Raw genomic sequence first — 57,081 nt, forward strand, 5'->3', positions numbered from 1 at the left:
AGCGCCGATCCGATGGCGGAGACCAGATAGAGGATGCCGATCCAGATCAGTGTCGGTTTGCGGCCATAGCGATCGCTGGGGACCGCGCCCAACAAGGCGCCGACCACCGTGCCCCACAGGGCAGAGGATATGGCGAGGCCGTGCATCGCGCTGCCCATCGACCATGTGCGCTGAATGGCCATTTCCGCGCCTGAAATCACTGCGGTGTCGAAACCGAACAGCAGGCCGGCCAGCGCCGCCGTGAAGGCCCAGAGCGAAATCGAGCGGTTGGGCATAGGGCGTCTCCTGTCCGGTCAGCGGTCGGTCAATTTATCCAGAAGAACGCTGGTGCCGATCTCGCTTTGTTATACGATCATGAATAAAGATGATTCGCAATGGATTGCAAGATGAGGATTGAGGAGAGCGATGATGCCCCCATTTCACAGGCCTGACGCCAAGCTAGCTGCGCGGTTTTCCGGGGGCAAGGCGCTTTTCGCGCTCGGTGCTCTGGGCTTGCTGTTGGCCGGGTGCAACGGGGCCGCGTCGGATGCGCAGAACAATGCCGCCGCGGCGAGTGCGAGCGCGGTACAGACGGGCTACCTCAAGCTCACTTATGCCATGCCGCAGGCCAAGGGTGAGGAGATCGTGTACCGGGTCTTTCTGCCATCAAACTGGCGCGCAGACCGGCAATGGCCGATGGTGCTCATTCTGCATGGCTATGGCAGCACGGCTAATGGCCCCTTTGACGATGCCGGGGGTGCGCTTCAGCGGGAGGCGGAAAAGCATGGCTTCGTGGTGGTCTCGCCCAATGGCTATAATGGCATGGCCGATTATGGCGCCAATCTCCCGCTCCCCTCGGCGCTGCCTGACATGGGGAAGAAAGCGACGATGACGCCGGAGCAACAATCTGCGCTTGCTGAGGCGGATGTGCGCAACGTGCTGGCCAAGACCATGGAGGATTATAATATCGATCCGCGCCGCGTGTATCTGATGGGCAATTCCATGGGCATGACCGGCGTTCTGCATTTCGCCCAGACCGATCCGCAGCTTTGGTGCGCCATCTCTGCGAGCGGCGGTCCGCCCTGGCCGGGCTATCCGGTCGAGCAGTTGAAGCCCATTTCTAGCGTGCTGCTGGTGCATGGCGGCAAGGATGATCGCGCGAACGCATCCGACACGCAGACCCTGACGGAGCGCCTGAAAGCTGCCGGCGTCGATGCGCGCATGGAACTGATTCCCGAGGGCACGCATGGCGACGCCTGGGTGCGCTATCTGCCGCAGACGCTCGACTTCTTCGCGACCCATGATTGCGCGAGCGGGGGCCGGGCCAATGGTTGATCGCATGAGGAAGATCGCCGGGAGACGCCGCTTGATGGCAGCCCTGATGGTGGCCGGCACGCTCGTGGCAGCGCCCGCTTCAGCTCAGGCGCAGGGGGGCTCGGCGGAGGCCCCGCGCGCCGAGACGGCCTATGGTCCCGTTGTCGGTACGCGCGATGATGACGTGCTGGTGTTCAAGGGCGTGCCCTATGCCGCCGCGCCGACCGGCGAGCTGCGCTGGCGGCCGCCTGCAGCGCCGGCGGGCTGGACCCGGCCCCGGCAGGCGACGGTTTTTGCGCCAGCCTGCCCCGGTGGCCTGCCGGCACGCAAGGATACGTCCGAGGATTGCCTCTATCTCAACGTCTGGACGCCGCAGATGGGCGCGCAGGCCAAGCGCCCCGTGATGGTGTGGATCTATGGCGGCGGCTTTCGCGGTGGATCGACTGCGCTACCGATCTTCGACGGGCGCGCGCTGGCGCAGCAGGGCGTGGTGCTGGTGAGCTTCGGCTACCGGGTGGGCGCGCTCGGCTTCCTCGCCACGCCGGAGCTGAGCGCGGAATCACCGCAGGGCGCTTCGGGCAATTACGGGGTTCTCGATGCCGTTGCCGCGCTGCGCTGGGTGCAGGAGAATATCGCCGCCTTCGGGGGCGATCCGCAGAATGTGACGGTGTTCGGCCAGTCTTCCGGCTCCGAAACAGTGAACATCCTCACCGCCTCGCCGCTCGCCAGGGGGCTGTTCGCCAAGGCCATCGGCGAATCCGGCTCGTCCTTCGGCGTGCGCGCGGCCTTGCCGCTGCGGGAGGCCGAGGCCCTGGGCAAAGCGTTCATGGCAGAACGCAGCGTGACCAGCCTCGCCGCCTTGCGCAAGCTGCCCACGGACAAGCTGCTGATCCGCGACGACCAGAAATATGAGCCCAATGTCGATGGCTGGCTGCTGCCCCGCAGCGTGCGCGAGATTTATCTGGCCGGGGCGCAGAATGATGTGCCGATGATTATTGGTGGCACCACGCAGGAATTCGGGCGCCCGCCGGAGATCAGCCGGGAGGCGTTGAATGCCGGCCTGCAGGCCGAATATGGTCCGCTGGCACCGGCCATCGCCACCGCGATCGGTGCCGATGGGGAGGCCGATCCCACCGATGCCCGCTGGCGTCTGACCAATGTCGAATGGGGGAATTTCACTGCCGCGATGTGGTCTGGCCTGCAGACCAAGACCGGCCGGGCGCCTGTCTATCGCTATGTCTTCGATTATGCGCCGCCCCAACCGGCCGGGCGCCCCCGCACGGCCCATCATGGCGCGGAACTGGCCTATATTTTCGGCAATTATCAGCCCGCAGGGCGGACGCTCGATGCCGAGGAGCAGATGATCCATCGGCTGCTGAGCGGCTATTGGCTGAACTTCGCGCGCACCGGCAATCCCAACGGAGCCGGTCTGCCGCAATGGCCGCCTCATGGCGTGCCGGTCCATGTCGCGCTGCGCTTCGGCGCGGAGGGCGCGGCGCCGATCGGCGAGCGCGAACCGGTGCTGCTCGACCTCATCGACCGACATTATCACAGCGAGAGCGGGAAGCGGATCAGACCATAAAACCGCGCTGAACGCGAAGGTAGCAGAGAGGGGAAGGCTTATGCGGACAGGTTGGATCAAGCGGCTGGCACGACTCGCGGCGGGTGCCATGCTCGCTTGTGTCAGCAGCGCCTCGCTTCAGTCGCAACCGGCGAAATCCCCGATGCCGCCGGTCCATTTCACGCCGCTGCCCGAGCGGCCGGTCGTGATGCCGGTCATGGCCTGCGACGCCTTGCCCGCCGAGGATCTGCTGACCATTAAGGGCGCGCCGGCGCGGATCAGCAGCGCAACGCTGGAGACGCGCGACAATGGCGTGGCCTTCTGCCGCATCAAGGGCATGATCGCGCCGCAGATTCAGTTCGAGCTGCACCTGCCGACAGAAACCTACACCGGTCGCTACCTGCAGGGTGGCTGTGGCGGGGCCTGTGGCGTCATCTATCAGGCGGTGTCGCCGTCCTGCGATAATCAGACGGCCTTCAGCGGCGCATTTGCCGTGAGCTTCAACAATAGCGGCCATGTCGGGCCGGACGCGCGCGATACGTTGTGGGCGGCTCATGCTCCGCAATTGCGGGCGGATTTCGCTTATCGGGCGGCGCATGTGACGGCGCGTGTCGCCAAGGAGATCATCGCCCGCTTCTATGGACGCAAGCCGGCTTACTCCTACTTCATGGGCTGCTCCAATGGCGGGCGCGAAGCCATGATGGAAGCGCAGCGCTATCCTGATGATTTCGATGGCATCATCGCGGGCGCGCCCGCTTTGTGGATCACGCCGGGCGTCGTCCGCATCATTCATGAGTCTCAGGTGGCCAGGAGCGCGGATGGCCAGCCCATTCTGACGCCGCAATCCACCCAATTGCTTCATCGGGCAGTGATGGCGGCATGCGACGGCCTTGATGGCCTCAAGGATGGCCAGATCGACAATCCTCGTCGCTGCCGGTTCGATCCGCGCACCCTCGTCTGCAAGCCGGGGCAGCGGACCGATTGCGTGACGGCGCAACAGGCCGAGACGATGAACCGGCTTTACGAAGGGCCGAGGGATGCACAGGGCCGGCCCTTGTTCTTTGGCGGAGAGCCTTACGGCTCCGAATTGCTGTGGACCGGGCCGGGCAGCTTCGTGGCTGACGGCTATCAACTGGCGGCGAACCAGATCAAGTTCATGATCTACAATGGCGAGGCCCATCAGGATTTCGACTGGCGCACATGGAAGCCCGATGCGGCGGCCCTGGCCGATCTGATCGAGAAGGGCGGCTATTATAACGCCAGCAATCCCGATCTCGCGGCATTCAAGGCGCGCGGTGGCAAGCTGATCATGTGGCAGGGCGAGGCGGACAATGCCGCAGGATCATGGCTACTGCCGGACTACTATCAGCGCGTCCGGAACGCGATGGGCGGCTTTGCCGGGACCGATCCGTTCATGCGGGTCTACATGTTCCCCGGCGTCTATCACTGCGCTGGCGGCTATATCGCCTACCAGCACGACCTGCTCGGGCCAATGGTCAACTGGGTAGAGCGGGGCGCGGCGCCGGGCGCGGTGGAAGGCGCTGCCATTCTGGCGGATGGCACGATCCGCCGCCGCCCAACCTATCCGTTCCCGGTGCAGGCACGCTATACGGGCCGGGGAGACATCAACGCCGCCAGCAGCTTTGCGCCGGTGCCCATCGCCAAGGATCATGACGACCGGTTCGACTGGGTGGGCGCCGGCATGGAGGCTGGCCCGCCGCCGGCTCCTTACTGACATGCGGCGCAGAGGGCAGACCGCTGCGCCGCATTCCACCCGCTACTTGCCGAGCTTCTTGTCGAAGAAGTTGACGATAACCTTGTAGGCATCCTGCGATTCCGGGATGACCGGATTGTAGAAGAAGCCGTGGAACAGGCCGTCCCACACATGCAGATCGGCATCGGCGCCGGCCTTCACCATCTGGCCATGTGAGTAGACTGCGGAGCTCAGTTCAAAGGCCCGCGTGCCGGTGATGAACAGCGTCGGCGGGAACTTGGCGAGCAGTTCGAGCGAGTTGGCCGGTGCGGCCAGCGGGTCCTTGATGTCGACCTTCTCGAGATATTGGAGCGGGGGCAGACCCTTGCCGAGCGGCGGCGGCGGCTCCGCCGGCGGGTTTGCCTCGCCGATGGCGGCGGTGGTATAATGCGCATCACCGCCGAAGCCGGGGCCTTTCTCTAGCGTCATGCCGGCACAGAAAATGCCGATGGCGCCGGGCATGGGGAGCTTCTCCTTATCGAACCAGGCCATCGCCATGCCAACGAGCATGCCACCCGCCGAGCAGCCATAGATGCCGATATCAGCCGGCTTGTAGCTCTTGAGCAGTTCGCGATAGACGCTGGCGACATCCTCGCTGGCAGCCGGGAAGCGATATTGCGGCGCCTGGCGATAATCGATGGTGATGACCTTATAGCCACCGAGCGACGCGATCGGCATCGATTCCAACTCGGCGCAACCGGGGTAGCAGCCGCCGAAGCCGCCGCCATGCAGGTTGAGCAGGACGCGCTTCTGGTTCTGCGGCTTGACCCCTTGCGTTGGGGTGTAAGTGATGGCGGGCACGCCTGCGATGGTCGTTTCCTGCCGGACCAGTGGGAACATCGCCTTGGCCGAGGCCATATAGGGCTTCATGAAGAAGGGGACGCCATTTTCAGGCAGCGTCTTGGATTCACGGTCCTGCATGTCGTGCAGATGCTCGGCCAGATAGGCCTTGGCTTCATCGGTCAGGAAACTGGAAACCGGCACGCTCATCGCGGGCACATGCACTGTGCCGTCGGCATCGATCTTTACTGGATTGCTGTCCGGCTTGTCAGCCGTCTGCGCGGGTGCGGCGGCCGGCAAAGCCAGCGCAACGACCGATGCGCCCGTAACCGTCACCAGTCGCGACCACAGGCTGTGCGCAGGGCGTTTGGCGAATGATTCTCCCATATAAACCTCTCATTTAGTCTGGTTTTTTGTGCCGCATCGCAAATTGGCATCTGGAATTGTTAGACTCACATGAATACAATCGATTGTAAAGAGGCCGTCCAAATCGGTCTTTTTGCTGGTCGAGGGAGAGTGGATATGGTCGGTTTGGCGCAGCGTAAGGGCGGGGTGCGGGCGCTTGCTGGCTTAGCAGCAGTGGCACTGGTGGCGAGCTGTCATCCTGCCGGGGCACGACCGGAGGCGCAGAGGCCGATGGTCCAACAACTCAGCACCGGCGGCGCGGCCTTTTCCGCCTCAGTGCCGGAAATCGCAGTCGACCCCGCCAACCCGCGGCGCGTCGCGGTCATATGGCGGGATCTGGCCATGACCCGGCCAGGCGAACCCGCCGGCGAGCGGGGCATGCAGTGCCACCTCTCGCTGTCCAAGGACGGCGGACGCAGCTTCGATACCCAGCCGCTGGTCTGGGCGATGGCCGACACGCCCGTGTGCAACTCGCCTTATGTGGACATTGGTCCGCAGGGCGAACTGCTGATCGGCGCGACGCTGGCGGGCGTGCTGCCGCAGAACGCGCCGGAGGGCGAGCATGCGTCAGGGCGGGTGGTGATGCGCCTTTCGACCGACTGGGGCCACAATTGGTCTTCGATCTACAGCGGCATCGCGACGGGGGACGAGGCGCGGTTCGAGGCCAATGCCACGGTCCCGGCCGAAGCGACGCATGTGCCATGGGACGGCGGGCGCGGCGTGATCGATGCGGTGAGCGTCGAAATCATCCTCTCCGGCGGCTATCCGGCCCCGCCGGGTGAGGCGCTGCGCTCGCAGCGCTTCTACACCGTCTCGAAGGATCGCGGCAAAAGCTGGGGGCCGATCCGCGCCTTTGGTGCCCCCGGCTGGCCGCAGCGCTGGGACGGGCATTATGTCGTCGCCCACGGCACGCTTGCCTACAGCTATCTGGCGGAAGCTGTGCCGGTCGATGGCGTCAAGTGCTTGTGCGTGGTCTTCGCCACCAGCGCGGACGGCGGCGCGACGGTGCAGCGGCACCTCGTAACACAGGTCGAGTATTTCGACCGGCTGGTCCATTATCCGCCGATCGCCGCGCATCCGGTCCATGCGGGGCAATATGCGCTCGCGCTGGCGTCCGACAAGGCGGGGACGCCCTCGGTGCGCATCACGCGGGATGGCGGCGCCCACTGGCAGGCATTGGATGGCCCGGTCGCGCCTGAAGGCGTGGTGCGGTCGTCGCGGCCGGCGCTGGCCTATACGCGCGACGGCGTGCTGGGGCTGCTCTGGCGCGGCTATCATGCCGATGGCAGCTATGACCTCTACATCGCGGCGTCTGCCGATGGAGAGCGCTTCGGGCCGGTGCAGCGCGTCTCGCCCGCCTCATCCCGCGTGCCGGACGCGCTGGTGAAGGATTATTCCGCAGGCGGGGACTTCATCAGCAGTCTGGGTGCCGGGAGCGACGCGTTTCACGCCGCCTGGACAGGCTGGCCGGCAGGCGCGGCAGGGCAAGTTATGTATGCGCGCGTTCCGGTGGCGCGTCTGCTGGAAGATCAATTCGCGCTCAAAAGTAAGATCGTTAGTCAAAACTAAATTCAAAATGTTGACACGATGCGGGGGATGGCCCTAGCATGACCATCAGCGCTGAAGGCGTGAGGGTACGAAGTGCCCCCTGCCTGATCCTGCGCTGGAGGGGATGCATCGATGGGGCACCAGGCAAAGATCGTCGCGGCGATACTGATCTGCATCGCGGGCTTTTCGTTCAATCTGCTGAGCTTTGATTCCTTCATCTTCTTCGGCCTGCCGATGGTGGCCGGTGTTGCGGTGGCCTGGGCGAACACGCGCCGCCATGCCGACTGGCGGACGATTGACCAGGCGACCGATGTGATGCGCATCTACTTTGGCGGGCATCTGCTCTGGTCGTGCCTGCGCTTCTGGTTCACGGACATGCAACCCTCCGGGGCGCCCATGCATCCGATTGCGGGGCCGTTCCTTGCCTCGCTCTTCGCGACTGGCATTTTCCCGGCGGTCAAGGTGTTGGAGGGCATTGTCGGCGTAATGCTGCTGAGCAACCGTTTCGTTCCGCTGGCCCTCGTGCTGGAAGTGCCGACGAGCATGACGGTGTTCTATCTCAACACCTTCATCACTGCGCGGCTTAGTGGCCTGCTCACCGGGCCGACCGAATTGGGCGTAAACGTGCTGCTGATGCTCGCCTATTTCCAGCATTACCGCCCGATGCTGCGCGCAAAGCCGCGCGCCGCGCCGCCTTGGGAACGCGAGGATCGCCTTGACGACAAGGCTCAATATAGTTATACAAAATCAAATAACATTTAATATACCGATGAATTCGGCGGTCTGGCGAGGTGCCAGTCGCTCAGGCATCCCGGCCATGATCGGGAGCAAGGGGAGGGAGATGAGATGAAGGCACGGAATTTTTCTGTCCGCGAACGGACGGGTCTGAAACTGGCGGTCTCCGCTTCGGCTCTGGTGTTGGCGGCGCTCGGCGCAGTGCCCGCCATAGCGCAGCAGGATGCATCGCCCCAGCAGGGCAGCTCTACGGATGCCGCGGATGCCGCGATTATCGTGACCGGCACGCGCATCAAGGGCGTCGCGCCGGTCGGTTCGCCGGTCATCCCGGTCGGTCGCGAGGAGATCGAGAAGCTCGGCGTCAGCACCACCAACGATGCCCTGCGCAAGCTCCCCCAGATCGTCAACTTCGGCGGCAATAACGAGCAGCAGGGCGGATCGATCATCCAGAACACCTCGCTCAATTCCTTCGCCGCCAAGTCGATCAACCTGCGCGGTCTGGGCACGGCCTCGACGCTCAGCCTGGTGAACGGCCACCGTGTCGCCCCGCAGGGCGCCAATGGCCAGCTCTTCGATGCCGATAACATCCCCGCCATCGCGCTGGAGCGCATCGAAGTGGTCGCGGACGGCGGCTCCGCCATTTATGGGTCGGATGCGGTCGGCGGTGTCGTCAACTTCATCATGCGCCGGCCGGACAATGTGTTCGAGGTGCAGGCCCGCGCCGGTTTTGCCGACTCCGTCGAGGAGTATATCGGCTCGGTCGCCTTCGGGCGGCGCTGGTCCAGCGGCGGCTTCTTCCTCGCCTACGAGTATCAGAACCGCACCGCGCTGGAAGCCGCCGACCGGCCGAACCTGTATAACAGCGACCTCTCGCCTTATGGCGGCGCGCCCAACCCGGTGCTCACCAATCCGGGCAACGTTCAGTTCGGGTCGAGCTTCTATGGTATTCCCGCCGGGCAGAATGGCACGAACGTGACGCTGGGCAAGCTGACGGCGACGCCCAATCGCGAGAATGCATGGATCGGCGCCGATGCCATTCCGTCCGGCAAGCGCCATACGGTGGTCGGCACCTTCCGCCAGGATTTCGACGATAACGTGACGTTCGTGGCCGACGGCCTGTTCTCGCGGCGTGAACTCACCAACCGTGGCATTGCCTCGACGGCGACGCTTTCGGTGCCGAACACGAACCCGTTCAGCCCGTGCGCGCCCGCCAAGGTGGACGATAGCGCCACGCTCAATTGCCCGGCCAATGGCACGCTGACCGTGCCTTACAGCTTCCTCGAGGATCTGGGTCCGCTCACGATCACCGGCTATGAGCAGATCTGGTCGCTCTCTGGCGGGCTGGAAATGAAGCTGAGCAACGACTGGAACGCCAACGTCACCGCTTATTACAGCGAGAACAAGGGCTACAGCCTGGCGACCAACCAGCTCAATACCAACGGCCTCAATCGGGCGCTGGGCGCCACCGTGGCGGGCACCACCAAGCCGGCGAGCGTGCCGTTCTTCAACCCGTTCTGCGACGGGCAGCAGTTCGATTGTAATTCCGAGGCGACTCTGGCGCTCTTCCGCGCGCAAACGGAACTTGAAGTGTTCAATCGCAGCTATGGCGGCTCGGCCAATATCGGCGGCTCACTCTTCCGCCTGCCGGGCGGTGACGTTCGCGTCTCGGTCGGCGGTGAGATCCGCTTCGACTATCTGTTCGGCAACGGCCAGCTCTCCAACACGCGCACTGCGAATGTCGATACCTTCGCCGGCGTGCCGACCTCGAACGAGCGCGACGTGCGTTCGGTCTACGCAGAAGCCTATGTGCCGCTGTTCGGCCCCGACAATGCTCGGCCGGGCCTGGAGAAGCTCGAGTTCAACGCCGCCGTCCGCTACGATCGCTATAGCGACGTCGGCTCGACGACCAATCCGCGCTTCGGTGTGACCTACGCCCCGGCGTCGGGCATCCAGTTCCGTGGCAGCTACGGCACATCCTTCCGCGCGCCCTCGCTGGTCGACGTCAACAAATATGCCACCGCCGGCTTCCTGCCGCGCACCGGCAGCGGCTCGGCCGTCGGCCTGTCGCCCGCTGCGGGCTCGTTCCAATATGTCTATCCGATTGGCGGCAATCCGGACCTGAAGCCGGAGACAGCCACCACCTGGTCGCTGGGCATGGACCTGACGCCGGAGCTGGCCAAGGGCTTCAACTTCAGCCTGACCTACTACAATATCGTCTACAAGGATAAGGTCGACACGGCCGCCTACAACGCCCCCATCGGTGCGGTGCTGAACTCGGGCGCCTATGACGATTTCATCGTGTTCAACCCGGTCTACTTCCCGAACAAGACCAACCAGACGCTGGCCCAGTATGTCGCTTACTGGAACCAGATCACGGCCGATCCGCAATTGCCGGTGCTGGGTCTGGTCGATCCGACGACCGTCATCGCAATTGTCGACGCGCGCCGCAATAACAGCGGCGTGGTGGAGACGGACGGCTTCGACGTCTCGCTCGACTATACACTCTATGGCAATGGCATCGATTTCCGCTTCGGCGCGCGGGCCAACTATGTGCTGCACTACAAGACCTCGCCGGTTCCCGGCGTTGCGCTCAAGGATGAGGTGAACCACTTTGGCTATCCGGCGCGCTTCACCGGTAAGGTGGAAGCGGGCGTGGACATCGGCGGCTTCTCCGGCACCGTGTTCCTCAACTATGTGAATTCGCGCACGATCACGCGCGACTTCCTGCCGGCAGCCGTGCCCGATCAGTATCAGAACATCGATCCGATCACGACGGTGGACCTCAGCCTGCGCTACAATTTCGGCGAAACCGGATCGATGATCACCAATGGTCTGGCGGCATCGCTGAACGTGCTCAACGTGTTCGATGCCGATCCGCCGCTGGTGGTCAATGCGGGCGGCGCCACGCCGATCCGGTTCGACTCCAGCTACTCCAGCTCGATGGGCCGGTACATCTCGTTCCAGCTCTCGAAGAAGTTCTAACGGCTGAGGGGGGCGCCCGGACGAAGCCCAAGGGCTTCGTCCGGTCCGTCAGTTGCACCGGAGGCGATCCGCCATGGCACCCAGCAAAGTCGCTTCGCCGACCGGCGAACGCACGACCTTCGGCAGTGTCGTCTATGCCTGCCAGTTTCTCTATGGCGGCTGGTTCCTGTTCCACGGGCTGAACTACTGGCTGGAATTCTATCTGGACCGGTCGATCCAGCCGGGGCCGGGTCTCGTGCCCGCACTGGCAGAGTCCGGGGTGATGGCGCTGGTCAAGGCGCTGGAAGTCACCATTGGCCTGGCCCTGCTGCTCGATCTGTTCGCGGCGCTGGCGGTTGTGGCCGCCTGGCCGATCACATTGATGATTGCCTTTGTCACGGCATCGCATGGCCGCCCGTTCGGCATGGGTGTGGCGGCGATCATTATCGGGCTGAACGCGGCCATGTCTTTCGGCTATCTCCACCGCTACCGCCCGATGCTGGCGTGGAGCGCAGGCCCGCCCGGCGGTTCAACCGCCGCGCAGGGCTCGCGCATGGCGCCTGCGCGACACGGCCTTGCCGCGCTGGTGGGCGTAGCGGCGGCCATCGGCATCACCTACCTCACTGTCTATCTTCGGCGCTGAGCGGGTATGACGTCCATCCGCCTGCCACTGCTCGCCTGTCTACTGGCGGCGCTGCCGCTTTCTGTCGCGCCCGCGCAGCAGAGCAACCCTGCAACGCAGCCGCTCGTCATTGCGCGGCAGGGCAATTTCTTCGTCGGCGGGTATGAGGCGCAGACGCCGGACGGGCCTGTGATCGCCGGCGCCATGTACGTCGAATATCAGATCCCGGCGCAGCAGACGCACCCCTATCCCTTGGTATTCTTCCATGGCGGCGCATCCAGCGGCGCGAGCTTCTGGAGCACGCCGGACGGCCGCGAGGGCTGGGCGACGCTGTTTCTGCGCAAGGGCTATGCCGTCTATGTGGTCGATCGCCCGACGCTCGGCCGCTCGCCGCATTATGAGGCAGTCGATGGGCGCAAGCTGATGCCCCCCGCTGGCTTGCCCGCGCGGGAAGGGCAGGCGGCGCCGCCTCCGCCGACCAACAAGCCGGCGCATCTGCCCGGCACAAACGCCCCTGACGACCCGGCCACCGCCTACATGCGTCGCGCGCGCCAATCGACCATCGAGGTGCCCTTCGGCGCGCCCGGCGATGCCCTGGCGGTCAGCCTCTATGTCGACCGGCTGGACCGGGAGGCGGGCGCCGCGCTGCTGGACAGGATCGGCCCCGCCATTCTCGTCACCCATTCGCGGGCGGGGACGACAGGCTGGCAGATCGCCGATGCCCGGCCCGGCCTCGTCAAAGCCATCGTCGCCGCCGAACCGAATGGCCCGCCTTTTTACAACGCCCCGCCCATGGGCGCGCCGGGCGATCCGGTCGCGCGGCCCTTCGGCATCACTTATGCTGGCCTGCGCTTCGATCCGCCGGTCACGGAACTGCGTGACTTCGGGCCGCTCACCCAACTGCCGCCGGAGGATGGCCACAAGGTGGGCTGCTGGACGGTGGCGGGCAAAATGCCGCGGCTGGTCAATCTGGCGCAGGTGCCGGTGATCGTGCTGGTCGGCGGCGCATCCTATCATGCCGGTTACGATCACTGCACCGCGCAGTTTCTGGAGAAGGCGGGCGTCTCGGTCGATCTCGTCCCGCTCGACGCGCATGGCTTCGTGGGCAACACCCATGGCTTCCCGACCGAGACCAACAATCATCTGATCGCCGATTTCATTGCCCGCTGGCTGGCGGAGCGCGACCTGTAGAACAAGCTGGGTCGCCGGTGCTGGAGCCCATCGCGGCAGCTTGGTTCGCCGATCTGACGATGACACCCCGCTAATCAGCTTCCTGCCGCTTTCCGAAAGCGCCGCAACCCACCCTTAGCGTGGCGGTGGATTGCGCTTATTGACAAGCGCGACGGAAATAATGGTATATTTCCTGACATGTAGAGTCAATGTATGTAAATGACTGTCTCTGCAATTTTGCGGAATTCGGTGCGTCCGATAGAGCTGAAGTCGAAGTATAAATCAAAAATTTTATTTAACGATTGTTAATTTAATATAACGATCTTAACCGACCTGGATTTCAATGACGACCTCTAAATACATCATGATGAAGAACGGAGGTGATGGCCTCGCGTTTATCGATTTCATTGTGACATATGGTGGATTGGCGTTGGATGGTCAGGACATCCAGTTTCTCGGCTCCTCATTGATCGATGCTGTTTTTGTCCGCCCCGGGGCGAACTATGTTCTGAATACAGGAGGCGGAGCGGACCGCATTTATGTCGAAGGTCAGCTCTCCGATTACACGCTGAGTCGCAATAACGCGACGCTGATCCTGACGCGCACGGTGGACGGTAAAGTGGAGACGGTCCATGTGGCAGGCGCCAACGCGACGACCGCACCCGATGTGCTGGTGTTTTCAGATGGCAGCGTGAGCGTGAACGCCCTCTACACGCATGTTGCAGACGGAACGGCGGTTCCAGTGCCGACGGGCGAAACCTCACTGGCCCCTCAAGGCGCGGCGGCGCCCGGTGCGGTTCTGGACGCCATAGTGAAGATCGGATGCTTCAACCCTGCTGGTGAGACCGTCTCCGCTTCGAAGCCGGGCGTTGCGTTCCAGATCCTCGGCAGTGCCGGTGTCGATAGGGTGTACGTCGCCGAGGGAACCACGATCGACGCTGCCTCGCTCGGCGGCGGAGTGGATGTGATTTACTTCCGGGGACAATGGGCCGACTACACCAAGACCCTCACCGGCGCGCGCCTGACGCTCACCCGCACCGCAGGCGGGCACGTCGAGACGGTCGTCGTGGCATCCAGCGGCGGCACGCTCAACGATCTGCTGGTGTTCGCCGATGGGGCTGTGCGCTCGCAGGTGGCCGGCCAGGGGGTGAAGGCGGATGCCAACGTCGCTCTAGCGGATCTCGCCGGCTTTGATCCGAGCGTGTTCGTCGATTTGGTCGCGCCCGTTGCGCCCCGGCTATCGCTGGCCAACGATAACGGGACATCTCAGACGGACGGCCTGACCAATGACGGCCATATTCTCGTCACGCTTCTGGAGGCGGGAGCATCCTGGACATACAGTATCGACGGCGGACAGACCTGGCTCAAGGGCGAGGGGGAGACCTTCAGCCTTGCTGCGGGAACCTATGCGGCCGAGCAGGTTCAGGTCCGGCAGCGCGATGCGGCAGGTAACCTGTCCGAAGCCGGGCACAATGAGACTGTCCTGACCATCGATTCCACGCCGCCGGTGGCGCCCGTGATATCGGGCTTTTTTGATCCGATCGCGAGTTCGATCAACCCGTCGACGGGGGCGATCATCAACCTCGTGACGAGCCCGGTGGCTGGCGCTTCTGTACTTCAGCAGGGCGCGACCAGTCTGCACGGAACAGGCACAGCCGGCAGCAAGGTCGTCGTCACCTTCGGGGCCTCTGAGCAGCGGGTGGTGACGGTGGATGCCGCCGGGGCATGGTCCCTGAATCTCACGCACGCGGACATCGTGTCATTCGGCATCGGGGCGGAGGCATTTACGGCCACCGTCAGCGATGACGCGGGTAATCTTTCAAGCACCACCGTTCCGCTGCAGATCAATGCACAAGCCTACACGACCAACGATGTCGCGGCCTCCGGCTATGGCAGTGAGTATGTCGACGCCCTGATTATCGGCGAGGCCGGCTGGTCCGGCGGCATCATCACTTACTCTTTCTCCGCCGGCTCGGGCGCGTCTGCCTGGTCGGAAAGTGAGAAGAGCGCCGTGCGATTCGCATTGGCTCTTTACGAGAATATCGCGAATTTGGACTTTCAGGAGACGGATGACTATGGCGAAGCGGTGGGCGGCGCGAATATCGCTCTCGAAAAATCGCCCGCTTCGACCTGGACAGAGCCTGGAATTCTGGCCGACTTTACCATTCCCTTCGGCGGATATAATGCCACGCAGGTCGGCCGCTTCAACTATGAGATATCCTATTGGCAGAATCTGAGCGAAGGGGGCCTCGCGTTCGACACGCTGGTGCATGAACTTGGCCATGCCCTTGGTCTGGGTCACCCCTTCACGGATACCATCAACGGCGTGACGCAGACCCAATTTCCGGGCGTAGCGGCCAATGATGCCTATGCGCTCGGGACGCTGGACCTGAATCAAGGCATCTGGACGATCATGTCCTACAATTTCGGCTGGGATGTGAAGGCGCCGCCAACCAGTTACGCATGGGGCTTGTCGAAGACGCCGATGGTCTTCGATGTAGCTGCGATACAGGCGATCTATGGCGCCAATCTCTCATACCGAACCGGTAATGACGTCTATACGCTGCCCACCGCTAGCAAGTCGGGTACGGGCTGGGCATGCATCTGGGATGCGGGGGGCGTGGACACGATCAGCAATGCGGGCAGTTCGCTCAACTGCGTCATCAACCTCAATGCCTATCCGCTCACGGCCGGCGTCGACCCCACCTTCTATGTGTCGCGGAATCTTGCGATAACCGGAGGATATACGATCGCGGCGGGTGCGGTGATCGAAAATGCGGTCGGCGGGGGAGGCCGCGACACGATCATCGGCAACCATGTCTCTAACCTGCTGACCGGGGGCGGCGCAGCCGATCAGTTCGTCTTCAACACCGCGCTGGGGGCGAGCAATGTCGACCGAATTAGCGACTTTTCCGTCAGCGCAGGGGACGTCATCGCGCTCGACAAGAGCATTTTTGACCGGCTCAGCAACCTCAGCGATCTGAGCGGTCACTTCGGTTACTCGACCCAGTCTGCGGATCCCGACCTGTTCGTCATTTACGATACCGGTAGCGGAACGCTCAGTTACCGCGACGAAGCGAACGAGCTGATCGATTTCGCGATCCTGCTCAACAAGCCGCAGTCGATCACAGCCGCATCCTTTGTGGTCATCTGACCCGATCCGGCGCCGCCGCCGGGCGCGGCGTCGCTAGCGTCGCGCATCGAAATAGCTGTCGAGAAAGGCTTGCGCCTCTGCGCGCGGGGTGCCGATGACGGCCGGCTGCGGGGAGAGGCGCATCAGCTTGGGCTGGGCATCGTCATAGCGCGGCCATTCCGGCAGGCCGGGGCCGTTGGGATTGCCGGTGCGCGCGAAGTTCACCCAATAATGCGAGACAAGGTCCGAGAGCTTGTGATCCTCAGGCGTCCACGGCTGATCCTCGACCTGCAGGTTGCGGAAGACATAGACGATCTCCGCTGAATGGAAGGCGCCCATTTCCGGCTTGCCGGGCCAGGGCTGATCAAACCAGTAGAGCCACGCGCCCGACTTACCGGTCTTGGCTTGAAGCTTGGCCCAGCTGCGCATCTGCCATTGGACCGCATCGGTCGAAGATTGGCCCAATTGATCCTTGGATGCCCCGTAAATCCGGTCGTAAGCCACGCCATTCGCGTCCGACCGCTGCACCCAATCCTTGCGGATGTTCGATCCCTCCATGGAGTTGGAACCCACCAGCGTGGGCACGTCGTTCTGCTTGCCCGCCGCGAAGATGTTGTAGACGATGTCCGGCAGCACATAGCCGTCACGCTCGGTGGGCCAGAAGAAGGCCAGTTCCTTGGTGAACGCGTCCATCGGCAGCGCGCGGAGCTGCGCGACTGTTTCGCCGCCGAGCTTGCGGCCGAAGTCGGCACCATAAGCCTCCGCCTCGCGCATGTCCTTGCGGCCGACGAGGCCACCATCGGGATCGAACTGGGACGTGCTCTCGCCGATCGCGCGGTGGAACAATCCCTTGGCCAGCGGCGAAGCCTGCAGGATGCTGATCGCGGTGCTGCCGGCGGATTCGCCGAACACGGTGACGTTGCCCGGATCGCCGCCAAAGGCCGCGATATTGTCGCGCACCCATTTCAGCCCCTCGATCTGGTCGAGAATGCCGTAATTGCCCGAGGCCTTGTAAGGCGCTTCGGCGGTAAGACCCGGATGCGCCATGAAGCCGAGCGGGCCGACGCGGTAATTGAGCGTCACCAGCACCACACCCATTTTCGCAAGCGCAGTGCCGTCATAGGCTGGTTCGCGGTTGGAGCCGCCCAGAAAGCCGCCGCCATAGATCCACACCATCACCGGGAGCGGGCCTTTGTGTTCGGCTGGCGTCCAGACATTTACGGAAAGACAGTCCTCGCTCATCGGCCGCTGGTCGACCGGCGGGCGCCATTGCGGGCAGATCGGGCCGAACTGCGTTGCATCGCGCAGGCCGCTCCAACCGGAGGCCGCGACCGGTGCTTTCCAGCGTCGCTCGCCCGCGGTCGACGCGCCGAACGGGATGTTGAGGAATTTGCGCACGCCGTCCGCCTCCGCGCCTTTCAGCGCGCCCTGACGAATCGTCACCTGCGGCGCGGCGCCGGTGTCGGCGGCCAGCGGGGCGGCAGTTCCGGCGAGGAGGAGTGCGGCAAGCGCGCTACGGCGCAGCAGAGGGATCGTCTTCATGGGAATCTCCGTTCAGGCCGCACTGGCCGAGGGGCGGGCGCGGGCGGCAAATCCGGCCAGACCGCACAGGGCGAGCAGCACGGCAACGACGGCGAAGAATGCAAAGGAGCCGCCCAGATCGAGCGAAATGACGCCGGTGAACGAGCTGAGCACCGCGCCCAGCCGCCCGGTGGCGGAGGCGACGCCCACGCCGGTTGCCCGCGCTGCCGTTGGGTAGGCCGTGGCAGCCAGGGTGTAGAGCGTGTTGTGAAGCCCCGCCATGCAGAAGCCGAGCGCGACCATCACGGGCAGGATGATGAGCGCCGAGACCACATCACTGCCGAGCAGCACGGCGAGTACGCCTGCGAGGAGGGCAGCGGCACCCGCCAGGCCCATATGCGCGCGGCTGAAGCCGGTACGATCGAGCAGGATGCCGCTGAACAGCGCGCCGACCACCCCGCCCATATGGAAGGTGGTGATGCCGAGGCTGGTCATGGTGAGATCGAAGCCTAGCGTGCTCAGCATCGTCGGGACCCAGCTGAAGATGGTGTAGGAGGCCATCAGGCAGGTGAAGAACCCGCCCCAGAGCAGCAGGGTCTGGTGGCGCAGCGCCGGCGAGAGCAGCAGCCGCAGCGGCGCGATAACCGTGCTGGCTGGCGGCGGTGCATCGAAGCGATGGGCCGGGTCATGCGAGATACGGCACCGCTTGAGCAGCCGCGCCAGATCTTCATGCCGGCCGGCGCGCAGCAGGAAGCTGGGCGATTCCGGCAGGAAGACGATGAAGGCGAGGGCCAGCAGGATTGGCAGGGCGCCTGCGACGAAGAACAGGGTCCGCCATCCGAACATCTCCAGCACCGAGGCGCCGAGCCCGCCGGCGATGATGCCGCCAATGGGAATGAACACCATGCCGATGGCAATGGCGCGGCCCCGGCGCTTTTCCGGCGTGAATTCGGAAATAAGTGCGGCGCCGTTGGGGATCGCCGCGCCGATGCCGAGGCCATCGAGGAAGCGCACGAGCAGCAATTGCGTGGCGTCATGCGTGAAGCCACCGGCCACCGTCATCAGGCCGAACAGCAGGATGGCGACGATCAAGGCCCAGCGGCGGCCGATCCGGTCGCCCATGATCCCGCCGATGATCGAGCCCAGTGCGACGCCGGCCAGATTGGCGGCCGTCACCGGCGCGAACGCTCCACGGGGAATGCCCCAATCCGCAATCAGCGCCGGCAGCACGATGCCGAGAGACTGGTTGGCCAGCCCGTCGACCGCGAAGACCAGCGCGAAGCAGCCGAGCAACAGCTTCTGGAACGGGCTCCAGGCCGCATTGTCGATGGCCGTGCCCAGATCATGCGATACCACAGCTGACGCCGCGCCGCTGGGCTCGGCTGGCAGTGCCGTGCCGGCTGCTGGGGTGAAGGATGCCATGCTGCTCTCTCTCCGTGTCAGGCGTTGGTCTGTGGCCGGGGACGATTCTGCTGTCGCGCGCTCACGGCGGATGGTGTCAAAGGGAGCGGGGCGGCTCCTGCGTGTCGAGGGCGCTCTCGGCCATGAAGCGCGGCGGCGCGGCATAGGCGAGCGCGGTCAGGAACGGCTGGTAATAGCGGAAATAGGCCAGCAGCAGCGCGCAGTTCACGCCGATCTCCAGCGGTCCTGTGATGAGCTGGCGCGGCAGGCCGACGACGATGGCGTTGAGGTAGAAGATCGTGAAGCTGGTCGGCACCTGCAGCACCAGCATCAACGGCACGAACCGGTTGGTCAGCAACACGATGCCGACAAGGCCCTCCATGGCCTTGATGCCCGGGAAGAGGCCCATATCGAGCAGCGACTGAATGAACGGTCCGCCGATGGGGTGGGGCACGACTGGCTGCATGTCGGTGAGCCAGTAGCGCGAGGATGACCAGATGAGATGCAGGCCGAAATAGATGCGCATCGCATCGGTCACATGGTCCGCCGTCGTACGCTTCGGGTCCAACCGCCGCAGGATCAGCGCGCCCACGATACCGGCAAGGATCGGGAAGCCGAAGAACATGAACGTGTCGAACTTGCCGAACGCCAGATAGAGGCCGATGGCGCCGCTCAGCGCGGCCGGAACGATGAAGCCAGTGGTCAGCGGCTTGGGTGACGAGGGCATGGTGCTTCTTTCTGCTGGCGAGCGCCTTGGGGTCGTTCGACCTGTGTCGTTGGTGGTGTCATACGCGGGTCATGTCCGGGGCTTGCGAGCCGCCCGCTCAGTCGATGTAGCCCATCTCCCGATAATAGCGCGCGGCGCCGGGATGCAGCGGAACCCCCTTGCCGTCGCCGACCGTGCGCGGATCGATGGAATAGGGCCGCACGAACCATTTGAGCTCACCGCGTGCCCGGTCGATGCCGCGTGCGGCGGCATAGGCGATGTCGTCTGGCATATCGGCGCGACCGAACACGACTTCGCCGGACCGTCCGACTGTCTTGATCGTGCGATCCACGCCGCGCAGCACGCCCCAGCGGGCGGTGGTGCGGACCATGTCCGCCTCCTTGACCATCTTGTCGAGCAGATCGTCCGGCAGATCGAGGAAGTGGAGTTTGTGCGCGACGGTCAGCGTCGTCCAGAACGAGGACTCAGGGTTGTTCGCCGGGCTGGCGAGGCTGGAGATGACGACGTCGAATGGGGTCTCCGCCGTCACGTCGTGCGGGCTCTGGATTGAGCCACCCCAACTCTCCACGGTCGCCTTGTCGAGGCCGTAATAAGCGAGCACGGGCGCCTCGCTCGGCTGGCCATCGGTGAGAATGCGCACCGGCAGCTTGCGAGCACGGATTTCGGCGAGGCTCTTGATGCCGAGTTCCGGCTTGACCGCGACCAGCAGATAGGTCGGGTCCTCGATGCGCGCGATGAGGCGCAGGGCGGGATAGGGACCGTCCTTGGCGTAGATATATTGGCCGCGATAGGCCCAGCTCATCATCGATGCCTCGGTGATGCCAAAGTCGATGGGGGCGTTGATTCGCTGGGTCGTGCCGTGGCGTACATCGCCTTCCTTCAGCGGCGGGGGCAGGGCGGCCTTGCCCACCAGACGCGGCCCTTCGGTGCGGTTGCAATTGCGGCAGAGGATGATCTCATAGCCCTCCGGCGCCATCGCATCGCGCACGAATTCGCCCAGTTCGCCCCAGGGGCAGGCTTCCGGGCAGGCGGAGGCGAGGACGAGACGCTTGGTGGCGTAACCGGTCTTGCCGACATCGGTCCAGCTTGAGTCGACGATCTTTTCCGGCTCTGCCGCGCGCGCCGGCATGCCCAGCGTGAGGCCGGCCAGGGCCAGGGCGATTGCAGATAGCAGCATGCGCATTGAAGACCGTCTCCCCTCAGGCGCCCGATCCAGTGTGTCGCGAGACTCGCAGGACAGGCAGCGGCTGGTCCAACCCCGCTTTCTTCTGTTGGAAGCTTCGGTTAGGCAGCAAACAATATAAAAAATAGTATACTAATCTGGCGTCGTCAATGCCATGTGGTCGCGCGCTTTCTAATATTTGACCTGTGGGTGCGCGAGGGCCTCAGTGTGCCATCTCCGCGGGTGCGCGTGGAGCATTCAGGGAAGCGGAGGTCTCCTCGGCGCGTTCGCGGGCGATGAGATCGGCCAACATGCGGCGCGCGGAGACCGGCGCCGTATCCGTCGCAAGCAGGATCGGGTTCAACTCAATGATGTCGCTGACCGCGCCCATATTCTCCTGAACCATCTCGATCATCGGCTCGTCCTGCTGGCGGAAAGCCATGTCGAAGAAATCGAGCAGGGCTTGGTCGACCTCCGGCTCATCGCGACGGCGATTGCGGCCGTTGACGAAGAAATAATGCGAGGTGAACTCGGTCTCCGGCGTGATGATATGGAGCTGCGGAATATGCGCTCCGCTCTCGCGCGGCTGACCGACCTCCCAACTGCCGAGCTTGAAGTCCAGCATCGCCGGCGGATGCCAGGTCATGGTGGTGTCGGTCTCCACCACAACCTTGGGGTCCATGCCGAACAGGCCGACATGCGCCGAGGAGGGGCCAAGGCCGCTGCGGATGCGATGATTGGTGATCCAGCGATCGCCACGCTCCAACCGCTGCGTGGTGGCGGCGAGCAATTGCTCTGGCGTGTAATTGCCCCCGCTGAACTGCGGGTGGATAAAGGCTGCGTGGCTGAGGTCGAGGAGATTATCCACCACCAGCTCGTAATGACCCTTCACGTGCAACAGCCCGCGCACCACGGCATAGTCATCGGGCTGTTCGAGGAAATCGATGACCGGCAGCAGCGCCGGGTCCGCCTTTGCGGGGTCGCCGGGCCAGAACCAGATGATGCCGTAGCGCTCCAGCAGCGGCCAGGCGCGAATGTTCGCGGCGGGCAGGCCGGCCTTGGTCTTGCTGTGCGGATTGAGCACGCATTCGCCATCCCGGTTAAAGCGCAGCCCGTGATAGGGGCATTCCAGCGTGTCATCGATGATCCGGCCGGCGGAGAGCGGCGCAAAGCGGTGCGGACAGCGATTGAGGATCATCGCCGCCTCGCCATGGCTGTCGCGGAACAGCACGGCCTTCTGGTCGATCAGCGTGCGGGCCAGCGTGCCTTCGCCGAGTTCATGGGAATAGGCTGCGGCGTACCAGGTGTTTTTCAGGATCGAGAGCACTCACCACTCCATCAATATTTTGATCGCGGCAACCGGGGCTCCCGCAACAGGACCAGGAGGCGGACGCAGCAAACCTCTCCTGAATCATTGGTAGACGATTATGTATACCATACGAGTTATCCGCTGTCATCCGGCAAGTCGCCCGGTTGGTCACTCATCAAAGGTCCAGCACCAGCCGCTCGGTCAGCGCGCCGGAGCAGCAGATCATCATCATCTTGCCCTCGCGCTTCTCCTGCGGTGTCAGCACCGCGTCGAAATGCTCGGGCGTCCCCGCGAGCACTTCCGTTGCGCAGGCGCCGCAGGTGCCCTGCTCGCAGCTTGAGCTGGCCGGAACACCGGCCTCGCGCACCGCCTCGAGGATCGACTGGCCCGGCGCCACTGTGAGTTCCAGGCCGGAGCGGGCCAGTTCAACGATGATGGTGCCATCGGGGAGGGGTTGTTTTTCAGTCACGACCGGCAGTCTCTATCATGCTTTCCATCCGCTCGTCATAGGCCAGAATTATCTTAGTGCTAAGATATATTGACAGGCGGCGGGGGTGAAAATACCCTCAGGGCAACTCACCGCGCGCGCCATTGCTGCGCTCGGTGCCCCCATGATGGTTTTAGGAGATGCGCAGTGGCCCGCGAAATGGTGACGGATGTTCTGGTGATCGGCGGCGGCTCCGCGGCGACGCGCGCGGCGTTGGAGGCCGCGGCGGCGGGCGTGGCCGTGATGCTGGTGGACAAGGGCACGGTCGGCGATAGCGGCTCGAGCCCGCACGCGCTGGTCGGCTTCAGCGTGCCGCTGCTGGATGAGGCGGATAGCTCCGCGCTGTTCGTCGAGGATTGGGCGAAGGCCAGCGGCGGCATTTGCGACCGCGATCTGGTGGCGCAATGCGCAGAGCATGGGCGCTTTCTGGCCGAGGATATGGAAAAGCGCGGCGTGCCCTTCATCCGCAATGCCGATGGGAGCTGGTTCATCTCCCGCCGCGCCGGCCATTCCGTGCGCCGGACCTTGCAGGCGCAGGGCCTGGGCAAGGGCAAGCACGCCAATGTCATTGCGCCCATGCGCACTGGCCTGATCGATGCCGGCGTGACACTGCAGGAAGGAACCATGATCACGCGCCTGCTGCTCAGCGATGGCGCCGTCATTGGGGCATATGCGGTCGGCCCGGATGGCGAGCATTTCATCATCCGCACCAAGGCCGTCGTGCTGGCCTCGGGCGGGGTGAACCGGCTCTACACGAAGCTTTGCGACGAAGTGGTCGAGCATGGCAGCCGCACCACGGGTGATTCCTACAGCCTGGCGTTCCATGCCGGCGCGTCGCTGATCGACATGGAGTTCGTCCAGTTCCGCGATTCGCCGCCCGCCGGGCCGATCTACGGCGCCGCTTACGTGAATTCGCTCGGCGAGCGGATCATGGAGAAATATGATCCCGAGAATATGGAATGCGCCCCGCGCTACATGATGGCACGCGCCGTCTATACCGAGAATTTCGAGGGGCGCGGGCCGGTGGTCTGGCATGTCGAGGACGGGCAGGTCGCCCGCTCCCGCGCGCCGGTCGGCAATTATGAAGGCGGGCAGATCGTGGAGATCACCCTCATGTTCCAGCGCCTGATGGGCGGCGCGCGCATCGATGTGACCGCTGCGACGGCGGTGCCGGGCCTATATGCAGCGGGCGAGGCGTCCGGGGGCATTCATGGCGGCGACCGGATGCAGGGCTGCGGCTTCCTGGAGACGCAGACCTTCGGCCGAATCGCCGGGCAGAGCGCGGCCCAGCGGGCGAAGACGACTGACTTGCCCGCGCTCGATCCCGCTGCGGTGGAGGCCGAGGCAGCGCGGCTGGCGCGCAGCACGGGCGCGCAGGATCCTGTCGCCCTGTTCGAGAGGGTGCGCGAGATCATGTGGGCGCAGGTCGGCGTGGTGTCCAACCGCACCCAGTTGACCGATGCCATCGCCAAATTTCAGGAGATCCAGCGCATCGCTGCGACCGATATCGATCAGTCCGATCTGGTCGCCGCCGAGGAACTGCGCAATCTCGCGCTCACCGCCGAACTGGTGGCGACGGCCAAGCTCGCCCGCGAGGAGACGCGCAGCGGCCATGGGCGCACCGATTTCCCGCAGGAAGATCCCGCCTGGGTGCGTCATGTCCGTCTCGCGAATGCAGGCGATGGCGCGGTGGCCGTCGATGCCATCCCGGTGGTCGAACTCGCCGACGCCTGACCGGCGCCGCGCCGCCCACGTTCAGGGCAGCGCGGCCTCGATCGAATGGAGCAGCTTGCGCAGGATCGCGTTGCAGCGCTGCCGGTCTGCCAGCGAAAGGCTACCCATCAGGCGCTGTTCCGTCGCCGTAAAGGCGGTCATGGTCCGCCCGGCCAGCGCGATGCCGTCGGGCGTGAGTTCGATGAGCAGCGAGCGCTGGTCGCTGGCATGTGAGACGCGGCGGATCAGGCCGCGCTGCTCCAGCCGCCGCGCCAGCCCGGTCAGCCCGCCCGAGGTCACCGGCACATAGCGCCCGGCGAGGTCGGTCGGCGCCGCGCGATACGGCGCGCCGATGCGCATCAGGCCCGCCAGCAGACGAAACTCATTATCGGATAGCCCCGACGCCTTGAGCACCGCGGCCGTCTCCGCGCGCAACCGATCATCGATCCGCGCGACCCGCGCCGCAATCGCCCGCACATCGGCATCCAGCGCCGGAATGACGGCCTGCCACTCCCCGACAAGCGCATCCACTGCCGCATCCAGCCGATGCGCCTCACTCTCCGCGCGCAGGTGTGCGAGGCCTAAGGCTGCAGTCGCGCCGTCTTTTGTCACATTACCGGCATTGCATCGGCATGGAGGCCGGCCTTCCACCCCGCCAGCGCTTCTCGCGCCCGGTCGGTGTAGGCCTGTTTGCGTTGCTTCTTGCGCACGCTCTCGTCCTCGATGGGCGGGAAGAGGCCGAAGTTGACGTTCATCGGCTGGTAGCTCTCCGCATCGGCGCCGCCGGTGATGTGGCCGAGCAGGGCGCCCAGCGCGGTCTGCGGTGGGGGAAGGGGCATGTCACGTCCGCTCAGCTCCGCTGCGCAGAACAGGCCAGCGAGCAGGCCGACGGCGGCGCTTTCCACATAGCCCTCGCAGCCAGTGATCTGCCCGGCAAAGCGCACATGCGGCATGGCACGCAGGCGCAGGCGATCGTCCAACAACTCCGGGCTCTTGATGAAGGTGTTGCGATGCAGCCCGCCCAGCCGCGCGAACTGTGCGTTCTCAAGCGCGGGAATCGTCCTGAACAGAGCGACTTGCGCCTCATATTTGAGTTTCGTCTGGAAGCCGACCATGTTCCACAGTGTGCCTAGCGCATTGTCCTGCCGCAGCTGCACGACGGCATAGGGCCAGCGGCCCGTGCGGGGATTATCGAGACCGACCGGCTTCATCGGCCCGTGGCGCAGCGTCTCCCGCCCGCGCTCGGCCATCACCTCAATCGGCATACAGCCATCGAAGTAAGGCGTGTCCTTCTCCCACTGCTTGAACTCGGTCTTGGGACCATCGAGCAGACCCTGGACGAAGGCGTCGTACTGATCCTTGTCCATGGGGCAGTTGATATAATCCTTGCCGTCGCCGTCGGGCGAGCCCTTGTCCCAGCGGCTCGCTTTCCACGCGATCGACATGTCGATGCTGTCGCCATGGACGATGGGCGCGATCGCGTCGAAGAAGGCGAGTTGGTCCTTGCCGGTCGTCCGCGCGATCGCCTCGGCCAAGGGCGCGGCGGTGAGCGGGCCGGTGGCAATGATCGTCGGGCCCTCCGCCGGAATGCCATCAACGCGCTCGCGCACCAGCTCGATCAGCGGATGCGCTTCGATAGCAGCGGTCACGCCCTGCGCGAAAATGTCCCGGTCCACCGCCAGCGCGGAGCCCGCTGGCAGCTTGCACTTGTCCGCCTGCGCCATGATGAGCGAGCCGAGCGCGCGCATTTCCTGATGGAGCAGGCCGACGGCATTGCTGTTGGCATCGTCCGAACGGAAGCTGTTGGAGCAGACCATCTCGGCCAGTGCATCGGTCTCATGCGCAGGGGTCTGCTCTCCGCTGCCCCGCATCTCGGAGAGGCGTACGCGCACGCCGGCCTGGGCGAGCTGCCACGCCGCCTCGCTGCCGGCAAGGCCGCCGCCGATGATGTGCACCTGATGGGTCATGGTCCTTCAAATCCTGCCGGGAATGCATGTTTCCCGTCCGCCCCTAGCCGCAGCTTGCTGTGACCGGCAACCGCGCTCATCGGGATCGGCCCATAGACGTGCGGGAACAGAGCGCCGCCGCGCGAAACTTCCCAGCGCAGGGTGTCGCCCAGCGGCGGCAGATCGACCATGACGAGGATGGCCGGATCGATATCGGCAAACCATTTGGCTGCCGTTTCCCGCACCTGTTCGCGGGCGGAAAGGTGGATGTAGCCATCGGCCAGATCGACCGGCGCGCCGGTAAAAACACCTGAGTCGCGCCATGCCGACCATTCCTCGGGGCGCAACAGCTTGAAGGCGAAGAGTTCTGTCATGAAACGACGCTACGGCATGGGCGGGGCGCCGTCCAGCGCTTGCCTTGGGGCGCGAAATCCGGGCATTCCCACCGGTGAATCGATTGAAACAGAATGGGATATGCTCTTCATGTCGAGCGACGCCACGCCCATGTCCATGCTCACCGCAGGGCTTATCCGCCTACTCGATGTCGAGCCGGCGGGAGAGCCCGGGCATTTCCTCGGCCATCGCAAGCCCGGCGGGGCAGGGCGCGTCTATGGCGGGCAGGTGGTCGGCCAGGCGCTGGCGGCCGCGGCCAAGACGGTGGCGGCGGACCGGCCCGTGCATTCGCTGCACTGCTATTTCATGCGACCGGGCAGTGAGGACTACCCTATCGACTATCAGGTGGATGCGGACATGGATGGCCGCGCCTTCTCGAACCGGCGGATCGTAGCCTGGCAGCAGGAGAAGCCGATCTTCAACATGATCGCTTCCTTCCATAAGCCTGAGCGCGGTCCGGCGCACCAGAGCGACATGCCGCCGGTGCCGGACCCCGATGATCTCAAGGATCTCGGCGATCTCATCGAGCAGCATGAACTCCCGGCCGGTCCGGTGCTGCGCTGGATTGCCGGGCGCAACAGCCCGGTGCGCTTCCGTCCGGTGGGCGATATCCAGTCCGGCATCATCAAGATGCACGATGCCGCGCCGCAGCTGTGCTGGATGCGCGTGGGGGAGGGGCCGCTCGGCCTTGAGCAGCCCATGCAGCGGGCGATGCTGGGGTTCATCAGCGACATGCTGCTGCTTGCGACGGCCTACCGGCCGCACGGCCTGCACATCGGCAGCCCCGGGGTGGCCAGTGCCAGTATCGATCACAGCGTCTGGTTCCACGACGATGTGGAGTGCGGCGACTGGCTGCTTTACGTCACGGACAGTCCCTGGGCGGGGCATGGACGGGGCTTCGCGCGCGGGCATTTTTACGCGCGGGACGGTCGTCTGGTGGCCAGCGTGGCGCAGGAAGGGCTGATCCGCTTCCGCGACGCCGAGTGACGCGCGCCCCTTTGGGCTGTCTGCCCCCAATATTCCATGCCATCAGGACATCCGTTGCGTTCGAGCCGCGCTGACGGCAAAGTTCATCGCACGAAAGCAGCATTGATCCGGGCCTGACAAAGGCACACCCCGGGCGGAACGGAGGAGTGGATGACCAGAATTCGGGCTGATCGGCCCTCTGTGACGATCAACTATGTCGCACGCACCGACGAACGGCCGCGTTATTATGCGAACGATCACAGCCGGGACACGGTGGTGATCGAAGAGCACGGCATGGCCGCCAGCGACGGACGGCATGAGGTGCTCGGCCTCGACACGGCCGGCGTGGCGCTGGTTGACGCGCCCACGGCGGTCACCGACTTTGCCGACAAGGCCAATTTTCCGGCCTATGCCGAGGAGATCGAAGCGCTGCTGCTGCGCGAGACGGGGGCGGATGTGGTGATCGTCACCGGTCCGCCGATCCTGCGCTTTTCGGAACGTTCCGGCAAGGCCGGCAGCAGCGATAATAGCCATCCCGCGCGCTTTGCCCATGTCGATGTCAGCGACGCGACGGCGCGGGGTTTTTCGGCGCAACGTCAGCCCGCAGAGGGGGACATTGTTCGGGCCGCGCATTACAATGTCTGGCGCGTTCTTTCGCCCGCCCCGCAGGATGTGCCGCTGGCGATCTGCGATGCGCGGTCGGTCACCGGCCAGGAACTGCTGCTGGCCGATGCGATTTTCGACAGTCCCTCGGGCGACTGGAGCTTCGAAGGCTATGTCGTCGCGCACGATCCGGCGCATCGCTGGCTGTGGTTTCCCGATATGACGACGGACGAGGCGATCATCTTCAAGACGCATGACAGCCGGGACGGGGTCGCCCGCTGCGTACCGCACGTCGCGTTCGATGATCCGCTGTGCGATGACGAGGCGCCGCCGCGCGTCAGCGTCGAGGCGCGCGCCATTGCCTATTGGCGAGAGGCCGGGGATCGCGGTAAAGGTAAATTACCGTAAACCAAAATTATCCCGACGGCTGACCGTATCATCATCAGCTCTTAACCTTGTTCAGGTTAGGCGCAGGTCAAAGAGCTGAGAGTTCCAATGGCGACGAATGCACCTGTGATTACCGAAAAGAAAACCCGTTTCGAGCTGCTGAACTGGTTGATGGCCAACCCTGTTCTGGGGGCGGGTATCCTCGCGGTGCTCGTTCCGACGCTGCTGCTCGTCGCGCGGGAAAGCTGGTCGACGGAGCAGGGCGCGCATGGTCCCATCGTGCTGGCCACCGGCCTGTGGCTGCTGTGGCGGGAATGGCAGAATGCCGCGGCCGTCGCGCGGCCTGCGCCGGGACTTCCGATTGCCATCGCCTTTGCGATTCTGCTCCCGCTCTACTTCGTCTCGCGGGTCAGCAACATCGTCGAGACGGAAGGCTTTCTCATGTATGGCCTCGTCGTCGCGGCGCTGTTCAGCGCCATCGGCTGGGAGGCGCTCAAGCGGCTCTGGTTCCCGCTCATCTACCTGCTGTTCGTGTTGCCGCCGCCTGAGACGCTGGTGGCCATGGTCACCAATCCGCTCAAGATCATGCTCTCCGAATCCGCCGTCGGCTTCCTGTATCTGGTCGGTTATCCGGTCGCCTCGTCGGGCGTCACCATTCAGGTCGGTCAGTATCAGCTGCTTGTCGCGGAGGCCTGCGCGGGCCTCAACTCGCTCATCTCGCTCTCCGCCATCTCGCTATTCTACGTCTATCTGCGCCACCACGCCAATGTGCGCTACGCGCTGCTGATGATCGTGGCGATCGTGCCGGTCGCCGTATTCGCCAATTTCGTGCGGATCGTGCTGCTGGTGCTGCTGACCTATCATGGTGGCGAGGCAGCGGCGCAGGGCTTCCTGCATGATTTCGCCGGGCTGACCATGTTCATGACCGCGCTGATCACCATCTTCGCGATCGATCATCTCTTCGGGCTGCTGTTCCCGCGCCTGAAGGGCAGCAAGACCGATCCTGTCTTGAAGCCAGCGGCCGAGCCCACCCAGCCTTAAGGCCGGGCGCGGCGTGCCTCAGCTGCGCTGCTGGGCGATCAGGGTCGACATGTCGTCCAGGATCGCCAGTCTCTCCTTTTTGAGGTCCTCCAGATGCTCGTCGCAGGCCGGCTCGATATCGGTTTCGATCCGGTAGATCTGGCGCGTGAGCAGGTGGTGGCGCTCGGCAAGCGTGCGGAAATGCGCGTTGTGGAGCTTCAGGGCGTGAAGCACCTCATGGTCATGCGGGAACAGGTCGTCGAGCGTCTCGCGGGTATCAAGGGTCATGTTGCTCTCCTGGGTCTTGTCCGGCTTGCAATGATCCGATCGTGCCGGACGGAACGATAGCGCGCCTTGCGCAAGATCAATTCGTCGCCCACCGCCAGCGCATGGGCGGCGGGATTGCCCGCGCCCCTTGCCGTTGCCCGTCAACACGGCTAGAGGGCGCACCGGCTCTTTCCATCCTTGAAATAGACAGGCGCGACCCATGAAGATCAGCGGCGTGGATATTCGTCCCGGCAACAATATCGAATATGAAGGCGGCCTGTGGCGCGCCGTGAAGATCCAGCACACCCAGCCCGGCAAGGGCGGCGCCTATATGCAGGTGGAGCTGAAGAACCTGATCGACGGGCGCAAGAACAATGTGCGCTTCCGGTCCGCCGAGACGGTCGAGCGCATCCGCCTCGACACCAAGGATTTCCAGTATCTCTATGCCGAGGGCGACATGCTCGTCTTCATGGACACGGAGACCTATGAGCAGATCAACCTGCCCAACGATCTCGTCGGCGACGCCGCCGCCTTCCTGCAGGACGGCATGATGGTCATGCTCGAAATGTATGAAGAGCGCCCGATCAGCGTGCAGCTGCCCGAGACGGTCGAGGCGACCGTGGTCGAGGCGGACGCCGTCGTGAAAGGGCAGACTGCATCGGCCAGCTACAAGCCGGCGATTCTCGACAATGGCGTGCGCGTGATGGTGCCGCCGCACATCACCACCGGCACCCGGATCATCGTCGACGTGTATGAGCGCGAATATGTGAAGCGGGCCGACTGATGCGGCCCCTCCGCCTCGTCGCCGGGTCCGTGTTGGCCCTGTCCCTCGCCTGGTCCGCGCCGTTGCTGGCGCAGGCCAAGCCCGCCAAGCCTGCGGGGCAGCCCAGCGAAGCCCAGCTTCAGCACGCGGCGGAGAATTTCCGCATCATGGTCAGCGGTCTGCAGTCCGACAAGATTCCGCAGCCGGTGAAGAGCATTCTCTTCACCTGCGCCTACGGGAATCCGTTCAGCAAGATCAGCGAGAATACCGACAAGCTGATGACCGAGAAGAAGCTGGACCGCAAAAATCCGACCCAGGTGCTCAGCGCCATGGCGGCCGTTTGCGGTTTGCGGCCCGAGATGGTCGCACCGCCCAAGAAGTGATTTCATTCCCTGACCGGCCGCTCTTCCGCGCCGGAGGAGACAGATTGACATGGTATCCCATTCCGGCCTGTTGACGGTCATCGAGCGCGCGGCCCGCAAGGTGGCTCCGCAACTGCGGCGCGACTTCGGCGAGGTTCAGCATCTTCAGGTCAGCCGCAAGGGGCCGGCCGACTTCGTGACCGTCGCCGACAAGAAGGCGGAGGACACGCTGGTCGCCGAGCTGAGCAAGGCGCGGCCGGACTGGGGCTTCCTGCTGGAGGAAGGCGGCGAGATCGCCGGCGATCCCATGAAGCCGCGCTGGGTGATCGATCCGCTCGATGGTACAACCAACTTCCTCCACGGCATCCCCCATTTCGCCATTTCCATCGCCGTGCAGGAGCCGCATCGCTCCGGGCAGGGCTGGGGCGAAGTGACGACCGGCATGATCTATCAGCCAATCACGGACGAGAGCTATTGGGCGGAGAAATCCCGCGGCGCCTGGCGGCATGACCAGCGCCTGCGCGTCTCGGCTCGTCGCGATCTGACCGAGGCTTTGATCGCCACCGGCATTCCGTTTATCGGCCACGGCGATTTCACTGAATGGAGCCGCATTTTCGGCGCCATCGCCCCCTCGGTCGCGGGCATCCGCCGCTATGGCTCCGCTGCGCTCGATCTCGCCTGGGTCGCGTCCGGGCGCTACGACGGCTTCTGGGAGAGCGGCCTCTCGGCATGGGACGTGCAGGCCGGCATTCTTCTGGTGCGCGAGGCCGGCGGTTTCGTCACCGATTTCCGGGGTGGCGCCGAGCCCGTTGAGCGTCGCCAGGTGCTGGCCGCCAATGACGTGCTCCACAGCAAGCTTCACAAGCTGCTCGCAGGCGCGCTGCGCAACATGTGAGGGGCGCCGGCGACTATCGCTGCTGCCGTTACCGGCCAACAAAAAAGAGCGCCTGCTGCTCGCCATCCGGCCAGCATCGGCGCCCTTTTTTGAGTCCGGCGCGTCAGCCTTCGACGGCCTCGCTGTTGAGCTGGATATAATTGGCCAGGCCCATGCGCTCGATCATCTCGAACTGCGTCTCCAGCTTGTCGACATGGTCTTCCTCGCTGTCGAGGATGTGCTGGAACAGGTCGCGGCTGACATAGTCGCGCACGCTCTCGCAATGCTGGATGGCATCGCGCAGCAGCGGGATCGCCTCCAGTTCGGTATCCAGGTCGGCCTTGAGCACTTCCTCGACCGTGCTGCCGATGCGCAGGCGCCCGAGCAGCTGGAAGTTGGGCAAGCCATCGAGAAACAGGATGCGCTCCGCCAGCTTGTCGGCGTGCTTCATCTCGTCGATCGATTCCTCATATTCGAACTTGGCGAGCTTCGAGATGCCCCAATGATCGAGAAGACGGTAGTGGAGGAAATACTGGTTGATGGCCGTCAGCTCGTTCTTGAGCGCGCCATTGAGAAATTCGATGACCTTTTCGTCACCCTTCATGTTCTGTCTCCATGTCGTCAGTCGATGGAGCGGAACTAGCAGCAAAGCGGCAATAATTCACGCGAGAACGTCTCGCAACCATGGGTGCGATAGGTTCTTAATAGCGGTGCACTTCTTCGCTAATGCCAATGATAGTCAGGAATGGGGCTTGGCTGGTCGGCTCAGGCCGTTGCCCAGGTGCCGGTCTGGCTCGGCGCATTAAGGCTGCGGCTGCAGCGCGCCCGGCAGGAGGATTGCTCCTCCACCATCACATCTTCCGCATGATCGAGGCAGATGCGACATTGCGGCGTTTTGCCGAGCGCTCGGTAGGCGCTTTCGGGACACGTCACACCCTGGCGAGCAACGCTGCGCAGTTCCTGTTCCGTGATCGCATTACAGATACAGACAAGCATGATTCGTTGATAGTGTTGTTGCGAGGCATTTGCAATCTCCGACGTGATCGAATGCGACGAATGGTTGGGCGTTCGGCCGCCCCGGGGCCCGGCGGAAGGGGCTCAGGCTCGGCTGATTTGTTGCGAATCATTCTCAGCCCGTCCAAGGGTTGCCTCGCAGGTGCAGCAGTCCTAAAGCGCCCCCATCAAAGGCTATTAAGCCTAGGGGATTCAAGTGGTCGATCTGTCGCAATATCTGCCGATCCTGCTGTTTCTGGTTGTCGCATTGGGCTTGTCGTGCGCGTTCGTGTTCCTGCCCATGGCCGTCGGCCGGCTGACGGGGTCGCACAAGCCGGACCCGGAAAAGCTGAGCGAATATGAGTGCGGCTTTCCCGCATTCGAGGATCCGCGCAGTCAGTTCGACGTGCGCTTCTATCTCGTCGCGATCCTGTTCATCATCTTCGATCTGGAAGCGGCGTTTCTCTTCCCCTGGTCGGTGAGTCTGGCTGAGATCGGCTGGGCCGGCTGGGGCGCGATGATGATCTTCATTTTCGAGCTGGTGCTCGGCCTCGTCTATGCCTGGAAGAAGGGAGCACTCGATTGGGAGTAGAACTTGAACGGCCGGGCACGCTGGGCGCTCCGCTGATCGGGGTTCCGCCGGCCACGCAGCCAGATCCCGAATTCTTCAAGGCGCTCTCCACCGAGGTGAGCGACAAGGGCTTTCTCGTCACTTCGACGGAAGACCTGTTCAACTGGGCGCGCACCGGCTCGCTCTGGTGGATGACCTTCGGCCTCGCCTGCTGCGCGGTCGAGATGATCCACGTGAACATGCCGCGCTACGACATGGAGCGTTTCGGCGCTGCACCGCGCGCGTCTCCGCGCCAGAGCGACGTGATGATCGTCGCCGGTACGCTGTGCAACAAGATGGCTCCGGCGCTGCGCAAGGTCTACGACCAGATGAGCGAGCCGAAATACGTCATCTCGATGGGCTCGTGCGCCAATGGCGGCGGCTATTATCATTACAGCTACAGCGTCGTGCGCGGCTGCGACCGGATTGTGCCCGTGGACATCTATGTCCCCGGTTGCCCGCCGACCGCCGAAGCACTGCTTTATGGCATCATGCAGCTCCAGCGGAAAATCCGCCGGGTCGGCACGATAGAGCGTTGAGGGGACGGATATGGTGACAGCCGTTCATTCCGCACCGCGGGTCGAGCCGATCGAGGGTCTGGCCGATGCCATTCGCGCCGCGCTGGGCGATGCCGTGCTGGCGATCAAGGATGCGCATTTCGAGCTGAGCGTGGGCGTGCAGCGCGAGGCGCTGGCCGATGCGTTGCAGCTTCTGCGGGATCGTTTCGACTATCAGCAGCTCATGGAGATCGCCGGGGTCGACTATCCCGAGCGGGCCGAGCGCTTCGAGGTCTGCTATCATCTGCTCTCGGTGACCAAGAACCATCGCCTGCGCGTCAAGGTGCGCACCGATGAGGATCATGCGGTGCCGACCGTCACGCACCTCTGGCCGGTCGCCGGCTGGCTCGAGCGTGAAGTGTTCGACATGTATGGCGTGCTGTTCGAGGGCAACACGGACCTGCGCCGCATCCTCACGGATTATGGCTTCAAGGGCTATCCGTTCCGCAAGGACTTCCCGCTCACGGGCTATGTCGAGCTGCGCTATTCCGAAGAGCAGAAGCGGGTCGTCTATGAGCCGGTGAAGCTGGCGCAGGACTTCCGCAGCTTCGACTTCATGAGCCCGTGGGAAGGCGCGCAATATGTGCTGCCGGGCGACGAGAAGGCCAAGGGCGAGGCGCCGGGTGCGCCCACGCCGCCGCCACCTCCGCCGCCACCCCCGCCAGCATCCGCTTCCCCGGACGCAAAGACGGCCAAGACGACGGACGAGCCTGCGGATACCGGTGCCGGTGCGCCGGCCGACAAGGCTGCGACCAAACAGGCCCGTGCGCCGCGTGCCAAGAAGGCGGAGGTTGCGTCCGCACCGGTGGAAGACACGCCCCCGGTGGAAAACAAGCCGAAGCGTACGCGCAAGCCCAAGACGCCCGAGGGTGACGCCTGATGTCCGAATATCTCGACAAGCTGGAGCATCTTGTTGACGACGCCGATCCGGCGCTCGGCGACACCGCGATCCAGAACTATACGATCAACTTCGGCCCGCAGCACCCCGCTGCCCACGGCGTGCTGCGTCTGGTCATGGAGCTCGAGGGCGAGATCGTGGAGCGCTGCGATCCGCATGTCGGCCTGCTGCACCGCGGCACCGAGAAGCTGATCGAGTATAAGACCTATCTGCAGGCGCTGCCCTATTTCGACCGGCTGGACTATTGCTCGCCGCTCGGCATGGAGCACAGCTATGTGCTGGCCATCGAGAAGCTGCTGAACCTCGAAGTGCCGCTGCGCGCCCAATATCTGCGCGTGTTCTTTGCGGAGCTGACGCGGATCAGCAATCACATGCTGAACCTTGGCTCTCATGTCATGGACGTCGGCGCGATGACGCCGAATCTGTGGATGTTCGAGATCCGCGAGGATTGCCTCAACTTCTTCGAGCGCGCATCCGGTGCCCGCATGCACTCGGCTTACTTCCGTCCGGGCGGCGTTCATCAGGACGTGCCGCTCAAGCTGCTCACCGATATTGGCGACTGGCTCGATACGCGGCTGCCGCGTCTCTTCGAGGATGCGATCAGCCTGGTGGCGGACAACCGCATCTTCAAGCAGCGCAATGTCGACATCGCGGTCTGCTCCAAGGAAGACGCGCTGCGCTGGGGCTTTTCCGGCCCGATGCTGCGCGGCTCGGGCATTCCGTGGGATATCCGCAAGGCCCAGCCCTACGATGTCTATGATCGCATGGAGTTCGACGTGCCCGTCGGCACCAACTTCGACTGCTACGACCGGTTCATGGTGCGCGTGGAGGAGGTCCGCCAGTCGGCGCGGATCATGAAGCAGTGCCTCAACGAGATGCCGGACGGCCCGGTCGCTTCGCTCGATCGCAAGGTCGTGCCGCCCAAGCGCGGCGAGATGAAGCAGTCGATGGAAGCACTCATCCACCACTTCAAGCTCTACACCGAGGGCTTCCACGTGCCCGAGGGCGAAGTCTACGTGGCGACCGAAAGCCCCAAGGGCGAGTTCGGCGTGTATCTGGTGAGCGACGGGACCAACAAGCCCTATCGCTGCAAGATCCGCCCGACGGCGTTCAGCCATCTGCAGGCGATGGACTTCCTGATGAAGGGCCACATGCTCGCCGACACCACGGCCGTTCTCGGCGCGATGGACATCGTGTTCGGGGAGTGCGACCGGTGAGTGTTGCAACCATGCTGTCCGCTGACGAGCGCATCGCCATCACCCGCGAGATGATCGCCCGCTACAATCGTCAGGATGCCGACGCCTATGTCGAGCTGATGACGGACGAAGCCTGCGAGGCGAATTATCGCGGTGCCGTCGTGCGCGAAGGCAAGGAAGGGACCCGCTCGGGCCTCGCCGCCGCTTTCGCCAAATGGCCGCAGAACCATGCGGAGATCGTCGAGGCGCAGGCCATCGGCAATTACGTACTGATGCGCGAGCATGTCACGCGCGGCCCGGCCAGCGATGGCTCGGAGCTGGTTGAGCCGTTCGACGTGATCGCAGTCTATTCATTCGAGGGCGACAAGGTGTCGCGCGTGGAGTTCATTCGATGAGGGGCGACGCAACACCCGTCTGGTTGCATATCCTGGTGCTGAGCCTTGCCGGCATGGTGCTGATCGTGCTGGACCGCATGGCCGATGTTCCCGATGGCGTGGTCGCCGGGCTGGCCTGCGCCACGGTCTATTTCTGGCTGACCTTCGGCGCGCCGGCCTACAGCAAGCGGATCCGCGAGAATGGCTGACGCACCCCAGATCCCCGATGAAGCCGAAGTCCGCGCCCGTTGGGGCAGCTTTGCCTGGACGCCGGAAAATGCCGAGCAGGCCAAGAAGGTCATCGCGCGCTATCCCGAGGGCCGCCAGCAGTCGGCAGTGATGCCGCTGCTCGATCTCGCCCAGCGGCAGGTCGGTGCGGAGACGAACACGCAGGGCTGGCTGCCGATCCCGGTGATCGAATATGTCGCCGCCCAGCTTGATATGCCGTTCATGCGGGCATACGAGGTCGCGACCTTCTACACCATGTACAATCTGGCGCCGGTCGGCCGGTTCCATGTGCAGGTGTGTGGCACGACGCCGTGCATGCTGCGCGGCAGCGACGATGTGCTGGACGCCTGCACCAAGCGCGGCCTCAAAAAGGGCACGACCACCGCAGACGGCCTGTTCACGCTCACCGAGGTCGAGTGCCTCGGCGCCTGCGCCAATGCGCCGATGGTCCAGATCAACGACGACAATTACGAAGACCTGACCTTCGACAGCATGACGGCGATCCTCGACGATCTTGCGGCGGGCAAGCAGCCCAAAATCGGTCCGCAGATCGACCGCCAGACCAGCGCGCCCGAGGGCGGGCCGACTGCGACGAAGGCGATGGTCACCGAGAATCATGATTATCGGGGGGAATGGTAATGGCTGACGAAACGCCCGCCGCGCCGCCGCCCTTTGTCGGCCCGCTGGAAGACAAGGACCGCATCTTCACCAACGTCCATGGCTATCAGGACTGGCGCATCGACGCCGCCATGAAGCGGGGCGATTGGGACAATACCAAGAAGCTGCTGGAAATCGGCCAGGATGGCATCATCGACATCATGAAGGCCTCGGGCCTGCGTGGTCGCGGTGGCGCCGGCTTCCCGACCGGTATGAAGTGGAGCTTCATGCCCAAGGAAAGCAAGGACGGGCGTCCGAGCTTCTTGGTCATCAATGCCGACGAGTCCGAACCGGGCTCGTGCAAGGACCGCGAGATCATCCGCCACGATCCGCACAAGCTGATCGAGGGGGCGCTCGTCGCCGGTTTCGCGATGCGCGCGCGGGCGGCATATATCTACATCCGTGGCGAGTTCATCTACGAGGCGAAGGTGCTCTTCGCGGCGGTGGAAGAGGCTTATGCCAAGGGCTTCCTCGGCAAGAATGCCTGCGGCTCGGGCTATGATTTCGACGTGTTCGTGCATCGCGGGGCAGGGGCCTATATCTGCGGCGAGGAAACCGCGCAGATCGAGAGCCTCGAAGGCAAGAAAGGCCAGCCGCGCCTCAAGCCGCCGTTCCCGGCGGGTGCGGGCCTCTATGGCTGCCCGACCACGGTCAACAATGTCGAGAGCATCGCGGTTGCGCCGACGATCCTGCGGCGCGGCGCCGGCTGGTTCTCCAGCTTCGGTCGCGAGAACAATCGCGGCACCAAGCTCTTCCAGATCAGCGGCCATGTGAACAAGCCGTGCGTGATCGAGGAGAGCATGAGCATCCCGTTCCGCGAACTGATCGATCGCCATTGCGGTGGCATTCGCGGCGGCTGGGACAATCTCCTCGCGGTCATCCCCGGCGGCTCTTCGGTGCCCCTGGTGCCGGCCGCCGAGATCATGGATGCGCCGATGGACTTCGACGGCCTGCGCGCGCTCGGCTCTGGCCTCGGCACGGCAGCGGTCATCGTCATGGACAAGTCGACCGACATCGTGCGAGCGATCGCGCGGCTCAGCTACTTCTACAAGCATGAGAGCTGCGGCCAATGCACGCCCTGTCGCGAAGGCACCGGCTGGATGTGGCGCGTGATGGAGCGGCTTGTGCGCGGCGATGCCGAGGTGGAAGAGATCGACATGCTCTTCCAGGTCACCAAGCAGGTCGAAGGCCACACCATCTGCGCGCTCGGCGACGCAGCCGCCTGGCCGATCCAGGGCCTCATTCGCCATTTCCGCCCCGAGATCGAGCGCCGCATCGCGGCCAAGCGCGGCGGCGCCCCTGTGCTGGAGGCAGCGGAGTAATCATGCCCACAGTCAAAGTAGACGGCATCGACATCGAAGTTCCCGCCGGAGCGACCGTGCTTCAGGCGTGCGAGCTGGCCGGCAAGGAAATTCCGCGCTTCTGCTATCATGAGCGCCTCTCCATTGCGGGCAATTGCCGCATGTGCCTTGTCGAGGTGAAGCCTGGGCCGCCCAAGCCGCAGGCGAGCTGCGCGCTGCCAGCGGCGGACGGTCAGGAAATCCGCACCGATAGCGAGATGGTGAAGAAGGCCCGCGAGGGCGTGATGGAGTTCCTCCTTATCAATCACCCGCTCGATTGCCCGATCTGCGATCAGGGGGGCGAGTGCGATCTGCAGGACCAGTCCGTCGCTTATGGTCGCGGCCAATCGCGCTATGACGAGAACAAGCGCGCGGTCACCGAGAAATATATGGGGCCCATCGTCAAGACGGTGATGACCCGCTGCATCCAGTGCACCCGCTGCGTGCGCTTTGCCGAGGAAGTGGCCGGCGTGCCGGAGATCGGCGCCATCTATCGCGGCGAGAACATGCAGATCACGACCTATCTGGAGCATGCCGCCAAGAGCGAGCTCTCCGGCAATGTGGTCGATCTTTGCCCGGTCGGTGCGCTGACGTCCAAGCCCTATGCCTTCGAGGCACGGCCCTGGGAGCTCAAGAAGACGCTCGCCATCGACGTCATGGATGCCGTGGGCACCAATATCCGCATCGACAGCCGCGGCCGCGCCGTGCTGCGCGTCCTGCCGCGCGTCAACGATGACGTGAACGAGGAGTGGGCGAGCGACAAGACCCGCCACGCCGTTGACGGGCTGATGCGCAAGCGGCTGGACAAGCCCTATGTTCGCAAGGACGGCCAGCTGGTTCCCGCTACGTGGGACGAGGCCTTTGCGGCCATCGCTGCCGTGGCGAAAAGCGCCAACGGTTCGGTCGCGGCGATCGCCGGCGATCAGCTCGATTGCGAGACGATGTTCGCCGCGCGTGAGCTGGTCCGTGGCCTTGGCGGTTCGCTGCTGGAAGGTCGCCAGGGCGGCCTCGATTATGACGTTTCCAGCCTTTCGGCGGTGAACTTCAATTCGACGCTCGCCGGCATCGAAACGGCGGACGCGATCCTGCTGGTCGGCACCAACCTGCGTTGGGAAGCCCCGCTGATCAACACGCGCATCCGCAAGGCCATCAAGAAGGGCGCCAAGGTCTGGACCATCGGGCCGGACGTGGATCTGACCTACAAGGTGACCTCGCTCGGCAACGATGCCGCGCTGCTCGCGAACCTGCCCAAGGATGTGCTTGATGTCTTCGCTGCGGCCAACCGCCCGGCGCTCATCATGGGCGGCGGTGCGCTGGCGGCCGCGGGCGTGCATGCCGCCGCACTGGCGGCGGTGAACACGCTGGGTCTGATCAAGGCTGACTGGAACGGCTTCAACGTCGTCCACATGGCCGCCGCACGCATGGGCGGGCTGATGCTCGGCTATGCCGCGCAGGGCGGGGTGAAGGCGATCGCGCAGAGCGAGCCCAAGCTGCTGTTCCTGATGGGCGCGGACGATGTGCCGTTCGACCTCTTCGGCAAGAGCTTCAAGGTCTATGTCGGCCATCATGGCGACAAGGGCGCCCATGCAGCGGACGTGATCCTGCCCGGCGCGGCCTACACCGAAAAGGCCGGCACCTATGTGAACACGGAAGGCCGCGTGCAGCGCGGCGACAAGGCCGTGTTCGCGCCGGGCGATGCCCGCGAGGACTGGACGATCCTGCGCGCGCTTTCTGATGTGCTGGGCAAGAAGCTGGCGTTCGACAGCTTCGAGGCACTGCGTGCGGCCATGTATGCCGCCGTCCCGGCGCTAGCGCAGGAAGGCCTGGTCGATTTCGGCTGGTCAGCCCCGTCGCTGGCGAGCAATGCGAGCGGCCCGATCAGCCTGCCGATCAAGGATTTCTACCTGACCAACGCCATCTGCCGGGCCAGCCCGACGATGAAGCGCTGCTCGGCAGAACTGGTCATGGGTGAAGAGTTCGCGGAGGCCGCGGAATGACCGAGTTTTTCCAGACCTATCTCGGCACGGGCTTCGGTTGGTTCGTCGCCAACCTGATCCTCATCCTCCTCATCGCGCTGCCCCTCATGCTGGCCGTCGCGATGATCATCTATGCCGATCGCAAGATCTGGGCGGCGATGGCGCTGCGTCGCGGCCCGAACGTCGTCGGTCCCTTCGGTCTGCTCCAGTCGTTCGCGGACGGTCTCAAGGTCTTCCTGCAGGAAACGATCATCCCGAGTGCGGCCAACAAAGGCCTGTTCATCCTCGCGCCGATCATCACATTCACGGTGGCGTTGCTGGCCTGGGCGGTCATTCCGTTCGATGCCGGGATGGTGCTGGCGGACATCAATGTCGGCCTGCTGTATATTCTCGCGGTGAGTTCGCTCGGCGTCTACGGCGTGGTGATCTCGGGCTGGGCGTCCAACTCCAAATATCCCTTCTTCTCGGCGATGCGCGCCAGCGCGCAGATGATCTCCTATGAGGTCTCGATCGGCTTCGTGCTCATCAGCGTCGTGCTCTGGTCGGGCAGCTTCAACCTCTCGACCATCGTCGAGACGCAGCGCAGCTATTATGGCTTCCTCAACGGCCACGGCTTCAATCCGCTGCTCTTCCCCATGGCGGTGGTGTTCCTCATCTCGTCCATGGCGGAGACGGCGCGGGCGCCCTTCGACCTGACCGAGGCGGAATCCGAGCTCGTCGCCGGCTACCAGACCGAATATTCGTCGATGAGCTTCGCGCTCTTCTGGCTCGGTGAATATGCCAATGTCATCCTGATGTGCCTGCTCAACGCGCTGCTCTTCTGGGGTGGCTATCTGCCGCCGGTGGACTGGGCGCCGCTCTATTTTGTGCCGGGCATCATCTGGCTGCTGGCCAAGACCTTCATTTTCTTCTTCATCTTCTCTTGGGTGAAGGCGACGGTGCCCCGCTTCCGCTATGACCAGCTCATGCGGCTGGGCTGGAAGGTCTTCCTGCCGCTCTCGCTCTTCTTCGTATTCCTCGTGTCCGGGTTCCTGATGTTGACCCGCTATGGAGGCGGCGCATGATTGCGCATCTCGTCAAATCCTTCACTCTCTGGGAGTTTTTGAAGGCGCACGCTTTGACCTTGAAGTATTTCTTCAAGCCCAAGGCGACCATCAACTACCCCTATGAGAAGAACCCGATCTCGCCCCGCTTCCGCGGCGAGCATGCGCTGCGCCGTTATCCCAATGGCGAGGAGCGCTGCATCGCGTGCAAGCTGTGCGAGGCAATCTGCCCGGCACAGGCGATCACCATCGAGGCGCAGCCCCGCGACGATGGCTCGCGCCGCACGACGCGCTACGATATCGACATGGTGAAGTGCATCTATTGCGGTTTCTGCCAGGAAGCCTGCCCGGTCGATGCGATCGTGGAAGGCCCGAATTTCGAGTTCGCCACGGAAACCCGTGAAGAACTCTATTACGACAAGGCGAAACTGCTCGCCAATGGTGACAAATGGGAGCGGGCAATCGCGGCGAACCTTGCCGCCGATGCCCCCTACCGTTAAGGCGCCGCGAAGGGACCAGAGGGGGACGTTTTGACCGTTCAAGTTTTCGCCTTCTACCTGTTTGCGAGCATCGTCGTGGCATCCGCCACGATGGTTATTCTCGCGCGCAATCCGGTGCACAGCGTGCTCTGGCTCATCCTGGCGTTCTTCAACGCGGCGGGACTCATGGTGCTGCTCGGCGCCGAGTTCGTCGCGATGCTGCTCGTCATCGTCTATGTGGGTGCGGTCGCCGTGCTCTTCCTCTTCGTGGTGATGATGCTCGACATCGATTTCGCGGAGTTGCGAGCCGGGTTCGTCAGTTATTTCCCGCTGGGCGGCGCCATCGCGCTGATCCTGCTGGTCGAGCTGGTGCTCGGCATCGCCATCTGGCAGGCCGGTGAGGTCACGCTCGCGCAGCGGGCCGCGCCGACACCGACGGACATGCCGAACATCCAGGCGATCGGCGCGCTGCTTTACTCGCGCTACATCTTCCTGTTCGAGGCGGCCGGGCTCATCCTGCTCGTCGCGATGATCGGAGCCATCGTGCTGACGCATCGCGCCCGTGGCGGCGTGCGGTCGCAGGATATTGGCAAGCAGGTCCGCCGCCGGCCCGAGGATGCCGTGCGCAACATCGATCAGCCGGTGGGCAAGGGGGTAGAGCTGTGAGCCTCTCCCGCATCAACGCTCCGTTCGTGTCGAGCGTCGTCGAGACACTTGGCGCACCCCGCTTCTCGACTTCGCTCGAAGCGAACGGAAAGGGAGGTCTTTCCGCATGATCGGCCTGGGTCATTATGTCGTCGTCAGCGCGATCCTGTTCGTGCTCGGCGTGCTCGGCATCTTCATCAACCGCAAGAACATCATCGTCATCCTGATGGCGATCGAGCTGATCCTGCTGGCGGTGAACATCAATCTCGTCGCGTTCAGCGCCTATCTGGGCGATCTGGTCGGGCAGGTCTTCGCCATGTTCGTTCTGACGGTGGCCGCCGGTGAAGCGGCGATCGGTCTGGCGATCCTCGTCATCTATTTCCGTCAGCGCGGCACCATCGCCGTGGACGATGTCAACCAGATGAAGGGCTGATCGCGTGATCTCAATCATCGTTTTCGGTCCACTGCTGGCCGCGATCATCGCGGGCCTGGGCCAGCGCGTCATCGGCAATGTGCCGTCCAAGATCATCACGACGGGCGCGCTGTTCCTCTCCTGCGCGCTGTCCTGGCCGATCTTCATCTCCTACCTTACCGGCAATGCGCAGCCGCAGATTGTCGAGCTGTTCACCTGGATGCGCTCCGGCACGCTGGACGTCAGCTGGGCGCTGCGGGTGGATTCGCTCACGGCGACGATGCTCGTGGTTATCACCAGCGTTTCCGCGCTCGTTCACCTGTATAGCTGGGGCTATATGGACGAGGACCCGGATCAGCCGCGCTTCTTCGCCTATCTCTCGCTGTTCACCTTCGCGATGCTGATGCTGGTGACCGCCAACAACCTGCTGCAGATGTTTTTCGGCTGGGAAGGCGTGGGCCTGGCGTCCTATCTGCTGATCGGTTTCTGGTACAAGAAGCCCTCGGCGGGCGCGGCAGCCATCAAGGCGTTCGTCGTCAACCGCGTCGGCGACTTGGGCTTCATGCTCGGTATCTTCGGCATCTATCTGGTGTTCGGCACGATCGACATTCCGGCGATCCTCGCGGCCGCGCCGACCATGGCCGGCTCGACCATCGGTTTCCTCGGCCATCGCTTCGATACCATGACTGTCCTATGTCTGCTGCTGTTCATCGGCGCGATGGGCAAGTCCGCGCAGCTCGGCCTCCACACCTGGTTGCCGGACGCGATGGAAGGCCCGACGCCGGTCTCCGCGCTCATCCACGCCGCGACTATGGTCACGGCAGGCGTGTTCATGGTCTGCCGCCTGTCGCCGCTGTTCGAGACGAGCGCGACGGCCATGGCGGTGGTCACCATCGTTGGCGCGGCAACCTGCATCTTCGCCGCCACCATCGGCACGGTGCAGACCGACATCAAGCGCGTGATCGCCTATTCGACCTGCTCGCAGCTCGGCTACATGTTCTTCGCTGCCGGCGTCGGCGCTTATGGCGCCGCGATGTTCCACCTGCTGACGCACGCTTTCTTCAAGGCGCTGCTGTTCCTTGGTGCCGGCTCGGTGATCCATGCCATGCATCATGAGCAGGACATGCGCTATTATGGCGGCCTGCGGAAATCGATCCCGATCACCTTCTGGACGATGCTGCTTGGCACGCTGGCCATTACCGGCGTCGGCATTCCCGGCACCTATTTCGGCTTTGCCGGCTTCTTCTCCAAGGATGCCATCCTGGAGAGCGCCTTCGCGGCGGGCGGCCACGGCACCGGCGCCTTTTTCGTCGGCGCCTTCGCGGCGCTGCTCACCAGCTTCTACAGCTGGCGCCTGATGTTCCTGACCTTCTGGGGCAAGCCCCGCTGGGCGGGCAGCGAGCACATTCAGCACGCTGTGCATGACGCGCATGGGCATGATGCCCACGGCCACGGTCATGACGACCATGCCCACGCCGAAGCACATGGCCATGCCGAGCATGGCGCGGAGAATCCGCCGGCGCAGGAAGATGCGGGTCATGATCCGCACGGCCAGGGCGTCGATGCGCAGGCGACCGGCACGGCAGGCTATCACCCCCATGAGAGCCCGCTGGTCATGCTCATCCCGCTCATCGTGCTGAGCCTTGGCGCGGTGCTGGGTGGCTATGTGTTCTACTACAGCTTCTTCGGGGTCGAGGAGGGCGCCCGCTTCTGGGCGGCCAGCACGCTCTATTTCAACGAGCATCTGGTCCATGCCGCGCACGAAGTGCCGTTCTGGGTGAAGGCGACGCCGGCCGTCGTCATGCTCACCGGCCTCGTCATCGCCTGGCTGGCCTATATCCGCCACACCGACTGGCCGGCCAAGTTCACGGCGCAGTTCTACATGCTCTACGATTTCCTGCTGCATAAGTGGTATTTCGACGAGCTGTACGATCTCATCTTCGTTCGCCCGGCCATGTGGCTTGGCCGCGTCTTCTGGAAGGGCGGCGACCAGGGGGTCATCGATCGGTTCGGTCCCAATGGTGCGGCGGCGGTCGTCGTCGCCGGCAGCCGGGTCACGCGGGCCATGCAGTCGGGCTATCTCTATTCCTATGCGCTGGTGATGCTGATTGGCCTCGCCGCGGCAGTCACCTGGGCGATCATGCCGAAATGAGCCAGAGCTTCCCCATCCTTTCGCTGATGCTCGCCGTTCCGATGATCGGCGCCATCGCCTGCCTGTTCGTCTCGGCGCAATCGGCGCGCTGGATCGCGCTCGCCGCGACCCTGATCGACCTGGTGCTGGGCGCCATCCTCTGGCTGAGCTTCGACATGACGCCCGGCGCGGCGGAATGGCAGTTCACCGAATATGCACCCATCTTCGGCAAGTTCGCCTGGGCGCTGGGCATCGACGGCATCGCGCTGATGCTGATCGCGCTCACCGTGTTCCTGATGCCGATCTGCATTGGCGCGAGCTGGGAATCCGTGAAGGACCGCGTCGGCGAATATATGGCGGCGTTCCTGTTCATGGAGACGCTGATGATCGGCGTCTTCGCGGCGCAGGACATCTTCCTCTTCTACATCTTCTTCGAGGCCGGCCTCATCCCGATGTATCTCATCATCGGCATCTGGGGCGGCGCGGACCGGATCTACGCCAGCTACAAATTTTTCCTCTACACGCTGCTCGGCTCGGTGCTGATGCTCATTGCGATGCTGTGGATGGTCCGCACGGCCGGCTCCACCGCCATTCCGGTGCTGATGGCCTACGACTTCCCACCGCATGCGCAGACGTGGCTGTTCCTGGCCTTCTTCGCCAGCTTCGCGGTGAAGATGCCAATGTGGCCCGTCCACACCTGGCTGCCGGATGCGCACGTGCAGGCGCCGACCGCCGGTTCGGTCATTCTGGCCGGCGTGCTGCTGAAGATGGGTGGCTATGGCTTCATCCGCTTCTCGCTGCCGATGTTCCCCGTCGCCGCGGCCGAACTGGCCTGGCTGGTCTGGGGCCTCTCGATGGTCGCGGTGGTCTACACCAGCCTTGTCGCGCTGGTGCAGAGCGACATGAAGAAGCTGATTGCTTATTCCTCCGTCGCACACATGGCGATCGTGACGGTCGGCCTGTTCGCCTTCAACCAGCAGGGTGTCGAAGGCGCGATGATGGTGATGCTGGGCCACGGCCTCGTTTCCGGCGCGTTGTTCCTGTGCGTAGGCATCATCTATGATCGCCTGCATACCCGCGAGATCAGTCGTTATGGCGGCCTTGCCGTCAACATGCCGAAATATGCGCTGCTGTTCATGCTGTTCACCATGGCCTCCGTCGGCCTGCCGGGCACGAGCAACTTCGTGGGTGAGCTGCTCGCGCTGATGGGCATCTATCAGGCCTCGAGCTGGGTCGCGCTGGTCTGCACCACCGGCATCATCCTGGGCGCCGCCTACATGCTGTGGCTCTACCGCCGCGTGGTGTTCGGCGATCTGGTCAAGGATGACGTGCGCGCCATGCCGGACCTCTCGGCGCGCGAAATGGCGCTGCTTGTGCCGATTGCCGCTGCGGTGCTGTGGATGGGCGTTTATCCCGAGAGCTTCCTGGCGCCGATGCGCGGCAATGTCGCCAGCATCGTTGCCCGCACCGAGGCTGCGAAGCCCGCCGGTGACGCCCATCTCACCAAGGGCACCGGCAAAGCCGTTGACACACATCACGAAGAACACGCCGAGGGGGCGCACTGATGGATAGCCTGGGCGCATTTGCTTCGGTCCTGCCGGAAATCACGCTGACGATCTCAGGGCTGGTCCTGCTGATGGTCAGTGCCTTTGCGGGCGACAGCGCCGGTCGTACGGTGAGCTGGCTCTCCGTGCTGGCGCTGGCCGTAGCCGGGCTGCTGCTCGCCACGCCGGCCGTGAATGCCGGCGGCCTGATCTTCGAGGGTCTTTATCGCGCCGACGCCTTTGCGAGCTTCGCCAAGGCGCTGATCTTCTTCGCGGCTGCGGCCTGCATCGTCGTGGCACCGCGCTTCTTCGATGGCGACGGTGGCTTGCGTGCCGAATATCCGGTGCTGATCCTCTTCTCGTCCATCGGCATGTCGATGATGGTGTCGGCGGCCGATCTGCTGACGCTCTATATTGGCCTCGAGCTGCAGAGCCTGGCCGCCTATGTGCTGGCGAGCTTTGCCCGCAAGGATTCGCGCTCGGCAGAAGCGGGCCTCAAATATTTCGTGCTCGGCGGCCTCGCGAGCGGCATCCTGCTCTATGGCATGTCGCTGCTTTATGGCTTCTCCGGCACGACCAGCTTCACTGGTGTCGCTGCAGCGATGGCCGATGGCCTGAGCACCGGCGAGATGTTCGGCATGGTGTTCGTGCTGGCTGGCCTTGCCTTCAAGATCAGTGCCGTGCCGTTCCACATGTGGACGCCCGACGTGTATGAAGGTGCGCCGACGCCGGTTACCGCCTTCTTCGCCAGCGCACCCAAGGTCGCCGCGCTCGCGCTGACGGTGCGCGTCGCGATCAGCGCGATGGGGCCGAGCGGCGTCGCCTGGCAGCAGATCATCATCTTCATGGCCTTGGCGTCCATCGTGCTGGGCGCCGTTGCGGCGATCAACCAGCCCAACATCAAGCGGCTGTTGGCTTATTCCTCGATCAACAACATCGGTTTCGCGCTGATCGGCCTGGCGGCCGGCACGGCCGAAGGCGTTGCAGCGGTGATGAGCTATCTGTTCATCTACATCATCATGACGGTCGGCAGCTTCGTCTGCGTGCTGCAGATGCGGGATGAGGACGGCAATCCGGTCGAGACGATCGCGAGCCTTGCAGGCCTGTCGCGCTCGCGGCCGGGTCTGGCGGCTGCGCTGGCGATCTTCATGTTCAGCCTGGCGGGTATTCCGCCGCTGTTCGGCTTCTGGGCCAAGTTCCTGGTGTTCGATGCCGCCGTGGGTGCGGGCCTCACGCCGCTGGCCGCCATCGGTATTGCCGCCTCGGTGATTGGTGCCTTCTATTATCTCAAGGTGGTCAAGACGATGTACTTCGACCAGCCGGCCGAGCCTTATGGCACCGCGCGCAGCCCGCTGGAATATGGGCTTATGACCGCCTGCGCGGCGATCATTGTGGTGGGCTATCTGCTCAACCCCTGGCTCGACCGGGCGAGCGCGGCTGCTGCAGCCTCGCTGTTCTGAGACCGCCGCGTGTCGCCTCCCCAGTGGGGCGACGCGGCGGTGCGCAGTGGGCGCATCGATGACCCTCGATCACTGCATGGCGTCACAGGGGCGCGGCTAAATGGCGCACGCGCGCATCCATGTCGTGCCGGAGACTGGCTCCACCAATGCCGATCTGCGCGCGCAGGCGGATCGCTGGCCGAATGGGCACTGGCTGCGCGCCGAGCGGCAGACGGCGGGGCGAGGGCGGCTCGGGCGTACATGGCAGAGTCCGACGGGCAATCTCTACGCCTCCACCCTGATCGCGCTGCAGCCGGGCGATCCGCCTGTCACCGGCATCAGCCTGATGATGGGGATCGCGGTCCATGACGCACTTTCAAGCCTCGCAGAGAAGGCACCGATCCTGCTGAAATGGCCCAATGATGTGCTGGCGGATGGCGCCAAGCTGGCGGGCATGTTGCTGGAACGGGAAGGGCAGGCGATCATCGCCGGGATCGGGGTCAACATCGCCACCGCGCCGTCGCTCGCCGACCGCCCGACCGTGGCGCTGAATGCCTTGCCGGGCGGGGCCGGCCTCACCGCCGAGGCGGTTCTCGATGCGCTGGTTGTCGCGGTCGACCGCTGGCTGCTGCTTTGGCGCACCGAGGGAATGGCCGCGCTCGTCCCGGCCTGGCTTGCGCGGGCGCATCCCGTCGGTACGCCGCTGGTGGTGACAGGCACGGGCAGCGCCCCCTTGCACGGTCGCTTTGCTGGCCTGCGCGACGATGGTGCGCTGATGCTGGCCCGTGAGGATGGCACACAGGCCGTCATCCACAGCGGCGATGTCGGCATATTGCCTTGAATTCGACGCGGGAAACGCGCAACGCCGCCTGAGAGGATCAGCCCATGTTGCTAGCCATCGATGCCGGAAATACCAATGTCGTCTTCGCGCTGATCGCGCCCGACCGCAGGATCCGCGCGCGCTGGCGGATCGCCACCGATCCGCGCCGTACCGGTGATGAATATGCCGTGTGGATCAACCAGCTGCTCCAGCTCGAAGGGCTGGGCATGAAGGATGTGACGGCGGTGATCGTCTCCACGGTCGTGCCGCGCGCGCTCCATAATCTCGACGTGCTGGCCCGCAAATATTTCGGCGTGGAGCCGCTGATCGCCGGCAAGCCGCCGGTGGAATGGCATATCAATGTCGACGTGCCGATGCCGCAGACGCTCGGCGCGGATCGCGCGCTCAATGCCATCGCCGCCCATGACGCCTATGAAGGCGATCTGATCGTCATCGATTTCGGCACAGCGACGACCTTCGACTATATCGATTATACCGGCGCCTATAAGGGCGGAATCATTGCGCCGGGCATCAACCTGTCGCTCGATGCGCTGGTGAACAATGCCGCGAAACTGCCCCGCATCGCCATCGAATCCCCCCGTAACAATGATTCCGTGATTGGCCGCACCACGGAGGACCAGATGCTGATTGGCGTTTTCTGGGGATATGTGGCAATGATGGAGGGGCTGGTCATGCGGATGCGCAAAGAGATCGGCCGCCCGGCGACTGTTCTTGCCACCGGCGGCCTCGCCATTTTGTTCGACCAGAAGACCGATCTCTTCGATGCCATCGTGCCGGATCTCACATTGACCGGCCTGGCACTCCTTTATGAACGCAGCGGAAAAAGTGCATGACGCCAGGCGATGAACTTCTCTTCCTGGCCCTTGGTGGGTCAGGCGAAATCGGCATGAATCTCAATCTCTATGGCTGTCGTGGCAAATGGTTGATGGTGGATCTGGGGGTGACCTTCTCCGATCCGTCCTTCCCCGGCATCGATCTCATCATGCCGGACACCGCGTTCATCGAGGAGCGGCAGAAGGATCTGCTCGGCATCGTGCTCACCCATGGGCATGAGGATCACATCGGCGCGGTGCCCTATCTTGCGGCCGATCTCGACGTGCCGATCTATGCAACGCCGTTCACTGCCGGTTTGGTGCGGGGCAAGCTTGCCGAGGAAGGTCTGACGGACAGCGTGACGCTGCATGTCATCCAGGAGGACGAGAGCTTCGAACTGGGCGAATTCCGGATGCGCTACCTACCGCTCGCGCACTCGATCCCGGAAGGCAATGCGCTGCTGATCGAGACGCCCTTTGGCCGCATCTTCCACACCGGCGACTGGAAGCTCGACGATGAGCCCCAGATCGGCGTGCCCTCCACGGCGGAGGAGCTGAAGGCCGTGGGCGACGAGGGCGTATTGGCGCTCGTTTGCGACAGCACCAATGTGTTCAATCCCGAGGCCAGCGGCTCGGAAGGCTCTGTGCAGGCCGATCTGCTGAGCACGATTGCCGGCGCCAAGGGCAGGGTGGTGGTGACCACCTTCGCCAGCAATGCCGCGCGCTTGCAGACGCTGGCCAATGTGGCGCGGCTCACCGGGCGCAAGCTCTGTGTCGCCGGGCGCTCGCTCGATCGCATCATCACCATCGCCAAGAGCTGCGGCTATCTGCAGAATCTGCCCCCGATGCTGGACTTCGACGCGATCATGGCGGTGCCGCCGCGCGATGCGATGATCATCGCCACCGGCGGCCAGGGCGAATCCCGCGCCGCGCTCGCCCGCATCGCGACCGATCAACACCCGATCAAGCTGGATACCGGCGACACGGTGATCTTCTCGTCGCGCAAGATTCCCGGCAACGAACTGGCCATCGGCCGCATCCAGAATGCGCTGGCGGCCAAGAATGTGGTGATGATCACCGAGAATGATGCGCACATCCACGTCTCCGGTCACCCCGGGCGGCCTGAGCTGGCGGCGATGTATGGCTGGATCCGGCCCGAGATGATCGTGCCGGTGCACGGCGAATTGCGCCATATGGCCGAACAGGCACGCTTTGCCGCCGAGCAGGGCATCGAGCGCGGCATCGTGCAGACCAATGGCGACATCATCCGTCTCGCGCCCGATGGGCCGCACAAGATCGGCGAGACGCGCGCCGGACGCCTCGTGCTGGATGGCGACGTCATCCTGCCGGCCGATGGCAACACCATGAACGAGCGTCGCAAGATCATGATCCACGGCCATATGAGCGTGGGCCTGGCCATTTCCGCCAAGGGCAAGATGCTCGGCGCGCCGGATATTCGCACCAAGGGCGTGCCGGTGGAGGATGACCGCGAGCAGTTCCTGGCTGATGCGGCCAAGGCTGTGGGCGCAGTGGTTGCCAAGGGCAAGGCGAGTGGGGACGTCGAATCCTTGCGGGAAGCAGTGCGCATCGGCGCGCGGCGCGTGGCGTTCGAGTGGACCGGCAAGAAGCCGATCGTCGACGTGACGATCGTGCAGGCCGGCTGAGGGAGGCGAGGATGCAAATCGGCTCCGCGCTGGCGATCTATTTTCTGATCTGGTTTCTAAGCCTGTTTCTGGTGCTGCCCTTCGGCGTGCGCACCAGCGACGAGCTTGGGAAGGAGAAGGTGCCGGGGCAGGCGGACAGCGCGCCCCATGAGTTCCGCTTCTTCCGCATGATCCTGCGCACGACGGTGCTTTCCGCCCTGTTCTTTGCGCTGTTCTACGCGAACTGGCAATATGGCTGGGTGACCATCCGCAGCTTCGACGGATTTCTGAACGCCCCCGAGAGCCTCCGGCAATAAGCGGGGAGCGGGCGCGCGGTTTCAGCCCCGCGCCCGCTCAGTTCGGCCTCAATTTGGCCGAAGCCGGTCGATGCCCTGTGCAAGCGCCACGTAGAGCTTGCCGATATCCGACGAGATCATTGTCAGCGCCAGGGTGCTGCCGTCCTTGGCGGCCATCACCGTGCGCAGCAGCATTTCGAAGTCGCGGATGTAGCGGTTCACATGCTCGCGGAAGGTGGCATCGTCCTGATAGAGGGCGTGGATCTGCTTCGCCTCGGCATTGTTGACCAGCTTGGTCGCCCGCCGCGCGAACAGGCCCTGATCACCCTTGAGATAGGCGTTCCAGTCGCTGTCCGAAACATCCTTGTCGAACCATTTGCCGACATCGATGGCATGCTCGCCCAAGGCGCCAATGAGCATGGCGGAGCGTTCGGAGATCAGATCGCGGTCCTGCGTCTCCAGCTTCTCGCGATGCGCGCTGATGGCGAGGTCGAGCGTCTTGCCGGCTTCGGCGAGAGTCAGCATGTCGCCGCTCAGCTTGTGCGTTGCCTTCTGGGCGGTCTGCGCAGCCTCGTCGGCCGCTTGGGCCAGCCGAGCCAGTTCGCTCGAGACGGTGGCCTCGACCACCTGCCGGATGGCTTTGTCGCTGGCCACGGCGAGGCCCTGCGCGGCTGTCGGGATCACGCTCTCCATCGCTTCGCGCGCGCGTGAGGCGGCAGCGTCGGCGGCATTGCGGACTTCGCCCAGCGCTTCCGCCAGGCGCGGGCCGACCGTCTCGCCAAGCACCTCCATGCCACGACCTGCCTGCTCGACCGCATCGGCCAGAGCCGTGATTTGCTGGCGCTGCGCGGAAAGGGCATCCTGGGACTTGCACAAAGCCTCGGTGAGCACGCTGAGCTGGGTGTTGGTCGCCTTGTCGGACTCGCGCAACTGGCTGACGACGCCGGTTGCCACCGCTTCCACGGCCTCAAGCGCAGGCCCCGCCGTGCGGATGCGTTCGTGCATTGTGCCAAGCTGGCTTTCCACCCGGCCAATCGCGGCCGGCAGGCTCTCGTCCAGCTCGCGCACGCTGCTGTCCAGGGCGAGCAGCAACGCTTCAGTGCGCTGGATAAGCTGGCCGGCATGGCCATCGCCGCGCCCCAGCGTCTCGATCAGGGCCTGGGTTTCCCCTGACAGCCGGCTGAGCGTGCCGGAAAGCTGCTGGGTGCGGGCGAGCGAGGCCTGCTCCAGCGCATCGAACGAATGCGCAAGCGCGGCTGCTTGCTCGCTCGTCTGGGTCAGCCACTGCGTGCTCCTGCCGGTCTGCCCTTCCAGCCGGACATCGAGGCTGTCGAGCAAGGCTTCCATCTCGCGGCAGGTGGACGCGAAGCGATCCAGACCGCCGCTGGATGCGCGGTCGATTGCCGCGGCGCTCTGTTCGACGAGCGCGGCCAGCGCGGCGTTCTGCGCATCAAGGCGCTGCTCGGTCGCATCGAGCACGGATTTCACGCGGTCGATGGTGAGGTCGAGGCGGGCGGAAGAGAGTTCTGAGAGATTGGTCAGCTCTTCTCCCGCGTCATGCGCGCCGTCACGCAGGTCGGTGAGCTGCGCCGAGAGCGCCTTGCCGGCATCGGTGAGCTGCAGGCGGACTTCCTCCGCCACCAAAGCTGTCGCCTGCAACTGATGATCGAGGGCATCGTGGCGCTGGCCCAGATCGCCACCGACCCGTGCGAGCGTTTCGCCCAGTGTCGCCAGCCGGTCCTCCAGCTTGGGCAGCGTATCGACCATCGCGGCGAGACGGTCGCCGACGGCACTCACGCGCGACAGCGAGGTCGTGCTGTTCTGGCCGAGCAGATCGGTCTGCGCGGCGATGTCCGTCATGGATCGGCGCAGGGACTCGCTCGCCGCCTCGGCTGCCCGGGCGGTTTCGCGGGTCTGGCCGGCAAGCTGGCCGTTCACGTCAGTAAGCATGGTCAGGGCCTGGCGCGCTTCGCTGGTGATCTGCGCGGCGTCGTCGGCGCTGATCGAGGCGGCCGCCGCAGCCGGGCGTCGCATCAGGATCACCGCGAGGCCGCCGAGGATCAACAAGGGTGCCGTCGCGACTGCGATCAGGTTGATCAGCCATGCGGAGCGCGCGCCGATGTCCGGATCGGTCCCACTGGCGACCACAAGCGCGACCCAGCCGACGGCAATGACGCCCAAGCCCCCCAGAGCGGCTTTCCGCGCCGGGCTGAGCGGTTCGCTCTCTTCGGCGCCGTTTGCGAAGGATATGGCCATGCCTTGATCTCCCCCAGAAGAACGATCGGGAAAGGCGGGCGCGTCCCAGCCTGCATCCGACTCGTTGCGGCGCGAGACGCCGTCCTGTTTCACGTGTTCTGGCCCCTTATTGATGCCGCTAATCTGGTCGATATCCCGCCCATCCGTACCGTTTTGGGACGGATTTTCGACTTTTCGGGCGTCGGACATGACATTTCCTTAACATGTTCCCTCTGAGGGGGAACCCGGTTTTACACTCTGTTCACCTTTCGAAGGTTATCAGATGGCCATGGCATATGATCCTGGCACGCTCGAAGCAGCCCTTGCTGCGGCAGTCGGTTCCGACCGTGCGCTCATCGCGGATTTGCGTCGCGCATTCCTCGAAAGCGCAGGCCGGCAGGTTGATCTTCTGGCCCGTTCCCGCTGCGATGCGAACTGGACGATGGCGGCGCTGCGACTCAAGGGGCTGTGCGCCAGCTTTGGCGTTAATCGCCTGATGAACCTTGCCGACGAGGCACTGGTCGGCGCGCCGGGCGATCCCGTCATCCTGCGGCGCATCACCCAGGCGCTGGCGACGGTCGGGGCGGAAAACGAAGACTGACCGCCCGACCGCATGTGTCGGCTGATCACTCTCCAGGCAGCGCCATGTGTCGAAACGGCGGCCTTGCAATCGGGCCACCGCATTGCCAGACAGATGGTCTGTGTCGAATGTCGGTCTCTAGGTAGCATCCATGGTGCTGGTCGCTCTGCTCAGTGCGCGCAATGCCGCACGGGACGGTCTGCAGTCGCCCGTGTCATCGGCGCTGCTGGATTTTGGCGGCCAGAGCCTCATCGAATATCAGGCGCGGCTGGCGCTGGGCGCGGGCGCGGAAAAGCTCATCATCCATGCCGATGCGGCGGCGGCCGAGGCGGACTTGCCCGGCCTCACCCGCATGGCCGATCATATCGCGCGGGAGACCGATTGCCCGGTAAGCGTCGTGCGCGACATGCCGGAACTGGCCCGCACGATTGGGCCGGAAGACCTTGTTCTGCTGATGGCGGAAGGCGCGGTGATCCCCTCAGAAGCGCTCGACGCCCTGACGATCAGCGGGGGCGAGGCGGTGCTGGTGCTGCCCTCGGGCGCGAGCACGGCCAGCTTCGAGCGGCTGGATGCCAGCAGCATGTGGGGCGGGGCGTTCTGTGTTTCCGGGGCACGGCTGCTCGCAACGCTGGATATGCTGGGCGAGTGGGATCTGGTGCTCACCTTGCTCCGTCGCGCCGTTCAGGATGGCGTGGAGCGGATCATGCTGCCGCCCGAGCCGGTGCTGCAGGGGCGGCTGGCCTTCCTCACCGATCAGTCCAGTGCCGATCTGGCGCTGAATGCGCTGAGCGATTACGCCCCCGACGCAAGCTGGCGCGATGGCGGCGGCGTTGCGGCCTTGTTGGCGCCGCTCTCGCGCACGTTGCTGCGCGAGTTGATGCACCGGCAGGCGGAACCGGCCCATATCGCGCTGCTTGCCGTGCTGCTGTGCGCGGGCAGTGTGGCAGTGGGGCTCAGCGGATGGGCTTTTCCGGCGCTGCTCCTCATGCTGCCCGCGCTCGGCATCGCGGCGCTGGCAAATCGTTATGCCCAGCTGACCCTGCGCGCGACCGGCCGGCGCTGGCCGATGGCGCTGGCGCAGGGCGGCGCGCTGCTGCTGCTCGGCATGACCGGTCTGCGCGCGGCGGGAGCGGACCCGCTGGCGCTCACCACGGTGCTTTTCGTACTGCTGTTCCTCACTCTTTTCACCTTTGGATCGGAACGAACCACGCCCACCGCGCTTTGGGAAGTGCAGCTTCGCCCCGGCGTCCCGGCGGCATTGCTGATGGTGCTGGCCGGCGTTATCGTCGGCTATGTGGGAATAGCCTTTGCGCTGCTCGGCTGGGTTCTGGCCGGTCTGCTGGCCGCGCGACTGTTCCATGTGGGAAGGTCCGAATTTTAGGGCCTGTTAAGCCTGTTTGGCTAGGGATGGGGCATGACGGGCGTGGGTGAACCGGTTCAGCAACGCCATGGCGGCGAGCGGGAAGGCGCGGTGTTTGCCGCGCGCTTTGCTCGCGGGCTGGCGCTGGAGGTTCGCCATGGCGCCGATCTCGCCCGGCTGGCCGACGATGCGCCGGGCCGCTGGACCGATGCCTTGCTGGCCGAAACGCGCATCCATCTTGCCGGGCTGATGAACGCCGTCGAGCAGGCGCTGGTCGCCGGACTGGCCCGCGAGCCCGTGGCCTCGGCCTCCGCCATGCCCGATGCCGGTTATGCGCGGCAGGCGATCGAGCGGGATATTGCCGTGCTCTCGCCGGACTTGCTGCGCCATCTGCGTCATCGCGCCTGCGTGTCGCTGCTGATGCGGCACTATCGGCTCGAGGGTCGCCATGGCGATCGCTCGCGGCTGGAGAGCGAGGCCAGCGACAATGGTCGGTATCTCGATGCACTGGCTGGCCTCGCGCTGGCGGAGCGCAACTGGTGCGGGCCGATGTTGCTCGACGCGACGATGCTGCCGGATCTGCCGGCCGAACTCTATCACGATCTCGTCTGGACCGTCGCGGCCCTGCTGGTAAACGGGAGTAGCGCACAAGCCGCCGGCGCCGATCCCATGCTGACGACGGCCATCGCGCGCGCCGCCGAGGGGCTGATTGCCCGTCATGATGAAGGGCAGGGCGCCATCGCACAGGCCCGCCGCTGCGCGCGTGCGCTTAATTCGGATCAACGCTTCGCCATCGCCCCGCACGCGCTGGCGGAAGCACGGCTGCTCCTCTTCGCTGCCATCGTGGAGTGCGAGGGCGGCATTGCGCTGGACGAGGTGCTGGAGGCGCTGATCGGCCCGCAGGATCGCGATCGCTTTGCCCTGTTGCGG

At 64.4% G+C, this 57,081-nt stretch carries 53 protein-coding genes (2 of these 53 only partly in view); 39 read left to right on the forward strand and 14 right to left on the reverse strand.

Translation table 11 applies throughout. The features are described 5' to 3' along the window. Positions 1–275, reverse strand: the start of a protein-coding gene (locus M2342_RS06985; RefSeq protein WP_264578555.1) for a sugar porter family MFS transporter. Its footprint begins 1,051 nt before the window's first position; only the first 275 of its 1,326 coding nucleotides appear in the window; it begins with the start codon at positions 273–275; its stop codon lies beyond the left edge, outside the window. A 133-nt stretch (positions 276–408) separates the two neighbouring features. On the opposite strand from M2342_RS06985, the gene M2342_RS06990 reads away from it, so the two are divergent. From M2342_RS06990 to M2342_RS07000, 3 genes are read left to right on the forward strand one after another with little or no spacing between them, the layout of a single operon-like run. Continuing rightward, on the forward strand, positions 409–1,314 hold the full coding sequence (locus M2342_RS06990) for a dienelactone hydrolase family protein (protein WP_264578556.1): 906 nt from the start codon (positions 409–411) through the stop codon (positions 1,312–1,314). Between the two features lie 34 nt (positions 1,315–1,348). Continuing rightward, positions 1,349–2,875, forward strand: coding sequence for a carboxylesterase/lipase family protein (locus M2342_RS06995; protein WP_264578557.1), 1,527 nt, complete (start codon positions 1,349–1,351; stop codon positions 2,873–2,875). A gap of 40 nt (positions 2,876–2,915) precedes the next feature. Then, a complete protein-coding gene (locus M2342_RS07000) occupies positions 2,916–4,589 on the forward strand; it encodes a tannase/feruloyl esterase family alpha/beta hydrolase (protein WP_264578558.1) in 1,674 nt (557 codons plus the stop codon). A gap of 42 nt (positions 4,590–4,631) precedes the next feature. Here M2342_RS07000 and M2342_RS07005 read toward each other — a convergent pair whose 3' ends face one another. Next, positions 4,632–5,774, reverse strand: coding sequence for an alpha/beta hydrolase (locus M2342_RS07005; RefSeq protein ID WP_264578559.1), 1,143 nt, complete (start codon positions 5,772–5,774; stop codon positions 4,632–4,634). Positions 5,775–6,023: 249 nt separating this feature from the next. Here M2342_RS07005 and M2342_RS07010 point away from each other — a divergent pair, with 249 nt between their 5' ends. The 6 genes from M2342_RS07010 to M2342_RS07035 all read left to right on the forward strand — a co-directional run bounded on the left by M2342_RS07010 (position 6,024) and on the right by M2342_RS07035 (position 15,982). Further along, the gene (locus tag M2342_RS07010) at positions 6,024–7,361 is read left to right on the forward strand and encodes a sialidase family protein (protein WP_264578560.1); all 1,338 of its coding nucleotides are present in this window, start codon (positions 6,024–6,026) and stop codon (positions 7,359–7,361) included. A 111-nt stretch (positions 7,362–7,472) separates the two neighbouring features. Continuing rightward, positions 7,473–8,102 (forward strand): hypothetical protein, encoded by a 630-nt coding sequence (locus M2342_RS07015; protein WP_264578561.1) that lies wholly within the window; start codon positions 7,473–7,475, stop codon positions 8,100–8,102. A gap of 84 nt (positions 8,103–8,186) precedes the next feature. Then, positions 8,187–11,057 carry a TonB-dependent receptor plug domain-containing protein gene (locus tag M2342_RS07020; RefSeq protein ID WP_264578562.1) on the forward strand — a complete coding sequence of 957 codons (2,871 nt, stop codon included), beginning with the start codon at positions 8,187–8,189 and terminating at the stop codon, positions 11,055–11,057. Between the two features lie 73 nt (positions 11,058–11,130). Beyond that, positions 11,131–11,679 carry a hypothetical protein gene (locus M2342_RS07025; protein ID WP_264578563.1) on the forward strand — a complete coding sequence of 183 codons (549 nt, stop codon included), beginning with the start codon at positions 11,131–11,133 and terminating at the stop codon, positions 11,677–11,679. Positions 11,680–11,685: 6 nt separating this feature from the next. Next, complete coding sequence (locus M2342_RS07030; RefSeq protein ID WP_264578564.1) at positions 11,686–12,849, forward strand: hypothetical protein; 1,164 nt, start codon at positions 11,686–11,688, stop codon at positions 12,847–12,849. A 343-nt stretch (positions 12,850–13,192) separates the two neighbouring features. Further along, the gene (locus M2342_RS07035; protein ID WP_264578565.1) at positions 13,193–15,982 is read left to right on the forward strand and encodes a M10 family metallopeptidase C-terminal domain-containing protein; all 2,790 of its coding nucleotides are present in this window, start codon (positions 13,193–13,195) and stop codon (positions 15,980–15,982) included. Positions 15,983–16,015: 33 nt separating this feature from the next. On the opposite strand, the gene M2342_RS07040 is transcribed toward M2342_RS07035, so the two are convergent. The 6 genes from M2342_RS07040 to M2342_RS07065 form a co-directional block, all read right to left on the reverse strand. Beyond that, entirely contained in the window at positions 16,016–17,503 is a 1,488-nt protein-coding gene (locus tag M2342_RS07040; RefSeq protein ID WP_264578566.1) for a carboxylesterase/lipase family protein, read from the reverse strand. A 12-nt stretch (positions 17,504–17,515) separates the two neighbouring features. Further along, positions 17,516–18,904 (reverse strand): MFS transporter, encoded by a 1,389-nt coding sequence (locus M2342_RS07045; protein WP_264570770.1) that lies wholly within the window; start codon positions 18,902–18,904, stop codon positions 17,516–17,518. Positions 18,905–18,980: 76 nt separating this feature from the next. Next, positions 18,981–19,610, reverse strand: coding sequence for a dipeptidyl peptidase 3 (locus M2342_RS07050; protein ID WP_264578567.1), 630 nt, complete (start codon positions 19,608–19,610; stop codon positions 18,981–18,983). Positions 19,611–19,707: 97 nt separating this feature from the next. After that, positions 19,708–20,793, reverse strand: a complete 1,086-nt coding sequence (locus M2342_RS07055) for a TAXI family TRAP transporter solute-binding subunit (RefSeq protein WP_264578568.1) — start codon at positions 20,791–20,793, stop codon at positions 19,708–19,710. 202 nt (positions 20,794–20,995) lie between these two features. Beyond that, positions 20,996–22,099 carry an aromatic ring-hydroxylating dioxygenase subunit alpha gene (locus tag M2342_RS07060; RefSeq protein WP_264578569.1) on the reverse strand — a complete coding sequence of 368 codons (1,104 nt, stop codon included), beginning with the start codon at positions 22,097–22,099 and terminating at the stop codon, positions 20,996–20,998. A gap of 157 nt (positions 22,100–22,256) precedes the next feature. Then, positions 22,257–22,550 carry a 2Fe-2S iron-sulfur cluster binding domain-containing protein gene (locus M2342_RS07065; RefSeq protein WP_264570766.1) on the reverse strand — a complete coding sequence of 98 codons (294 nt, stop codon included), beginning with the start codon at positions 22,548–22,550 and terminating at the stop codon, positions 22,257–22,259. A 165-nt stretch (positions 22,551–22,715) separates the two neighbouring features. On the opposite strand from M2342_RS07065, the gene M2342_RS07070 reads away from it, so the two are divergent. Next, positions 22,716–24,302 (forward strand): FAD-binding protein, encoded by a 1,587-nt coding sequence (locus M2342_RS07070; protein ID WP_264578570.1) that lies wholly within the window; start codon positions 22,716–22,718, stop codon positions 24,300–24,302. Positions 24,303–24,323: 21 nt separating this feature from the next. Here M2342_RS07070 and M2342_RS07075 read toward each other — a convergent pair whose 3' ends face one another. From M2342_RS07075 to M2342_RS07085, 3 genes are read right to left on the reverse strand one after another with little or no spacing between them, the layout of a single operon-like run. After that, the gene (locus M2342_RS07075) at positions 24,324–24,893 is read right to left on the reverse strand and encodes a MarR family winged helix-turn-helix transcriptional regulator (RefSeq protein ID WP_264578571.1); all 570 of its coding nucleotides are present in this window, start codon (positions 24,891–24,893) and stop codon (positions 24,324–24,326) included. Further along, the gene (trmFO, locus tag M2342_RS07080; RefSeq protein WP_264578572.1) at positions 24,890–26,248 is read right to left on the reverse strand and encodes a methylenetetrahydrofolate--tRNA-(uracil(54)-C(5))-methyltransferase (FADH(2)-oxidizing) TrmFO; all 1,359 of its coding nucleotides are present in this window, start codon (positions 26,246–26,248) and stop codon (positions 24,890–24,892) included. Before trmFO ends, M2342_RS07075 begins: the two co-directional genes overlap by 4 nt. Then, positions 26,245–26,601, reverse strand: a complete 357-nt coding sequence (locus tag M2342_RS07085) for a DUF952 domain-containing protein (RefSeq protein WP_264578573.1) — start codon at positions 26,599–26,601, stop codon at positions 26,245–26,247. The genes trmFO and M2342_RS07085 overlap by 4 nt, the downstream gene beginning before the upstream one ends. Here M2342_RS07085 and M2342_RS07090 point away from each other — a divergent pair. From M2342_RS07090 to xrtV, 3 genes are all read left to right on the forward strand, one after another. Continuing rightward, positions 26,600–27,607 (forward strand): acyl-CoA thioesterase, encoded by a 1,008-nt coding sequence (locus tag M2342_RS07090; protein WP_264578574.1) that lies wholly within the window; start codon positions 26,600–26,602, stop codon positions 27,605–27,607. The genes M2342_RS07085 and M2342_RS07090 overlap by 2 nt on opposite strands. A gap of 150 nt (positions 27,608–27,757) precedes the next feature. Further along, complete coding sequence (locus M2342_RS07095) at positions 27,758–28,597, forward strand: CmcJ/NvfI family oxidoreductase (RefSeq protein WP_264578575.1); 840 nt, start codon at positions 27,758–27,760, stop codon at positions 28,595–28,597. 87 nt (positions 28,598–28,684) lie between these two features. Beyond that, positions 28,685–29,617: an exosortase V gene (gene xrtV, locus M2342_RS07100; RefSeq protein ID WP_264578576.1), complete on the forward strand. Its 933-nt coding sequence runs from the start codon at positions 28,685–28,687 to the stop codon at positions 29,615–29,617. 18 nt (positions 29,618–29,635) lie between these two features. On the opposite strand, the gene M2342_RS07105 is transcribed toward xrtV, so the two are convergent. Continuing rightward, the gene (locus tag M2342_RS07105) at positions 29,636–29,884 is read right to left on the reverse strand and encodes a YdcH family protein (RefSeq protein WP_264578577.1); all 249 of its coding nucleotides are present in this window, start codon (positions 29,882–29,884) and stop codon (positions 29,636–29,638) included. A 199-nt stretch (positions 29,885–30,083) separates the two neighbouring features. On the opposite strand from M2342_RS07105, the gene efp reads away from it, so the two are divergent. Genes efp through M2342_RS07120 form a run of 3 tightly spaced genes read left to right on the forward strand, consistent with a single transcriptional unit; the run spans position 30,084 to position 31,883 of the window. After that, positions 30,084–30,647 carry an elongation factor P gene (gene efp, locus M2342_RS07110; protein WP_181560089.1) on the forward strand — a complete coding sequence of 188 codons (564 nt, stop codon included), beginning with the start codon at positions 30,084–30,086 and terminating at the stop codon, positions 30,645–30,647. Then, positions 30,647–31,009 (forward strand): hypothetical protein, encoded by a 363-nt coding sequence (locus tag M2342_RS07115; protein ID WP_264578578.1) that lies wholly within the window; start codon positions 30,647–30,649, stop codon positions 31,007–31,009. Before efp ends, M2342_RS07115 begins: the two co-directional genes overlap by 1 nt. A 49-nt stretch (positions 31,010–31,058) precedes the next feature. Beyond that, the gene (locus M2342_RS07120) at positions 31,059–31,883 is read left to right on the forward strand and encodes an inositol monophosphatase family protein (RefSeq protein ID WP_181560087.1); all 825 of its coding nucleotides are present in this window, start codon (positions 31,059–31,061) and stop codon (positions 31,881–31,883) included. A 103-nt stretch (positions 31,884–31,986) separates the two neighbouring features. On the opposite strand, the gene bfr is transcribed toward M2342_RS07120, so the two are convergent. Then, entirely contained in the window at positions 31,987–32,466 is a 480-nt protein-coding gene (gene bfr / locus M2342_RS07125; RefSeq protein WP_181560086.1) for a bacterioferritin, read from the reverse strand. Positions 32,467–33,072: 606 nt separating this feature from the next. Here bfr and M2342_RS07135 point away from each other — a divergent pair. From M2342_RS07135 to M2342_RS07230, 20 genes are all read left to right on the forward strand, one after another. Continuing rightward, positions 33,073–33,447, forward strand: coding sequence for an NADH-quinone oxidoreductase subunit A (locus M2342_RS07135; protein WP_181560085.1), 375 nt, complete (start codon positions 33,073–33,075; stop codon positions 33,445–33,447). Next, positions 33,438–34,004, forward strand: coding sequence for a NuoB/complex I 20 kDa subunit family protein (locus M2342_RS07140; RefSeq protein ID WP_181560084.1), 567 nt, complete (start codon positions 33,438–33,440; stop codon positions 34,002–34,004). The genes M2342_RS07135 and M2342_RS07140 overlap by 10 nt, the downstream gene beginning before the upstream one ends. Positions 34,005–34,014: 10 nt before the next feature. Next, on the forward strand, positions 34,015–34,902 hold the full coding sequence (locus M2342_RS07145; protein WP_264578579.1) for an NADH-quinone oxidoreductase subunit C: 888 nt from the start codon (positions 34,015–34,017) through the stop codon (positions 34,900–34,902). Then, positions 34,902–36,137: an NADH-quinone oxidoreductase subunit D gene (locus M2342_RS07150; protein ID WP_264573157.1), complete on the forward strand. Its 1,236-nt coding sequence runs from the start codon at positions 34,902–34,904 to the stop codon at positions 36,135–36,137. The genes M2342_RS07145 and M2342_RS07150 overlap by 1 nt, the downstream gene beginning before the upstream one ends. Positions 36,138–36,148: 11 nt before the next feature. After that, entirely contained in the window at positions 36,149–36,511 is a 363-nt protein-coding gene (locus tag M2342_RS07155; RefSeq protein ID WP_264574893.1) for a nuclear transport factor 2 family protein, read from the forward strand. Beyond that, the gene (locus M2342_RS07160; protein WP_181560082.1) at positions 36,508–36,699 is read left to right on the forward strand and encodes a hypothetical protein; all 192 of its coding nucleotides are present in this window, start codon (positions 36,508–36,510) and stop codon (positions 36,697–36,699) included. Before M2342_RS07155 ends, M2342_RS07160 begins: the two co-directional genes overlap by 4 nt. Next, entirely contained in the window at positions 36,692–37,357 is a 666-nt protein-coding gene (gene nuoE / locus M2342_RS07165) for an NADH-quinone oxidoreductase subunit NuoE (RefSeq protein ID WP_264578580.1), read from the forward strand. The genes M2342_RS07160 and nuoE overlap by 8 nt, the downstream gene beginning before the upstream one ends. Continuing rightward, on the forward strand, positions 37,357–38,697 hold the full coding sequence (gene nuoF, locus M2342_RS07170; RefSeq protein ID WP_264570753.1) for an NADH-quinone oxidoreductase subunit NuoF: 1,341 nt from the start codon (positions 37,357–37,359) through the stop codon (positions 38,695–38,697). The genes nuoE and nuoF overlap by 1 nt, the downstream gene beginning before the upstream one ends. A gap of 2 nt (positions 38,698–38,699) precedes the next feature. Continuing rightward, positions 38,700–40,712 (forward strand): NADH-quinone oxidoreductase subunit NuoG, encoded by a 2,013-nt coding sequence (nuoG, locus tag M2342_RS07175; protein WP_264578581.1) that lies wholly within the window; start codon positions 38,700–38,702, stop codon positions 40,710–40,712. Then, entirely contained in the window at positions 40,709–41,755 is a 1,047-nt protein-coding gene (nuoH, locus tag M2342_RS07180; RefSeq protein ID WP_264578582.1) for an NADH-quinone oxidoreductase subunit NuoH, read from the forward strand. Before nuoG ends, nuoH begins: the two co-directional genes overlap by 4 nt. Next, positions 41,752–42,234: an NADH-quinone oxidoreductase subunit NuoI gene (nuoI, locus tag M2342_RS07185; protein WP_264570750.1), complete on the forward strand. Its 483-nt coding sequence runs from the start codon at positions 41,752–41,754 to the stop codon at positions 42,232–42,234. Before nuoH ends, nuoI begins: the two co-directional genes overlap by 4 nt. Before the next feature lie 30 nt (positions 42,235–42,264). Next, on the forward strand, positions 42,265–42,879 hold the full coding sequence (locus M2342_RS07190; RefSeq protein ID WP_181560076.1) for an NADH-quinone oxidoreductase subunit J: 615 nt from the start codon (positions 42,265–42,267) through the stop codon (positions 42,877–42,879). Between the two features lie 106 nt (positions 42,880–42,985). After that, positions 42,986–43,291, forward strand: coding sequence for an NADH-quinone oxidoreductase subunit NuoK (gene nuoK / locus M2342_RS07195; RefSeq protein ID WP_181560075.1), 306 nt, complete (start codon positions 42,986–42,988; stop codon positions 43,289–43,291). Between the two features lie 4 nt (positions 43,292–43,295). After that, positions 43,296–45,422: an NADH-quinone oxidoreductase subunit L gene (nuoL, locus tag M2342_RS07200; protein ID WP_264578583.1), complete on the forward strand. Its 2,127-nt coding sequence runs from the start codon at positions 43,296–43,298 to the stop codon at positions 45,420–45,422. Beyond that, entirely contained in the window at positions 45,419–46,966 is a 1,548-nt protein-coding gene (locus tag M2342_RS07205; protein ID WP_264578584.1) for an NADH-quinone oxidoreductase subunit M, read from the forward strand. Before nuoL ends, M2342_RS07205 begins: the two co-directional genes overlap by 4 nt. Beyond that, complete coding sequence (nuoN, locus tag M2342_RS07210) at positions 46,966–48,405, forward strand: NADH-quinone oxidoreductase subunit NuoN (RefSeq protein WP_264578585.1); 1,440 nt, start codon at positions 46,966–46,968, stop codon at positions 48,403–48,405. Before M2342_RS07205 ends, nuoN begins: the two co-directional genes overlap by 1 nt. Positions 48,406–48,505: 100 nt before the next feature. Next, positions 48,506–49,225 carry a biotin--[acetyl-CoA-carboxylase] ligase gene (locus M2342_RS07215; RefSeq protein ID WP_264578586.1) on the forward strand — a complete coding sequence of 240 codons (720 nt, stop codon included), beginning with the start codon at positions 48,506–48,508 and terminating at the stop codon, positions 49,223–49,225. 44 nt (positions 49,226–49,269) lie between these two features. Continuing rightward, positions 49,270–50,058, forward strand: a complete 789-nt coding sequence (locus M2342_RS07220) for a type III pantothenate kinase (protein WP_264578587.1) — start codon at positions 49,270–49,272, stop codon at positions 50,056–50,058. Then, on the forward strand, positions 50,055–51,701 hold the full coding sequence (locus M2342_RS07225; RefSeq protein WP_264578588.1) for a ribonuclease J: 1,647 nt from the start codon (positions 50,055–50,057) through the stop codon (positions 51,699–51,701). The genes M2342_RS07220 and M2342_RS07225 overlap by 4 nt, the downstream gene beginning before the upstream one ends. An 11-nt stretch (positions 51,702–51,712) precedes the next feature. Then, positions 51,713–51,997, forward strand: coding sequence for a DUF1467 family protein (locus M2342_RS07230; protein ID WP_264578589.1), 285 nt, complete (start codon positions 51,713–51,715; stop codon positions 51,995–51,997). Positions 51,998–52,045: 48 nt separating this feature from the next. Here the strand turns inward: M2342_RS07230 and M2342_RS07235 are convergent, their stop codons facing one another. Then, entirely contained in the window at positions 52,046–54,232 is a 2,187-nt protein-coding gene (locus tag M2342_RS07235) for a hypothetical protein (RefSeq protein WP_264578590.1), read from the reverse strand. Positions 54,233–54,500: 268 nt separating this feature from the next. On the opposite strand from M2342_RS07235, the gene M2342_RS07240 reads away from it, so the two are divergent. The 3 genes from M2342_RS07240 to M2342_RS07250 all read left to right on the forward strand — a co-directional run. Beyond that, positions 54,501–54,812 (forward strand): Hpt domain-containing protein, encoded by a 312-nt coding sequence (locus M2342_RS07240; RefSeq protein WP_264570741.1) that lies wholly within the window; start codon positions 54,501–54,503, stop codon positions 54,810–54,812. Between the two features lie 130 nt (positions 54,813–54,942). Next, complete coding sequence (locus tag M2342_RS07245) at positions 54,943–56,172, forward strand: hypothetical protein (protein ID WP_264578591.1); 1,230 nt, start codon at positions 54,943–54,945, stop codon at positions 56,170–56,172. 33 nt (positions 56,173–56,205) lie between these two features. Next, positions 56,206–57,081 carry the 5' portion of a hypothetical protein gene (locus M2342_RS07250; RefSeq protein WP_264578592.1) on the forward strand. It continues 207 nt past the right edge of the window, so 876 of the gene's 1,083 nt are visible here — the first part of the coding sequence; its start codon is at positions 56,206–56,208; its stop codon lies beyond the right edge, outside the window.

Source organism: Sphingobium sp. B8D3A (genome assembly GCF_025961995.1).
Lineage (GTDB): Bacteria > Pseudomonadota > Alphaproteobacteria > Sphingomonadales > Sphingomonadaceae > Sphingobium.

Excerpts from the sequence above, each read along its gene's own strand:
- M2342_RS07010 (WP_264578560.1), top strand. The coding sequence starts at position 6,024 with ATGGTCCAACAACTCAGCACCGGCGGCGCGGCCTTTTCCGCCTCAGTG.
- M2342_RS07045 (WP_264570770.1), bottom strand. The coding sequence starts at position 18,904 with ATGGCATCCTTCACCCCAGCAGCCGGCACGGCACTGCCAGCCGAGCCC.
- M2342_RS07085 (WP_264578573.1), bottom strand. The coding sequence starts at position 26,601 with ATGACAGAACTCTTCGCCTTCAAGCTGTTGCGCCCCGAGGAATGGTCG.
- xrtV (WP_264578576.1), top strand. The coding sequence starts at position 28,685 with ATGGCGACGAATGCACCTGTGATTACCGAAAAGAAAACCCGTTTCGAG.
- nuoF (WP_264570753.1), top strand. The coding sequence starts at position 37,357 with ATGGCTGACGAAACGCCCGCCGCGCCGCCGCCCTTTGTCGGCCCGCTG.
- nuoI (WP_264570750.1), top strand. The coding sequence starts at position 41,752 with ATGATTGCGCATCTCGTCAAATCCTTCACTCTCTGGGAGTTTTTGAAG.
- M2342_RS07105 (WP_264578577.1), bottom strand. The coding sequence starts at position 29,884 with ATGACCCTTGATACCCGCGAGACGCTCGACGACCTGTTCCCGCATGAC.
- M2342_RS07095 (WP_264578575.1), top strand. The coding sequence starts at position 27,758 with ATGACCAGAATTCGGGCTGATCGGCCCTCTGTGACGATCAACTATGTC.
- M2342_RS07025 (WP_264578563.1), top strand. The coding sequence starts at position 11,131 with ATGGCACCCAGCAAAGTCGCTTCGCCGACCGGCGAACGCACGACCTTC.
- M2342_RS07015 (WP_264578561.1), top strand. The coding sequence starts at position 7,473 with ATGGGGCACCAGGCAAAGATCGTCGCGGCGATACTGATCTGCATCGCG.
- M2342_RS07230 (WP_264578589.1), top strand. The coding sequence starts at position 51,713 with ATGCAAATCGGCTCCGCGCTGGCGATCTATTTTCTGATCTGGTTTCTA.
- bfr (WP_181560086.1), bottom strand. The coding sequence starts at position 32,466 with ATGAAGGGTGACGAAAAGGTCATCGAATTTCTCAATGGCGCGCTCAAG.
- M2342_RS07145 (WP_264578579.1), top strand. The coding sequence starts at position 34,015 with ATGGTGACAGCCGTTCATTCCGCACCGCGGGTCGAGCCGATCGAGGGT.
- M2342_RS07240 (WP_264570741.1), top strand. The coding sequence starts at position 54,501 with ATGGCATATGATCCTGGCACGCTCGAAGCAGCCCTTGCTGCGGCAGTC.
- nuoG (WP_264578581.1), top strand. The coding sequence starts at position 38,700 with ATGCCCACAGTCAAAGTAGACGGCATCGACATCGAAGTTCCCGCCGGA.
- M2342_RS07160 (WP_181560082.1), top strand. The coding sequence starts at position 36,508 with ATGAGGGGCGACGCAACACCCGTCTGGTTGCATATCCTGGTGCTGAGC.
- efp (WP_181560089.1), top strand. The coding sequence starts at position 30,084 with ATGAAGATCAGCGGCGTGGATATTCGTCCCGGCAACAATATCGAATAT.
- nuoE (WP_264578580.1), top strand. The coding sequence starts at position 36,692 with ATGGCTGACGCACCCCAGATCCCCGATGAAGCCGAAGTCCGCGCCCGT.
- M2342_RS07235 (WP_264578590.1), bottom strand. The coding sequence starts at position 54,232 with ATGGCCATATCCTTCGCAAACGGCGCCGAAGAGAGCGAACCGCTCAGC.
- M2342_RS07245 (WP_264578591.1), top strand. The coding sequence starts at position 54,943 with ATGGTGCTGGTCGCTCTGCTCAGTGCGCGCAATGCCGCACGGGACGGT.
- M2342_RS07205 (WP_264578584.1), top strand. The coding sequence starts at position 45,419 with ATGAGCCAGAGCTTCCCCATCCTTTCGCTGATGCTCGCCGTTCCGATG.
- M2342_RS07050 (WP_264578567.1), bottom strand. The coding sequence starts at position 19,610 with ATGCCCTCGTCACCCAAGCCGCTGACCACTGGCTTCATCGTTCCGGCC.
- M2342_RS06990 (WP_264578556.1), top strand. The coding sequence starts at position 409 with ATGCCCCCATTTCACAGGCCTGACGCCAAGCTAGCTGCGCGGTTTTCC.
- M2342_RS07040 (WP_264578566.1), bottom strand. The coding sequence starts at position 17,503 with ATGAAGACGATCCCTCTGCTGCGCCGTAGCGCGCTTGCCGCACTCCTC.
- M2342_RS07225 (WP_264578588.1), top strand. The coding sequence starts at position 50,055 with ATGACGCCAGGCGATGAACTTCTCTTCCTGGCCCTTGGTGGGTCAGGC.
- M2342_RS07120 (WP_181560087.1), top strand. The coding sequence starts at position 31,059 with ATGGTATCCCATTCCGGCCTGTTGACGGTCATCGAGCGCGCGGCCCGC.
- nuoK (WP_181560075.1), top strand. The coding sequence starts at position 42,986 with ATGATCGGCCTGGGTCATTATGTCGTCGTCAGCGCGATCCTGTTCGTG.
- M2342_RS07005 (WP_264578559.1), bottom strand. The coding sequence starts at position 5,774 with ATGGGAGAATCATTCGCCAAACGCCCTGCGCACAGCCTGTGGTCGCGA.
- M2342_RS07000 (WP_264578558.1), top strand. The coding sequence starts at position 2,916 with ATGCGGACAGGTTGGATCAAGCGGCTGGCACGACTCGCGGCGGGTGCC.
- M2342_RS07035 (WP_264578565.1), top strand. The coding sequence starts at position 13,193 with ATGATGAAGAACGGAGGTGATGGCCTCGCGTTTATCGATTTCATTGTG.
- M2342_RS07220 (WP_264578587.1), top strand. The coding sequence starts at position 49,270 with ATGTTGCTAGCCATCGATGCCGGAAATACCAATGTCGTCTTCGCGCTG.
- M2342_RS07150 (WP_264573157.1), top strand. The coding sequence starts at position 34,902 with ATGTCCGAATATCTCGACAAGCTGGAGCATCTTGTTGACGACGCCGAT.
- M2342_RS07155 (WP_264574893.1), top strand. The coding sequence starts at position 36,149 with ATGCTGTCCGCTGACGAGCGCATCGCCATCACCCGCGAGATGATCGCC.
- M2342_RS07055 (WP_264578568.1), bottom strand. The coding sequence starts at position 20,793 with ATGCGCATGCTGCTATCTGCAATCGCCCTGGCCCTGGCCGGCCTCACG.
- M2342_RS06995 (WP_264578557.1), top strand. The coding sequence starts at position 1,349 with ATGGCAGCCCTGATGGTGGCCGGCACGCTCGTGGCAGCGCCCGCTTCA.
- M2342_RS07030 (WP_264578564.1), top strand. The coding sequence starts at position 11,686 with ATGACGTCCATCCGCCTGCCACTGCTCGCCTGTCTACTGGCGGCGCTG.
- M2342_RS07115 (WP_264578578.1), top strand. The coding sequence starts at position 30,647 with ATGCGGCCCCTCCGCCTCGTCGCCGGGTCCGTGTTGGCCCTGTCCCTC.
- trmFO (WP_264578572.1), bottom strand. The coding sequence starts at position 26,248 with ATGACCCATCAGGTGCACATCATCGGCGGCGGCCTTGCCGGCAGCGAG.
- M2342_RS07020 (WP_264578562.1), top strand. The coding sequence starts at position 8,187 with ATGAAGGCACGGAATTTTTCTGTCCGCGAACGGACGGGTCTGAAACTG.
- nuoN (WP_264578585.1), top strand. The coding sequence starts at position 46,966 with ATGGATAGCCTGGGCGCATTTGCTTCGGTCCTGCCGGAAATCACGCTG.
- nuoH (WP_264578582.1), top strand. The coding sequence starts at position 40,709 with ATGACCGAGTTTTTCCAGACCTATCTCGGCACGGGCTTCGGTTGGTTC.
- M2342_RS07215 (WP_264578586.1), top strand. The coding sequence starts at position 48,506 with ATGGCGCACGCGCGCATCCATGTCGTGCCGGAGACTGGCTCCACCAAT.
- M2342_RS07090 (WP_264578574.1), top strand. The coding sequence starts at position 26,600 with ATGAAACGACGCTACGGCATGGGCGGGGCGCCGTCCAGCGCTTGCCTT.